The organism is Mixta tenebrionis (assembly GCF_006517625.1).
GTDB classification, from domain to species: Bacteria; Pseudomonadota; Gammaproteobacteria; order Enterobacterales; family Enterobacteriaceae; genus Mixta; species Mixta tenebrionis.
In genome coordinates, this window is the sequence record NZ_VHQI01000008.1 from 112,969 (window position 1) to 170,639 (window position 57,671).

Annotated in this window: 45 protein-coding genes, 1 tRNA gene and 1 pseudogene (2 of these 47 only partly in view); 16 read left to right on the top strand and 31 right to left on the bottom strand. The window is 54.7% G+C overall.

Translation table 11 applies throughout. From position 1 onward, the window contains the following. Nucleotides 1-834, top strand: the 3' portion of a protein-coding gene (corA, locus tag FKM52_RS14340) for a magnesium/cobalt transporter CorA (RefSeq protein ID WP_141176857.1). It extends 138 nt beyond the left edge of the window; 834 of the gene's 972 nt are visible here — the last part of the coding sequence; the start codon falls outside the window, past its left edge; it ends in the stop codon at nt 832-834. 797 nt (nt 835-1,631) lie between these two features. Continuing rightward, nucleotides 1,632-1,877 (top strand): hypothetical protein, encoded by a 246-nt coding sequence (locus tag FKM52_RS14345; RefSeq protein ID WP_141176858.1) that lies wholly within the window; start codon nt 1,632-1,634, stop codon nt 1,875-1,877. On the opposite strand, the gene FKM52_RS14350 is transcribed toward FKM52_RS14345, so the two are convergent. Next, complete coding sequence (locus FKM52_RS14350; RefSeq protein WP_141176859.1) at nt 1,874-4,309, bottom strand: formate C-acetyltransferase/glycerol dehydratase family glycyl radical enzyme; 2,436 nt, start codon at nt 4,307-4,309, stop codon at nt 1,874-1,876. The two genes, FKM52_RS14345 and FKM52_RS14350, sit on opposite strands and share 4 nt — an antisense overlap. A 4-nt stretch (nt 4,310-4,313) precedes the next feature. After that, nucleotides 4,314-5,213 (bottom strand): glycyl-radical enzyme activating protein, encoded by a 900-nt coding sequence (locus tag FKM52_RS14355; RefSeq protein ID WP_141176860.1) that lies wholly within the window; start codon nt 5,211-5,213, stop codon nt 4,314-4,316. Nucleotides 5,214-5,351: 138 nt separating this feature from the next. On the opposite strand from FKM52_RS14355, the gene fsa reads away from it, so the two are divergent. The 3 genes from fsa to FKM52_RS14370 all read left to right on the top strand — a co-directional run bounded on the left by fsa (nt 5,352) and on the right by FKM52_RS14370 (nt 8,433). After that, nucleotides 5,352-6,014, top strand: a complete 663-nt coding sequence (gene fsa, locus FKM52_RS14360) for a fructose-6-phosphate aldolase (RefSeq protein WP_141176861.1) — start codon at nt 5,352-5,354, stop codon at nt 6,012-6,014. Nucleotides 6,015-6,277: 263 nt separating this feature from the next. Then, the gene (locus FKM52_RS14365; RefSeq protein WP_141176862.1) at nt 6,278-7,546 is read left to right on the top strand and encodes a YbiU family protein; all 1,269 of its coding nucleotides are present in this window, start codon (nt 6,278-6,280) and stop codon (nt 7,544-7,546) included. 128 nt (nt 7,547-7,674) lie between these two features. Further along, a complete protein-coding gene (locus FKM52_RS14370; RefSeq protein ID WP_141176863.1) occupies nt 7,675-8,433 on the top strand; it encodes a DeoR/GlpR family DNA-binding transcription regulator in 759 nt (252 codons plus the stop codon). A gap of 52 nt (nt 8,434-8,485) precedes the next feature. On the opposite strand, the gene FKM52_RS14375 is transcribed toward FKM52_RS14370, so the two are convergent. Continuing rightward, nucleotides 8,486-9,655 carry a M20 metallopeptidase family protein gene (locus tag FKM52_RS14375; RefSeq protein ID WP_141176864.1) on the bottom strand — a complete coding sequence of 390 codons (1,170 nt, stop codon included), beginning with the start codon at nt 9,653-9,655 and terminating at the stop codon, nt 8,486-8,488. A gap of 161 nt (nt 9,656-9,816) precedes the next feature. After that, on the bottom strand, nt 9,817-10,113 hold the full coding sequence (locus tag FKM52_RS14380; protein WP_141176865.1) for a hypothetical protein: 297 nt from the start codon (nt 10,111-10,113) through the stop codon (nt 9,817-9,819). 291 nt (nt 10,114-10,404) lie between these two features. Between FKM52_RS14380 and FKM52_RS14385 the strand changes: the two genes are divergently transcribed. Beyond that, the gene (locus FKM52_RS14385; RefSeq protein WP_141176866.1) at nt 10,405-11,853 is read left to right on the top strand and encodes a DASS family sodium-coupled anion symporter; all 1,449 of its coding nucleotides are present in this window, start codon (nt 10,405-10,407) and stop codon (nt 11,851-11,853) included. Nucleotides 11,854-12,433: 580 nt separating this feature from the next. Here the strand turns inward: FKM52_RS14385 and FKM52_RS14390 are convergent. Next, a complete protein-coding gene (locus tag FKM52_RS14390) occupies nt 12,434-13,609 on the bottom strand; it encodes an oligogalacturonate lyase family protein (RefSeq protein ID WP_141176867.1) in 1,176 nt (391 codons plus the stop codon). A gap of 419 nt (nt 13,610-14,028) precedes the next feature. Here FKM52_RS14390 and FKM52_RS22245 point away from each other — a divergent pair. Both FKM52_RS22245 and kduD read left to right on the top strand, forming a co-directional pair. Beyond that, nucleotides 14,029-14,353 (top strand): annotated as a pseudogene (locus FKM52_RS22245) (hypothetical protein); the annotation flags it as partial. A gap of 18 nt (nt 14,354-14,371) precedes the next feature. Then, complete coding sequence (gene kduD, locus FKM52_RS14400) at nt 14,372-15,133, top strand: 2-dehydro-3-deoxy-D-gluconate 5-dehydrogenase KduD (protein ID WP_141176868.1); 762 nt, start codon at nt 14,372-14,374, stop codon at nt 15,131-15,133. 65 nt (nt 15,134-15,198) lie between these two features. On the opposite strand, the gene FKM52_RS14405 is transcribed toward kduD, so the two are convergent. From FKM52_RS14405 to FKM52_RS14425, 5 genes are all read right to left on the bottom strand, one after another. Next, entirely contained in the window at nt 15,199-16,326 is a 1,128-nt protein-coding gene (locus tag FKM52_RS14405; protein WP_141176869.1) for an oligogalacturonate lyase family protein, read from the bottom strand. Nucleotides 16,327-16,389: 63 nt separating this feature from the next. Then, nucleotides 16,390-17,676: an ABC transporter substrate-binding protein gene (locus FKM52_RS14410; RefSeq protein WP_141176870.1), complete on the bottom strand. Its 1,287-nt coding sequence runs from the start codon at nt 17,674-17,676 to the stop codon at nt 16,390-16,392. A gap of 17 nt (nt 17,677-17,693) precedes the next feature. Next, nucleotides 17,694-18,821: an ABC transporter ATP-binding protein gene (locus FKM52_RS14415; RefSeq protein WP_141176871.1), complete on the bottom strand. Its 1,128-nt coding sequence runs from the start codon at nt 18,819-18,821 to the stop codon at nt 17,694-17,696. 12 nt (nt 18,822-18,833) lie between these two features. Further along, entirely contained in the window at nt 18,834-19,742 is a 909-nt protein-coding gene (locus tag FKM52_RS14420) for a carbohydrate ABC transporter permease (RefSeq protein WP_141176872.1), read from the bottom strand. Continuing rightward, the gene (locus FKM52_RS14425) at nt 19,735-20,625 is read right to left on the bottom strand and encodes a carbohydrate ABC transporter permease (RefSeq protein WP_141176873.1); all 891 of its coding nucleotides are present in this window, start codon (nt 20,623-20,625) and stop codon (nt 19,735-19,737) included. Before FKM52_RS14425 ends, FKM52_RS14420 begins: the two co-directional genes overlap by 8 nt. Nucleotides 20,626-21,923: 1,298 nt before the next feature. Here FKM52_RS14425 and FKM52_RS14430 point away from each other — a divergent pair. Together FKM52_RS14430 and FKM52_RS14435 are read left to right on the top strand one after the other, a co-directional pair. Then, the gene (locus FKM52_RS14430; RefSeq protein WP_141176874.1) at nt 21,924-22,625 is read left to right on the top strand and encodes an oligogalacturonate-specific porin KdgM family protein; all 702 of its coding nucleotides are present in this window, start codon (nt 21,924-21,926) and stop codon (nt 22,623-22,625) included. A 65-nt stretch (nt 22,626-22,690) separates the two neighbouring features. Then, complete coding sequence (locus FKM52_RS14435) at nt 22,691-24,403, top strand: pectate lyase (RefSeq protein WP_377090058.1); 1,713 nt, start codon at nt 22,691-22,693, stop codon at nt 24,401-24,403. A gap of 304 nt (nt 24,404-24,707) precedes the next feature. On the opposite strand, the gene FKM52_RS14440 is transcribed toward FKM52_RS14435, so the two are convergent. From FKM52_RS14440 to FKM52_RS14465, 6 genes are all read right to left on the bottom strand, one after another. Beyond that, a complete protein-coding gene (locus FKM52_RS14440; protein ID WP_342777792.1) occupies nt 24,708-25,118 on the bottom strand; it encodes a helix-turn-helix transcriptional regulator in 411 nt (136 codons plus the stop codon). 905 nt (nt 25,119-26,023) lie between these two features. After that, the gene (locus FKM52_RS14445; RefSeq protein WP_141176876.1) at nt 26,024-26,740 is read right to left on the bottom strand and encodes a hypothetical protein; all 717 of its coding nucleotides are present in this window, start codon (nt 26,738-26,740) and stop codon (nt 26,024-26,026) included. A gap of 9 nt (nt 26,741-26,749) precedes the next feature. Next, the gene (locus FKM52_RS14450; RefSeq protein ID WP_141176877.1) at nt 26,750-27,454 is read right to left on the bottom strand and encodes a DUF5058 family protein; all 705 of its coding nucleotides are present in this window, start codon (nt 27,452-27,454) and stop codon (nt 26,750-26,752) included. Further along, nucleotides 27,447-27,962 (bottom strand): L-2-amino-thiazoline-4-carboxylic acid hydrolase, encoded by a 516-nt coding sequence (locus tag FKM52_RS14455; protein ID WP_141176878.1) that lies wholly within the window; start codon nt 27,960-27,962, stop codon nt 27,447-27,449. Before FKM52_RS14455 ends, FKM52_RS14450 begins: the two co-directional genes overlap by 8 nt. A gap of 30 nt (nt 27,963-27,992) precedes the next feature. Then, complete coding sequence (locus tag FKM52_RS14460) at nt 27,993-29,225, bottom strand: M20 family metallo-hydrolase (protein ID WP_141176879.1); 1,233 nt, start codon at nt 29,223-29,225, stop codon at nt 27,993-27,995. Nucleotides 29,226-30,266: 1,041 nt separating this feature from the next. Continuing rightward, nucleotides 30,267-31,016, bottom strand: coding sequence for an SDR family NAD(P)-dependent oxidoreductase (locus tag FKM52_RS14465; RefSeq protein ID WP_141176880.1), 750 nt, complete (start codon nt 31,014-31,016; stop codon nt 30,267-30,269). Between the two features lie 182 nt (nt 31,017-31,198). Between FKM52_RS14465 and FKM52_RS14470 the strand changes: the two genes are divergently transcribed. Further along, the gene (locus FKM52_RS14470; RefSeq protein ID WP_141176881.1) at nt 31,199-32,104 is read left to right on the top strand and encodes a LysR family transcriptional regulator; all 906 of its coding nucleotides are present in this window, start codon (nt 31,199-31,201) and stop codon (nt 32,102-32,104) included. Here the strand turns inward: FKM52_RS14470 and FKM52_RS14475 are convergent, their stop codons facing one another. The 4 genes from FKM52_RS14475 to proB all read right to left on the bottom strand — a co-directional run bounded on the left by FKM52_RS14475 (nt 32,105) and on the right by proB (nt 35,965). Next, nucleotides 32,105-33,253 carry a tyrosine-type recombinase/integrase gene (locus tag FKM52_RS14475; RefSeq protein ID WP_141176882.1) on the bottom strand — a complete coding sequence of 383 codons (1,149 nt, stop codon included), beginning with the start codon at nt 33,251-33,253 and terminating at the stop codon, nt 32,105-32,107. A 163-nt stretch (nt 33,254-33,416) separates the two neighbouring features. Further along, a tRNA-Thr gene (locus FKM52_RS14480) sits at nt 33,417-33,492 on the bottom strand. Between the two features lie 105 nt (nt 33,493-33,597). Next, entirely contained in the window at nt 33,598-34,851 is a 1,254-nt protein-coding gene (proA, locus tag FKM52_RS14485; protein WP_141176883.1) for a glutamate-5-semialdehyde dehydrogenase, read from the bottom strand. A gap of 10 nt (nt 34,852-34,861) precedes the next feature. Then, on the bottom strand, nt 34,862-35,965 hold the full coding sequence (gene proB / locus FKM52_RS14490; RefSeq protein ID WP_141176884.1) for a glutamate 5-kinase: 1,104 nt from the start codon (nt 35,963-35,965) through the stop codon (nt 34,862-34,864). Nucleotides 35,966-36,209: 244 nt separating this feature from the next. On the opposite strand from proB, the gene FKM52_RS14495 reads away from it, so the two are divergent. After that, the gene (locus tag FKM52_RS14495) at nt 36,210-37,319 is read left to right on the top strand and encodes a porin (protein WP_141176885.1); all 1,110 of its coding nucleotides are present in this window, start codon (nt 36,210-36,212) and stop codon (nt 37,317-37,319) included. Nucleotides 37,320-37,444: 125 nt separating this feature from the next. Here the strand turns inward: FKM52_RS14495 and crl are convergent, their stop codons facing one another. From crl to gpt, 3 genes are all read right to left on the bottom strand, one after another. Continuing rightward, entirely contained in the window at nt 37,445-37,846 is a 402-nt protein-coding gene (gene crl / locus FKM52_RS14500) for a sigma factor-binding protein Crl (protein WP_141176886.1), read from the bottom strand. A 60-nt stretch (nt 37,847-37,906) separates the two neighbouring features. Next, a complete protein-coding gene (frsA, locus tag FKM52_RS14505) occupies nt 37,907-39,151 on the bottom strand; it encodes an esterase FrsA (RefSeq protein WP_141176887.1) in 1,245 nt (414 codons plus the stop codon). 121 nt (nt 39,152-39,272) lie between these two features. After that, the gene (gene gpt / locus FKM52_RS14510; RefSeq protein ID WP_038627895.1) at nt 39,273-39,731 is read right to left on the bottom strand and encodes a xanthine phosphoribosyltransferase; all 459 of its coding nucleotides are present in this window, start codon (nt 39,729-39,731) and stop codon (nt 39,273-39,275) included. A 253-nt stretch (nt 39,732-39,984) separates the two neighbouring features. Here gpt and pepD point away from each other — a divergent pair, with 253 nt between their 5' ends. Then, nucleotides 39,985-41,442: a beta-Ala-His dipeptidase gene (pepD, locus tag FKM52_RS14515; RefSeq protein WP_141176888.1), complete on the top strand. Its 1,458-nt coding sequence runs from the start codon at nt 39,985-39,987 to the stop codon at nt 41,440-41,442. An 80-nt stretch (nt 41,443-41,522) separates the two neighbouring features. Here the strand turns inward: pepD and dinB are convergent, their stop codons facing one another. Next, nucleotides 41,523-42,578, bottom strand: coding sequence for a DNA polymerase IV (dinB, locus tag FKM52_RS14520; protein ID WP_141176889.1), 1,056 nt, complete (start codon nt 42,576-42,578; stop codon nt 41,523-41,525). Between the two features lie 242 nt (nt 42,579-42,820). Here dinB and dpaA point away from each other — a divergent pair, with 242 nt between their 5' ends. Further along, nucleotides 42,821-43,558, top strand: coding sequence for a peptidoglycan meso-diaminopimelic acid protein amidase (gene dpaA / locus FKM52_RS14525; RefSeq protein ID WP_141176890.1), 738 nt, complete (start codon nt 42,821-42,823; stop codon nt 43,556-43,558). On the opposite strand, the gene FKM52_RS14530 is transcribed toward dpaA, so the two are convergent. Further along, the gene (locus FKM52_RS14530) at nt 43,529-44,296 is read right to left on the bottom strand and encodes a class II glutamine amidotransferase (protein ID WP_141176891.1); all 768 of its coding nucleotides are present in this window, start codon (nt 44,294-44,296) and stop codon (nt 43,529-43,531) included. The genes dpaA and FKM52_RS14530 overlap by 30 nt on opposite strands. Nucleotides 44,297-44,433: 137 nt before the next feature. Next, nucleotides 44,434-45,015 (bottom strand): D-sedoheptulose 7-phosphate isomerase, encoded by a 582-nt coding sequence (lpcA, locus tag FKM52_RS14535; RefSeq protein WP_141176892.1) that lies wholly within the window; start codon nt 45,013-45,015, stop codon nt 44,434-44,436. Nucleotides 45,016-45,237: 222 nt separating this feature from the next. On the opposite strand from lpcA, the gene fadE reads away from it, so the two are divergent. Further along, complete coding sequence (fadE, locus tag FKM52_RS14540) at nt 45,238-47,685, top strand: acyl-CoA dehydrogenase FadE (RefSeq protein WP_141176893.1); 2,448 nt, start codon at nt 45,238-45,240, stop codon at nt 47,683-47,685. A 435-nt stretch (nt 47,686-48,120) separates the two neighbouring features. On the opposite strand, the gene cas6f is transcribed toward fadE, so the two are convergent. From cas6f to cas3f, 5 genes are all read right to left on the bottom strand, one after another. Continuing rightward, entirely contained in the window at nt 48,121-48,675 is a 555-nt protein-coding gene (gene cas6f / locus FKM52_RS14545) for a type I-F CRISPR-associated endoribonuclease Cas6/Csy4 (protein ID WP_141176894.1), read from the bottom strand. A gap of 8 nt (nt 48,676-48,683) precedes the next feature. Then, nucleotides 48,684-49,685, bottom strand: a complete 1,002-nt coding sequence (csy3, locus tag FKM52_RS14550; RefSeq protein WP_141176895.1) for a type I-F CRISPR-associated protein Csy3 — start codon at nt 49,683-49,685, stop codon at nt 48,684-48,686. A gap of 22 nt (nt 49,686-49,707) precedes the next feature. Further along, nucleotides 49,708-50,634, bottom strand: a complete 927-nt coding sequence (gene csy2 / locus FKM52_RS14555) for a type I-F CRISPR-associated protein Csy2 (RefSeq protein ID WP_141176896.1) — start codon at nt 50,632-50,634, stop codon at nt 49,708-49,710. Next, a complete protein-coding gene (gene csy1 / locus FKM52_RS14560; protein WP_141176897.1) occupies nt 50,631-51,980 on the bottom strand; it encodes a type I-F CRISPR-associated protein Csy1 in 1,350 nt (449 codons plus the stop codon). Before csy1 ends, csy2 begins: the two co-directional genes overlap by 4 nt. A gap of 677 nt (nt 51,981-52,657) precedes the next feature. Further along, nucleotides 52,658-55,921 carry a type I-F CRISPR-associated helicase Cas3f gene (gene cas3f / locus FKM52_RS14565; RefSeq protein WP_141176898.1) on the bottom strand — a complete coding sequence of 1,088 codons (3,264 nt, stop codon included), beginning with the start codon at nt 55,919-55,921 and terminating at the stop codon, nt 52,658-52,660. Between the two features lie 869 nt (nt 55,922-56,790). Between cas3f and FKM52_RS14570 the strand changes: the two genes are divergently transcribed. After that, nucleotides 56,791-57,671, top strand: the 5' portion of a protein-coding gene (locus FKM52_RS14570; RefSeq protein WP_141176899.1) for a pyridoxal phosphate-dependent aminotransferase. The gene runs 277 nt beyond the window's last position; the window shows 881 of its 1,158 coding nt (coding positions 1-881); it begins with the start codon at nt 56,791-56,793; its stop codon lies off the right edge, out of view.

Sequence of the window (57,671 nt, forward strand, 5' to 3'; positions counted from 1 at the left end):
AAAAAGATGCAGGAAGAGTTTGGCCTGCACGAACTGGCGATTGAAGACGCGCTGACCGCCCACCAGCGTCCGAAGCTGGAGCAGTATGGGGAATCACTGTTTATCGTGCTGAAAACCGCCCATCTGAACGAGCACAACCATATTGAATTCGGCGAAACGCACTTCTTCGTCAGTAAGAAATTTCTGATTACCGTACGCCACGGCGCCTCCGACAGCTATGCACCGCTACGCAAGCGCACCGAAGAACGCCCGGATATGCTGAGCAAAGGCGTCGGTTTTCCGCTCTACTGCCTGTTCGATTTTATTGTGGATAACTACAGCGACATCACCGCCACGCTCGGCGAACGCATCAACGAAATGGAACGCGCGATGTTCCGTACCGAATTCGATCGCAAAGCGGTACAGCATGTCTATACGCTGCGGCGACAGCTGCTGGCGCTGCGCAACGCAGCCATGCCGGTTGATGAAATCTGCAATCAGCTTATCCGCCTGCATGAAGATATCATCTCGCGGCCGCTGCGCGTCTACCTGCGCGACGTACAGGATCACGCCCACCATGTAGTAACCGACACCGACGATATGCGTGAAATTCTCACCAACGCCATGCACGTCAACCTGGCGCTGGTGACGGTACAGCAGAACGAAGTAGTAAAAAAACTGGCGGGCTGGGGGGCCATACTGGTGATCCCGACGGTAATTTTCAGCATGTACGGCATGAACTTCGAAAGCATGCCGGAAATTCACTCGCCCTGGGGCTATCCGGCCGCCATCGGCGGCACTCTGCTGGCCTGCGGCGCGCTCTACTGGCGCTTAAAATGCGCCCGCTGGCTATAACGATTTTCAGCGCCAACCAGCGACGCGCGCACGGCGGCCCGGCTTCCTGCAATGGCGGAGCCAGGCCGCTAACCATCCACGCCGTACCGCCAACTCAAGGAGAGATAAAACTGACCAACAAAAGTAAAGCCAGCCCATCGGCTACCAATGCCGTGCCGCCCGGCTCAGGAAAAGAGGCGTAAAAAGCAAACTGATCAACAAAAGCAAAGCCAGCCCATCGGCTACCAATGCCGTGCCGCCCGGCTCAGGAAAAGAGGCGTAAAAAGCAAACTGATCAACAAAAGCAAAGTCAGCCCATCGGCTACCAACGCCGTGCCGCCCGGCTCAGGAAAAGAGGCGTAAAAAGCAAACTGACCAACAAAAGCAAAGCCAGCCCATCGGCTACCAACGCCGTGCCGCCCGGCTCAGGAAAAGAGGCGTAAAAAGCAAACTGACCAACAAAAGCAAAGCCAGCCCATCGGCTACCAACGCCGTGCCGCCCGGCTCAGGAAAAGAGGCGTAAAAAGCAAACTGACCAACAAAAGCAAAGCCAGCCCATCGGCTACCAACGCCGTGCCGCCCGGCTCAGGAAAAGAGGCGTAAAAAGCAAACTGACCAACAAAAGCAAAGCCAGCCCATCGGCTACCAACGCCGTGCCGCCCGGCTCAGGAAAAGAGGCGTAAAAAGCAAACTGACCAACAAAAGCAAAGCCAGCCCATCGGCTACCAACGCCGTGCCGCCCGACTCAAGGTGCGGCGAGTGCAGGCCGAAGAGTAAAGCGTCCCGCGCCAGGGAAGGCGCGGGCCGAGCCGTCATGGATGACGAACTGGCGTCTTTACGATCGGCCTGCACTTGCCGCGCAGGCGCCGACCATCCGCCAGGCTACGTTTATCAGCCAGCATCACCTGCCGAACCGCGCCCGCCAGCCGGCCTCCTCTTGCCAGACCGCACCCCACCGCCAAAATAAAGGGCAGCCCAGGCCGCTGCGCTACCCGCCAGCCGCCCGCTGGCCGCCGCCAAATGCAAACGTAAACAACGCGAAAACTTACCGCGCCGCTAACTAAGCAAGAGTATGCTCGGTACGCGCAATAATATCATCCTGCGCATCCGGCGAAAGCGCGGTGAAAAAGGCCGAATAGCCCGCCACGCGCACCACCAAATCGCGGTAACGATCGGGGTGTTTTTTCGCTTCCAGCAGCGTCTCACGTGAAACAATATTGTACTGAATATGCCAGCCCTGATGCACCTCGAAAAAAGTGCGCAACAGCATCATCAGCTTCTGCCGATCGCTCTGATTATCCAGCGTTGCCGGGCTCAGCTTCTGATTCAGCAGCACGCCGCCGAGAATGGCATTGGTCGGCAGCTTGCCTACCGAACTAATCACCGCCGTCGGCCCCAGATGATCGGTGCCGGAAGAGGGGCTGGCCCCTTCCGCCAGCGGCGTTCTCGCCTTGCGCCCGTCCGGCGTAGCCATCGTCTGCGCGCCGAACGGCACGTTGGCGGAAATCGATGAAGTACCCGCGTAATAGTCGCCGCCGATCGGGCCACGACCATAACGCGGATTGTGGTAATTTTTAATCTCATCGATATAGGTCTGATAGGCACGCACCAACAGCGCATCCACGCTGTCATCATCATTGCCATACTTCGGCGCCGCGTTCACCAGCCGCTGACGCAGCTGTTCATGGCTTAACCCGGCGAAATCGGTCGCCAGCGCATCCGCCAGCTGCTGCTGTGCAATCAGCCCCTGATCGAACACCAGCTTCTTCACCGCCGCCAGACTATTGCCGAGATTGGCGATACCTACCTGCAGACCGGACACCCAGTCATATTTCGCTCCGCCCTGCTTGATACTCTTCGCCCTTTCGATACAGTCATCCACCAGCGCCGAACAGAGAATATCGTGCGCATTCTCTTCCAGCACGGTATCCACCACATATTCAATCTCAATCGACTTACGGGTGTAATAACGAATTTGACGATCCCAGCACGCCAGCACTTCGTCAAAATGAGTGAAATTACCCTTTGACAGCGCCAGATCCTGCGGCAGAAACACCTTGCCGCTGGTGGCGTCGCGGCCGCCTTCCAGCGACGCCAGCATTACGCGGGCAAAGTTGATGAAACTCATACCGGTACAGCGATAGCCCCACTTACCGCCAACCGCAGTTTCAATACAGCCGATCGCGGCATACTGATAAGCGTCTTCAGGCTCGATACCCAGTTTAATAAAGGCCGGAATAACGATCTCATCGTTGTTAAAGGCGGGCATACCAAAGCCGCAGCGAATAACCTGCACGCAGGCGTCAAGGAAATCGTCGCTCATCCCGGCATGATAACGCACGCTCAGGTTAGGCTGCGTCGAACGCAGGCGACCGCAGGATTCAAGAATCACGTAGGAAAGCGGGTTCACCGCGTCAACGCCCTTGCCGTCGAGCAAATTCTGCCCGCCGATGGTCACATTCTGATAAAGCGGGCTGCCCGCAGAGGCCTTAGAGTGCGAGCCGGAGCGGATTTTATTCACCTCCAGCAGCTTCAGCCAGCAGCTGTTCAGCAGCTCAATCGCCTGCTCGCGATCCAGCGTCTGCTGCAGCTCGACGTCGCGACGATAGAACGGATAAAGATACTGGTCCATACGGCCAAACGAAACGGAGTGACCGTTAGATTCAATTTGCAACATCAGCTGAATAAAATAGCAAAGCTGCAGCGCCTGCCAGAACGTTTGCGGCGGCTGATGCGCGATAAGGTCGCAGTTCTCCGCGATCGTCAGCAGCTCCGCTTTACGCGCTTCACGATCTTCCTGCGCCGCCATCTGCCGCGCCAGATCGGCGAAGCGCTTGATATGATCGCTGACCGCCTCCAGCACAATAGCAATCGCTTTCAGAAACTGATCGCCGTGCAGATCCTCCAGCACCGTCAGGTTAATGCGGCTACGGCGCTCCGCCACTTTTTCACGCAGGCCGTCCAGCCCTTTCTCCAGCAGCAGCGGATAATTTACCGCCAGGTGCGCATCGCCGGAGGTCATATTGCCTTCCGCCTTGATAATGCCGGTAGCCAGCAGCGCCTGCTGCTCATCGGTAAACATACCGTAACAGCGATCCTGCACCGTTTGACCACGCCACCACGGACACACTTCATGCAGCACGCGCTTATTCTCTTCTGAGACGGAAAAACCAGCCCCTGGGCGATCGGCCAGATCGTCGATCTCTTTCTCAATCCAGCTAACGGTATATTCCGGAAAAATCGGCGCGGCGCGCACTTCGCTCGCCTGGTTGCCGACAATCAGCTCGTCGTGCTTAATCCAGATGGTACGATTCGCCAGATGATAAGCCAGCGCCAGCGCCCGGCGTACCGGCACCGGCTTCGCCATATTTTCCTGATAGATCTTCGTATAATGCTCGGCACGCTCGGTACAGATGGGCGGTTTGACAATATGCACCAGCGCGTTTTTATGGGCTTTGATACGTTCGCTTAACAGGTCAAGTTTCAGGGTAGTCATATTCTTATCCTCTCAGAGTCGCCGTCAGGCCTTTTTGTTTTGCGTAAGCATGCGCGAAATCGAGCAGTGCCGGAGCATCCAGCGGCTTATCCGGCGCAAGGTAGGGCTGATGAAGCAGGGCATACTTGTTCATGCCCAGCGTGTGGTAAGGCAGAAAATGAATCTCTTTAACGCCGAGCTCGTCGGCGGCAAAATTAACGATATCCGTAATTGAGGACTCGTCTGCGTTGAATTGCGGTATCAGCGGAACGCGGATCACCATCTGTTTGCCCGCCTCCGCCACGCGGCGCAGATTTTTCATCACCCGTTTAGCCGAACCGTCGGTCCAGGCCGCAAAGCGCGCTTCATCTACGTGCTTAAGATCGGCAAGAAACAGATCGATCCACGGCAGCGCTGGCTCAACGTAACGCCACGGCACATGCAGACAGGTTTCCACCGCGGTATGAAAGCCCTCCTGATGACACTGGCGCAGCAGCGCCGCCGCCAGCTCAGGATTCATAAAAGGCTCGCCGCCGGAGAGCGTAACGCCGCCCGCGCTGCGATCGTAAAATGCCTTGTCGCGCCTGACCTCGGCCATAATCTCCGCCACCTGCTTTTCTGCGCCGCACACCGTCAGCGCCAGCGTAGGGCAACAGTTTTCCAGCGCGATAAAATGTTCCGGCTGAAGCTTCGGACGATCGATAGTTAACCCGTTTAACGTCCTGGTAATGACTTGCGGCAGCGCCTGCTGGCAGAGATCGCACCCCTCAAGACAGAGCCGGTGGTCATAAAGAAGATCTTTATGGCGGGAGCGGCTTTCAGGGTTTTGACACCAGCGGCATCCCAGCGCGCAGCCTTTAAGAAACACCACGGTGCGGATGCCGGGACCATCATGCGTGGAATAGCGCTGGATATTAAAAATCATCACCCTCTCCTCCTGTTACGTTCGAAGATTTAATAACTTTCGAAAGAAAGTGATGTTGATATCGGTCAATAAAAAACAACAATCTGACGATATAATCAACGAATCTTGCTGAACCTCACCTATTTTCAGGAGCTCTGTATGGAACTTTATCTTGATACCGCGGACGTCCAGGCGGTAAAACGCCTGGCGCGTGTGCTTCCGTTAGCTGGCGTGACCACCAATCCCAGCATCGTTGCCAGCGGCAAAACGCCGGTGAACGAGGTGCTGCCTGCTCTGAAAGAGGCGCTGGGTAATAAAGGGCGACTGTTTGCGCAGGTGATGGCGCCGCAGGCGGAGCAGATGGTGGAGGAGGCGCAAAAACTGCGCGCGATGGTTGACGATCTGGTGGTAAAGGTTCCGGTAACGGCAGAAGGTCTGGCGGCGATTAAACAGCTTAAAACGATGGGCATTCCCACGCTGGGGACGGCGGTTTATGGCGCCTCCCAGGGATTGCTGGCGGCGCTGGCCGGCGCGGACTATGTGGCGCCCTACGTTAACCGGCTCGACGCTCAGGGCGGAGACGGCATCCAGACGGTGAAGGATTTACAGCAGCTGCTGAAACTGCATACGCCGGGCGCGAAGGTGCTGGCCGCCAGCTTTAAAACCCCGCGTCAGGCGCTGGCGTGCCTGCTGGCAGGCTGTGAATCCATCACGCTGCCGCTTGACGTAGCGCAGCAAATCATTACTACGCCTGCGGTAAACGCCGCCGTAGAAAAATTTGAGCAGGACTGGCTGAACGCCTTCGGCACTTCCGGGCTGTAAGCTGCCCCTGGCCGACGTATGCCGCCTGTCCCGACTCAGCGCCGCTTCCCTGTGGAACGGCGCTTTCTTTTTTCCCACGGACCGGGAGCTACTTTGTTACCGTTTCGGTTAATCCACTCCGTCTTAGTTAAAAAAATGTAAATAGCGTGATCACTTTCAAATAATAAACGCAGAATCTTTGCTACCCTGCCGGTTTACTTACGAATGAAAGTACAGAAACCTTCATTCATCCAGCAATGTGCTCCTGACAGGCGGAGATTTGTATGAGCAGCGACTTCACCTCCTTAACGCTACCCACTGACTACAAAAAAAATATCGTCGCCATGAAGCGTGCCATGCGCGCGCAGATTGGCGATGTGGAGGGGCTATTTCGTCAGGTTTGTCAAAAAATCGAAACTGAACTGGCGGCGGCGCGCGCAGAAGAGAGCAAAAACGGCACCGCCTGGCCGATTGTCCAGCAGCAGGATCTGGCGGCAGGAAAAATAACCGATGAGCAGATCGCCTGGATTAAACGGCGCGGCTGCCTGGTAGTCCGGCAAACCTTTGACCGGGAACAGGCGCTGGAAATGGATCGGTCGATGCTGAACTACCTGGATGATAATCAGTTCGACGAGATTTACTGCGGCCCCGGCGATAATTTTTTCGGCTCACTGACCGCCTCGCGTCCTGAAATCTACCCCATCTACTGGTCAAAAGCGCAGATGGAAGCCCGCCAGAGCAATGAAATTGCCAGCGTGCAATCCTTCCTCAATCGCCTGTGGAAATTCCAGCATGACGGCGGAGAGTGGTTCAACCCGGACGTCAATATTATCTATCCCGATCGTATCCGCCGCCGCCTGCCGGGCGCCACCTCGAAAGGGCTGGGCGCCCATACCGATTCCGGCGCGCTGGAGCGCTGGCTGCTGCCCGCTTACCAACAGGTGTTCAGCAAAATTTTTAATAACCAGTTCGAGCAGTACGATCCCTGGGATGCCGCCTGGCGCCCGGAAGTTAACGAGTATGAGGTGGATAACACCACCCGCTGCTCGGCGTTTCGCACTTTTCAGGGCTGGACGGCGCTCTCTGATATGGCGTCAGGGCAAGGGCTGCTGCACGTGGTGCCGGTGCCGGAAGCGATGGCCTACGTGCTGCTGCGCCCGCTGCTGAACGATGTGCCGGAAGATGAGCTGTGCGGCGTGGCGCCGGGCCGGGTGCTGCCGGTTTCGCAGCAATGGCATCCTCATCTGATAGCGGGACTGTGCAGCATCCCCGCGTTACAGGCGGGTGATTCCGTCTGGTGGCACTGCGATGTGATTCACTCCGTGGCGCCGGTTGAGAATCAGCAAGGCTGGGGCAACGTTATGTATATTCCCGCCGCGCCGGCCTGCGCCAAAAATCTCGCCTGCGCGCAGGCCGTGCGCGCCGCGCTGGAAACCGGCGCCTCGCCGGCGGATTTCCCACGGGAAAACTATGAGCAGACGTGGCAGGGAAGGTTTCAGCCGGGCGAGCTGAATAATAATGGGCGCCGCGGGCTGGGGATGTCCGCGCGCTAACCCGATGCGGCGCAGAGGCTCGACGTTGGCCTGAAGGCGACCGGGTCTCTTCGTCCGCCGCGGCCGCTATACGATTTCGGCGCGGGTTTGTTATACTCCCCTGCCCCGGAAAGATGGTGAGACGCGAAATGAATGCAAGGCAACAACAAATTATTCAGTTAGTCAATGAGAGAGGCAGCGTTAGCGTTAGCGAGCTCTCCCGCCTGACACGCGTTTCCGAAGTCACCATAAGGCAGGATTTAACCTTGCTGGAAAAAGGACGCTACCTGAAGCGCGTTCACGGCTCGGCGATCTCTGTCGAAAGCGATAACGTTGAGGCACGTATGCAGGCGCGTTTTCCGCTGAAGCAGAGCCTGGCGGAATATGCCGCCTCGCAGATCAATGCCGGAGAGTCGGTGTTTATTGAAGGGGGCAGCACCAATGCGCTGCTGGCCCGGCGCCTGGCGAATAATGACTCCATCACCATCGTTACCGTCAGCCACTATATCGCCGGGCTGCTGAAAGAGTCGCGCTGCGAAGTGATTGTGCTCGGCGGCCTGTATCAAAAAAGCAGTGAATCGGTCGTCGGCCCGCTCACCCGCAGCGGTATTCAGCAGGTTCATTTCCAGAAAGCTTTTATCGGCATTGACGGCTGGCACCCGGATACCGGCTTTACCGGCAGAAATATGCTGCGCAGCGATATCGTCAATGCCGTTATGGCAAAGGATATTGAAACCTATGCGCTAACCGACTCCTCCAAGTTTGGTCAGTTTCATCCCTATCCTATCGCTACCGACAGGCCATTCCGCCACGTGATTACCGACGATGGGCTGGAGGAGAGCTATCGCCAGAAGCTGGCGGCGCAGAATATCGCGGTACATCTGGTAAAAGAGAAAACCGTCGGTTGACCGGCGGCGCCCCGGCCGACAGGCGCGCAACGCGCGTTTTGCCGCCGGCGGCCTACATCACCAGCTCCTGCGCCAGCCCCAGATAATATTTTACCCCCAGCGTCAGCGCGCGCTCGTCAGGGTTGAAAAAGGAGTTGTGCAGCGGCGCTTCCTGCTGACCGTTGCCGACGCCCAGCCAGGCGAAACAGACCGGCGCCTGCGCCTGATATTCCGAGAAATCTTCCCCTACGAACATCGGATCGCTCTCGGCGCGAAAACAGATTTCCGGCGCCAGCGTCTGCGCCACTCTGGCTGCGATATCGCATAGCGCTTCATCGTTGACGATGGCGGAATAATCCCAGCGATCAAATACAATCTCCCCTTCACAACGATGCGCCTGCGCTACCGCCTGCACGATGCGCGTCATCGCCTCTTTTACCTGCGCGCGCACCTCAGGCGTAAAGGTTCGGTTGGTGCCGCAAATATGGGCGTCGTTAGGTATTGCCGCGGTGGTGCCATCGCCGCAGATCAGGCTGCATACGGAAATAACCGCCGACTCGCGCGGGTTGATCTCACGCGCCACGATAGTTTGCAGCGCCTGCACCACTTCTGCCGCCGCGATACAGGGATCGACGGTTAAATGCGGCATTGAGCTGTGGCCGCCTTTGCCATGCAGCCAGATATTAAAGGTATCGCGATTGGCGGTGGCGATGCCGCGCTTCAGGGCGATGGCGCCGCACGGCAACGCCGGCAGCACGTGCAGCGCGAAAAACATCTCTACGTCGCTTAGTACGCCGGCATCAATCAGCTCTTTCGCCCCGCCGGGCGACATCTCTTCGCCGCGCTGGAAGATAAAGACGATTTCGCCTTTAATGCGCGGCTGCCATTCGGCCAGCACGCTGGCGGCGCCCATCAACATCGCGCTATGAAAATCGTGACCGCAGGCGTGCATTAATCCAGGCCGCGCGGAAGCAAAAGGCAGCGCCGTTTTTTCCTCCACCGGCAGCGCATCAATATCGCAGCGGAACGCAATGGTTCGCCCCGGCAATGCCCCTTTTAGCCGTACCACCGCTCCGGTCGCCGCCGGACGGCTAATTTGTAACTGAGGGAAAGCGGATAGCTGCTGAACAATATAGTCGGTGGTGACATATTCTTCGTGCGATAGCTCCGGATAACGATGAATTGCGGCGCGCCAGCCCGCTATTTGTTGGGCAAGCTGCCGCCAGGCTACTTCATGCTTCATGGTCACTGTCCTGTTAAATAAAAACGCATCGCCGCCGCTTTACCGCACGGCGGAAAACCTCACCATACAGACAATCACAGGGCATGCTGCGGCGTTATTCACAAAATACGCAGTTAATAAGACGCGTAACCGAGCAAGGATTTTCAGCGCTGGCGCGCTATCTAATTCTTGTATTCCATAAGGCGGTCACACAGCGCCTCAATAGCCTTTCGGGTGTGTTCAACATCTTCCCTTTCGCTGTCGGCGGTTAACTCATCATGATCGGTTCCCAGGGTGTCATACTCTTCGTTTAAACGTCGAATGAGTCGATTCGCCTCATCACCGTGATGTTTTCGAATGTACTCGTCAGTCTCATACTTCCATTCGCTTGAGCCTCTGACGCCGCTCAGGTTTACGTTTCCTTCTGCCTCCGCTTCCCAGGTAATGATGAGATCTTCAATTTCTTTCAAATTAATCATAATTTGCTCCTGTTATTTAACTGCCCAGTCATCGACTCCGAAAACGTCCATACTGCATTAAGAGCTAAGATCTCCCTTAAGGGGCCTGCTTTCCCCGACGATCCCGTCACATTCAGTGAAAAATTTTATTCGATGCGTTATCTACAACTCTACCAGCATCAATAAAACCAACACACTAAATTTCTTTTCGCAAACTTCACTTTATAAATAACGGGAGAAATTGATATCACTCAAATATAAACGCGAACTTAGGTTTTAAAAAGGCCAGGGATAATTAACAGAGAACAAAATATGGATGAGCAAGTAGAGGTAAAGCTGGCATTTCCCTTATGGAAAGCCGCAATTACGCTGTGTAGCGGTTTTTTCATCTGGTTTACCCCACCGCCAGCCGGGCTTGATGCAAACGCCTGGCATATGTTCGCCCTGTTTGCCGCTACCATTCTTGCCATCATTCTCAAAGTGATGCCGATGGGCGCGGTGACAATGGTGGCGCTGGTTATTTCAGCCATGACGGGCCTCACGCCCCTTACCGGCGCCGCTCCAGGACAAGTCGCCGCGCTGTCAGGCTTTGCTAACGGCACAATCTGGCTGATCGGCATTGCCATGTTTATTTCACGCGCGGTAATTAAAACCGGGCTGGGACGGCGCATTGCGCTGTGGTTTATCTCCAGGTGCGGCTACAGTATGTTAGGCGTCGCCTACGGGCTGGCGTTAGCCGATATGGTGCTGGGTCCAGGCATCCCGTCAGCCTCAGCGCGCGGCGGCGGCATTATGTACCCGATTACCCGCTCAATCGCTTCGGCCTACCGCTCGGAACCGGGGCCGACGGCGAGAAGGGCCGGCGCATTTTTAATGATCTGCGTCTCGCAGATTGACGCCATTATCTGCGCGATGTTTCTGACGGCTATGGCGGGAAATCCGCTGATTGCTGAGCTGGCCCTCAGCCAGGGTATTGTGATTAACTGGGTGACATGGTGTCTGGGCGCTATCGTTCCCGGCCTGCTGGCGCTTATTATTATTCCTCTCTGCCTCTATTTTCTTTATCCGCCTGAGCTAAAGAAAACGCCGGAGATTCCCGGTATCGCCCGTGAAGAACTACGTAAAATGGGGCCGATGTCGCCAGCCGAAAAAATTCTTGCCGGCGATTTTATTTTATTAATTGGACTGTGGACCGCTGGCGATATTTTTTTCCATATTCCCGCCACGCTTTCCGCGCTGATCGGCCTGACCATTTTGCTGCTGTCTGATATTATGTCGTGGGAAAATATCGTTGCCGAAAAAAGCGCCTGGGATACGATGTTCTGGTTTGCCGTGCTGGTAATGATGGCGAACGCACTGAATAAATATGGCATGATTAGCTGGATTTCCCAGGAGATTGTCGTTTATATCGGTCATTTTGACTGGCTGATGGTTTTCCTGGGGTTGATACTGGTTTACTTTTATACGCGCTATTTCTTCGCTTCGGCCATGGCCCATATCTCGGCAATGTATCTCGCTTTTCTGGCGGTTTCAGTTTCGGTCGGCGTTCCCCCGCTGCTGGCGGCCTTAACGCTGGGATACGCCTCTAATTTGTCGATGGGATTAACCCAATATTCTGGCGGCCCCGGCCCGGCGCTGTTCGGTTCCGGTTATAATTCAACCGGCCAGTGGTGGGGCGTTAGCCTGCTGGCCTCTTTTATCTCCGTGGCGATCTGGCTGGCAGCTGGCGGCCTGTGGATGAGGGCTATCGGCATAGGCTAGCCGCGTCGTGCGGCTCAGCGTGCCGCCAGGCTTGATAGCTATTCCCGGCTGGCGGCAGCACATTAAGCAGGTAACCGCGGTTTTATTATGGCGGCTTTGCGCAAATATCATTTATCAAGCGGTTATTTAACGCATTTTTATTGCCCTGCATAATTCGCACCGCTATTTCAGGCCGGCGCGATGGAAAATTAAGCGGCTCGTATAAAATAATAACAGGCCCTGACGGCGGTTTCCTGTCAGGGCCTGTCTGCTTTTAGCGTTAAACTATCAGGCTGCCAGCGCTATAAAAATAAAACTGAAAAACCTGATGTCACGCAATTTATAATAGTAAAAATAGCTATTACGCTTTTAGCGTGCCCTGGTGTTGGCAGGCAGCATAATAACCGCATTCATCGCATGGCGATAATTGATATAAGCGATCAATAACAATAAAACGATCGTTTTAATCGATCGTTATAAACAGGCGTGGTGATTGTACGTAATATGCACGCTTTAGTTTAATTTATAATAATTACCGATCGCCAGCCATAAAAAAGCCCTCCGAAGAGGGCTGGCGCGAAAGCGGGAAAAAAGACCTGACTCAGGCTTGCAGATAATCACGCTGCTGCGGCAGCTTCGCAATATAAAGGGCCGGCTTGCCATCTTTATCAGAGCTGAACAGCACGGCGCGATCGTCCGGCGTAAAGGAGGGGTGCGGATGGGTCACCTGGCGGCTGTTAGCCACGGTAGCCCAGGAAGTATCATGGCGCGCCACGCGGAAATAGGCTTTTTTCGCCACGTCAAACACATAGAGATAAGGATCGTTATCGATGGTATAACCGCTGGTGTCTTTCACATCCACCGGCGTACCGGAGCCATCGCCCACCAGCAGCGTGCCGTCAAAGTTGCTCATCAAATGCGAGCACGCCGGCATCTGCATTACCGCTTCGTTGCTGCCGTTGTCAGGGTTGTAGCTGTAGATGGTACGTCCCTGCTGCCCTTTCAGGTAGGAGACATAGACCAGCGCCGATCCGTTCGGCACCCAGAACTCGTGGGTGCAGCTTTCGCCTGCCGCATGCTCTTTCACCTTACGCACGTTGCTGCCGTCTTCATTAACCATCCACATCCGCGCATCTACCAGATCGTGCGGGCCTTCATGGCAGAAGGCGACGGTATTGTCGTCAAAGGGGCGATAGATCGGATGGCCCAGCCATTTACGATCTTCATGGATAACCGCGCTGGCGCCGGTTTTCAGATCTACGCGCAGCAGGCGGCAGTGCGGGCCTTTGTGGAAAAAGTCGTGGAAGATTTTCCAGTCGTTAAGCGGCGTCCAGTCGCTTTTGGCGATCTCAATTCCCACCAGCTTGGTGCAGTCGCTGTTGGCAACCCAGGTGCCGTAGCCGACCCAGTCGTCAGCCACGCGGTAGACTTCGCGCTCAACCAGCGTTTTCAGGTCCACTTCCAGCAGGGTGCGATCGTTCTTTACATAGTAGAAGGATTTGTCATCGGGAGAGAGGAAACCGCCGAAGGTGTTATCCCCTGCGCCTTCCGTCAGCTGGATAGCCTCAGCGTTGGCGACGTCCAGCAAATAGTAGTTCCAGTTACCGTCAAACTCGCCGGCAAACAGCAGATGGCTGCCATCATTAAAAAAACACTTCTGATAGAAGTAGTTACGATGACAGGTCACCTCTGGCGGCGTCAGGCGAGTAATTTCCGCTCCGGTATCCGGATCGCGGCTGACCTCGTACTGAAGCTTAACCCGCATGCCTTTAGCCATGTTGCACTCCTTATGCTAACTGTCCGGAGAGGCGAACCGCTCCGTTTTCGATGGTTTTAAAAATATAGTGCGATTTTATCAAAACAACGTTTCATTGTTTGTGATGACTAACGCACTTTGTGACAGGCCGTGGATTTAGTGCGTTAAGCTGCGGCTACCTGAGCAGCTTTGGTTGGCGCGTGCTTTCTTTAATCGTTGACCTTAACAAGAGTAAGCTTTTTTAAATAACCTATTTATCAGTGGGTTATTTGCGAAGCCTGGTTATTATTTTCTGATTAACCGTGATCTGATTTGCAATTTTGATATAATCACGCAGGAAAAATGAAACGCTGTTTTAAATATAATTGAAAAGCTGTTTCGGTAAGGATAAGATTAACGCATCAGGAAAAGCACGACGGCTTGGCCGTTGCGACAACGAGTTCGTCCCGGATGTTCACGAAACCTGCCATCCCCATGAACGCCGGACGGAAGTCTCCTTCTGCTTCAATATGGATGAAGACGCCTGTGCGTTTCACATGCTGGGGAAACCGCAGGAAACGCATCACACTGTGATGCATAACGAGCAGGCCGTGATGTCGCCAGGTTGAACTATTCACTTGAGCGTTAGCACCTACGCCCCGCCTTTATTTACAGGCGGGAGGGTGAAATCAGGTCTTTAATGCCGGGTACTCCCGCGCCATTGAGGATCTGCGTGAGTCGCGGGCGAGCATAAACAGACCCCTGCCTGTCCAAAACAGGCGCTGAAAGATAAAGGAAAAGATTATGATTCTCGATACATTTTCTCTTGCAGGTAAAGTTGCGGTGGTATCAGGTTGTGATACCGGTTTAGGCCAGGGCATGGCGCTGGGCCTGGCGGAAGCGGGCTGTGATATCGTAGGCATCAATATCGTTGAGCCGACTGAAACCATCGAGCGCGTTACCGCGCTGGGTCGCCGCTTTCTCAACCTGACCGCTGACCTGCGTCAGATTGATTGTATCCCGGCGCTGCTGGATCAGGCGGTGGCTGAATTCGGCCATATCGATATTCTGGTTAACAATGCGGGTCTGATCCGTCGTCAGGATGCGATCGAATTCAGCGAAAAAGACTGGGACGACGTGATGAACCTGAACATCAAAGCGGTGTTCTTCATGTCTCAGGCGGCAGCGAAACACTTTATCAAACAGGGCAACGGCGGCAAAATCATCAATATCGCCTCTATGCTTTCCTTCCAGGGCGGTATCCGCGTGCCTTCTTACACCGCTTCCAAAAGCGGCGTAATGGGCGTTACCCGTCTGCTGGCGAACGAATGGGCGAAACACGGCATCAACGTTAACGCCATCGCGCCGGGCTATATGGCTACCAACAACACCCAGCAGCTGCGTGCCGATGAACAGCGCAGCGCAGAAATCCTCGATCGTATCCCGGCGGGACGTTGGGGTCTGCCGAGCGATCTGATGGGCCCGATCGTGTTCCTGGCCTCCAGCGCATCTGACTACATCAACGGCTACACCATTGCCGTTGACGGCGGCTGGCTGGCGCGCTAATACCTGCCCTGCTCTTCTGATTTGAATCGCCCCCGCTGGCCAGCGGGGGCTTTTTTATGGCCGTATTACACGCGCGCCAGATAGAGCGCGGGCATCCCTTCTTTGTCGGAGGTGAACAGCACCCACTGGTTGTCCGGGGAGAATGACGGATGCGGATGGGTGACCTGACGATCGCCGTCCAGCACTTTCCAGCTGGTATCGTGCCGACAGATGGCGGTCTGGCTGCCTTCCCGAATATTGAAGACCCAGATAAAGGGATCGTTGAGGCTGATATCGCCGGTGTTATGCGGCGCGCCATCGCCAACGATCAGCGTGCCGTCATGGTTGCTCATCAGATGCGAACAGGGCGGAATCGCCATCAGCTGCCGGTTAGCCAGCGTTTGCGGATCGGCGCTAAACAGATAACGGTGCGGGTCGTTTTCCTGATGCGCCACATAGTAAAGCGCAGAGCCGTCCGGCACCCAGAATTCGTGGGTAAAACTCTCCCCCGGCTGATGCTGGCGCACTTTACGCATCTGCGTGCCGTCGTCGTTAATCAGCCACATGCGCGCGTCGATAGCGTCACGCGGGCCTTCATGACAGAAGGCGACGGTGCTGTCATCAAACGGACGATAGATCGGGTGGCCCAGCCAGCGCTTTTCCTGCAACAGGGTACGCTGCTCGCCGGTGACCAAATCGATGCTGATTAACCGGCATTCCGGGTTGGTGAAGTAGAAATCGCGGAATTTACGCCAGTCGGTCAGCGGCTGCCAGTCGCTGGCCTTAATCTCTATGCCCACCAGCCTGGTGCAGTCGCTGTTGGCCACCCAGGTACCGTACGCTACCCACTCAGCATCCACTTCATACACCACGCGTTCTTCAAAGCTGTGCAGGCAAACCTGACGGAGCTGGCGCTGGTTCTTCACATACCACAGGCTCCGATCGTCCGCCGACAGAAAGCCGCCGAAGGTATTATCGCCCGCGCCTTCGGTAAGCTGCGTGGCCTGCCGGCTATTGAGATCCAACAGATAATAGTTCCAGTGCCCCTCGAACGCGCCGCCAAAAATCAGCTTTTGCCCGTCGCGGGTAAAGCACTTCTGATAAAAGTAGTTACGGTGACAAATAATGTGGGGAGGCGTCATCCGGATCACCTCGTGACCGGTCTCGCTGTCCGTCTGACGATCGAAATCCAGCGGGATGATTTTGCCTTTCATATCGCATACTCCATATAAAAAAATACCCCGCCACAGCTGGCGGGGTAGGTTCTGACAGAGGGATTAGCGCATGGCGCGACGCAGTATGCGCTCGGCCTGACGCTGGAAGTCAGCAGCGGCTTCTTCTACCGTTTTCTGCCCGTAGTCGATGTACTGCAGCGCGGTACCAAACTGGGCGACAATCTGCGGATCGTCAAAGTAAGGCGATACGGCGAGTTTGGTCGGCAGGGACTGGGCTAAACGCAGGCCCGCTACCGCCGGATCGCTCTCGCTGACGGCGCCCGTTTCGGTCAGGTAGCCCCTGGCCGCCTTGCTCAGCGGTACGCCGCGCTCCAGACCCAGCGCTTCCACGCCATCTTTGTTGTTAAGCAGGAAGTTGAGCAGTTTCGCGGCCGCTTCCGGCTGCTTAGTGGATTTACCGATAGAGAGCATCAGCGCAGGCTTGAAGAACAGCCCGGCATCCGTCGCGCCATCCAGCATCGGATAGCTACCCAGCTCCAGTTTGGCCGGCGGCTTCAGGTTATCGGAATATTTCTTGATGGTGGAGTTCCACATATAGGTGCCGCCCCACTCGCCCTGAATCCACGGCTTCATCTCATACATGTTGCTCTTGCCAAATGAGGCATAATATTTGGTGTCCGGCATCACGTGGCTGTCGATCAGCTTTTTATACATCTGGAAGAATTCAACCCACTGCTCTTTGCTGTAGCTGAATTTCTTCGCCTGTTCGTCAATGGCCGGAATATTATATTTCTGCACCATATAGGAGTTCAGCAGCGCCAGAGTATCCTGGTGCTCCAGCACTACCGGGTAATACTGCTTGCCGAGCTTGCTTTCAAACGTTTTGCCGGCCTCCATCAGCGCTTCCCAGGTTTGCGGATATTCAACGCCAGCCTTTTTCCAGACTTCATCGTTGAAGTAGAACACGCGCGCGGTGACGGAAACGGGGATACCGTTCAGTTTGCCGTTAACCGTGGTGGTCTGCAGCTCGGTCGCATCGAACTGGCTTAAATCGATCACGTCTTTCATTTTGTTCAGATCGTAAAAGCCGTCGCCGTTTTTAGAGAAGATCGGCAGCCAGTTCCAGTTGGTTTGCATTACGTCCGGCTCAGTCCCGCCGGCGATCTGAGTAGTCAGACGGGAAAGGTGACCATCCCAGCCGGTATATTCGGCCTTCACGTTGATATCCGGGTTCTGTTTGTGGAACTCTTCAATCGCTTTCAGCGTGACCTGATGGCGGCTGTTGCCGCCCCACCATGACATGCGTAAATCAACATTCTTTGCCATAGACGGCAGCGCGGTAAGTCCCAAAGTGGCGGAGATTGCGGCGCTTAAAAGCACTTTTTTCATAATAATACTCCAGTAGGTTACAGAGAGATGTTCTGCTCGGTTTTCGCGTCAAAGATATGACATTTATTCATATCAAATCTGAAATAGACCCGACGATTAAGCCCTTTAGCAATCATAGGCTTAGCTTCATCTGACGGAATTCGCGCCGTCAGTTCATAGTCCGCCACTTTCAGGTAGATAAAGAACTCATGGCCCATGTTTTCCACGCGGACCATCTCGCCGCTGCAGCCGCCTTCAGCAAAAGGCTCATCCGCTACCGAAACGAATTCCGGGCGCACGCCGTAAAATACGTCCTGTCCTTTATGATCGAGCACTTTCTCCTGCTTGCTGGCTGACAGCGGCATCGTTTCGTTGCCGATAGTCAGATGCAGACGCCCGTCATGCTCCACCAGTTTTGAGGTGCGGATGTTCATTTCCGGCGCGCCGATAAAGCCCGCCACGAACATATTTTTCGGCTTGTGATACAGATTGTCCGGGGTATCCACCTGCATGATGTGGCCCAGCTTCATTACGCAGATTCTGTCGCCCATGGTCATCGCTTCGGTCTGATCGTGGGTAACATAAACGGTGGTCGCAGGCTTACCGGATTTCTTCAGCTGCTTATGCAGATCGGAGATGCGGATACGCATCGAGGCGCGCAGTTTGGCGTCAAGGTTAGAGAGCGGTTCGTCGAACAGGAACACGTCCGGTTTCTTCACGATGGCGCGGCCTACCGCGACGCGCTGCGCCTGACCGCCGGAGAGCTGGCGCGGCAGACGATCCATCAGCTCTTCCAGCTCAAGGATTTTGGCCGCTTCGTTAACCTGCTGTTCAATCTGATCTTTCGGCAGCTTGCTCAGCTTGAGGCCGAAGGCCAGGTTTTCCCGTACGGTCATATGCGGGTAGAGCGCATAGTTCTGGAACACCATCGCAATGCCGCGCTCTTTCGGCGCCAGGTTGTTAACGATCTTATCGCCGATGCGTACTTCACCGCCGCTGATGGTTTCCAGACCGGCCAGCATACGCAGAGTGGTGGATTTGGCGCAGCCGGACGGGCCGACGATGACCATAAACTCACCTTCTGCGATTTTCAGGTCGATACCATGTACCGCTTTGAAGCCGTTGGAGTAAACTTTTTCCAGTTTGTTGAAAATAACTTCAGCCATGATATTTCCCTCTTAACCTTTAATTCCGCTGCTGGTAACGCCCTGTACGAAGTGACGCTGCGCCAGGAAGAACACGATGATGGATGGCAGAATGGAGATGCTCGCCATTGCCAGAATTTCGTTCCACGGCGCACCTTCGGTGACGTCGATGGACATTTTAAGAGCCAGTGCAATCGGGTACTTATCCACGCTGTAGACATAGATCAGCGGGCCGATAAAGTCGTTCATTGACCACATGAACTGGAACAGCGCGACAGAGATGATGGCTGGTTTCAGAATCGGCACCACCACGTACCAGAGCACCTGAAAAGAGTTACAGCCGTCAATCTGCGCCGCCTCTTCCATATCACGCGGTACGCCGCGCAGGAACTGGATCAGCATGAAGACGAAGAACCCTTGCGTGGCGAAGGCCAGCGGCAGATAGAGCGGCAGATAGCTGTCCAGCATGCCCATTTCACGGAACATCAGGTACTGAGGAATCAGCAGTACGGTGCTCGGCAGCAGCATGGTGGTGATCAGCGTCGCGAACCAGAATTTCTTCCACGGAATCTCGAAGCGGGCGAAGCCGTACGCCACGATGGTGGAGGAGATAATGGTCAGGATCACTTTGGGAATCACATACTTGAAGGTATTCAGCATGTAATGCCCGAAGTTGTATTCGGTGCCGGTTTTCCAGCCGTTAATAAACCCTTCCCAGGTAGCGTGGGCCGGCCACAGGCTCATGGTGGAGAAGATCTCATGGTTCGGCTTGAACGATGCCGAGAACATCCATGCCAGCGGGTAAAGCATCAGCAGACCGACGATCAACAGCACGATGTAACGAATGGTCCGGCTAATTTTTTCACGACGCATGGTACGGGCAACTTCACGTTCCGCTACTTCCATTGCTGTCGACAGTTGACTTTGCTGGATATCAGCCATTTTTGCCTCCCTTATCTGCGGAGTAGAACACCCAGTATTTCGATGATTTAAAGGAAATAGCGGCAAACACGGCGACAACCAGGAACAACACCCAGGCCAGCGCAGCGCCGTAGCCCATGTCGAAGTACTTGAACGCGGTATCGTAGATGTAGAGCGAGAACAGGTAAGTTGAGTAAGTCGGGCCGCCGCCGGTAATGACGTACGGACCGGTAAACTCCTGGAACGCCTGGGTGGTCTGCATAATAAAGTTGAAGAAGATCACCGGCGTAATCAGCGGTACGGTCACTTTCAGGAACATCTGCCACTTAGAGGCGCCGTCAATCATTGCCGCTTCATACTGAGACTGCGGCACGTTTTGCAGCGCGGCGAGGAAGATCACCATCGCAGAGCCAAACTGCCATACGCGCAGCAGGGTAACGGACATCAGCGCCAGCGACGGCTCGCCCAGCCAGTTGACCGGATCAAAACCCAGCACGCCGATAAAGTTGTTCAGCAAACCATCGATAGCAAACAGCGCACGCCACAGCACGGCGATAGCTACAGAGCTGCCGAGGATGGAAGGAATGTAGTAAGCGGTACGGAAAAAGCCGATGCCGCGCAGTTTAAAGTTCAGGACGAAAGCAATACCCAGCGCGAAGGCCAGCTTCAGCGGAATCGTCAGGAATACATAGGCAAAGGTTACGCCCATCGATTTCCAGAAGAGCGCATCTTCGGCCAGCATGTAGCGATAGTTTTCAATGCCGTTAAATTGCGGCGGACTCATCAGATCGTAATCAGTAAAACTGAGGAAGAACGATGAAACGAAAGGGAAAGCCGTAAAGAGAATCAACCCAATAATATAGGGTGATATCCAGGCTAGCCCCAGGAGTTTGTTTTCATTCATACATACCTACCTGGCAAACAAGTTTGTTAATGGATTCGGTAATGAAGCAGCTCCGTACGGTCACAGCGGAGAGCTACGGTATCTGGTGGCGGCTTGCCATGCGGCGATTCCCCATAACGTGTTGAAACAAAAAGCGAAATGATGCGGATCCCATCTAACTCAGATTCCGTTTCATATTTTTTGTCGCTTTGGCATTAATTTATAAAACGTCGTTTTAATTTTATTTTATTGCTATTTGTTTCCACGTCATTCAAATCATGACAGAAGTGTGATCCACGTCGAAACGCTGTTTCAAAAATATGAGGGGGGCGGCATTTTTGCTACCGGACTATTGAGTCCGGCGCAAAAAGCGAGGCAATAAAAAAGTGTTTCCCCGCGCTGAGAGCGCCGGATTTATTGCTGCCGAACGTCGCTTCTATTAACAGAAAGATAAAAAAAATGCCCCATCGGACAAAACTTATGCCGGTAAATGCGCATCGACGCCGGTTATTTAGCCGTACCGGCTGGCAGTGTTTGCTGATGTAGACCGCAGCGGTAAATTTATCGCCGGAAATAATAGCGTTAATGGCATCGTTTTCCCTGATAGATAAAACCCTGCCGGGAATCCGCTTCAGTAAAATTGCTCATCGCCAGGCGGGGCGACTGAAGATTAATAGTTTACCATAATGAATCTATGACCTGCTGCCCGACAAACAGTAAAGCCGGGCTTATAACAACAGGCGGTTGAACCTGCCAGCAAGTTTAACGGTAGTTTATTTATCCCCCGATAGCTATGGCATGGATCACTAACCAGGACAATCCTTACATCAAACTAAAAAAGCTTTCGACTTAATCAGCAAACAGAATAAAGAAATCCAGTTAACCTTATGATTTAAAAGAAAATATTTGGATAAGACTATCTTTATGGCGGGCACATAACTTATTTAAACGGCGAAATAAAAATTTGAGATCTGCAACTCAAAACAGCATTTCATTTTGTGTAAAATTCCTTTCCAAGATTTACAGAGCGAAAACTTTACCATAAACCAGGGTGACAATACCTAATGGGAAGGTTCCAGCATAATAACGCTACAGGGTTCAGATAACCAGCCTTACTGCTGCTGCGCAGCGCGCCGCCAGCCGTAACCAGAAAAGTTATTACTGTCTGCCTGATAAGCAAACGGCGGCAGCCTGCCCGGCGTTATTCGGTTCCTTAAAAGAAATTAAAAATCAGTTCTTATTTTTATAAACAAATAAACATTCTCTGCAGCAAAGCCGGGAAAACATTTTACACTTGAACTCTATAATAAGAGGTTTATATGTTGCGCTCACTGTTATTGATTACTATCCCTGTAATGAGTTTTGCCGCGCAGGCGGTTACGATTGATTACCGTCATGAAATGAATGACAGCGGAGGTAATAATCATAAAGACAGACTGTTGTTGTCTCACCGTTTCGCCAATGGATTCGGACTTTCACTGGAAGGGAAATGGAAAGGCACGCAGAACAAAGATAAAGCCTATCATGAAACCGCCAGTAACGGCACCGAAGTGGTTGCCAGCTACGTTCATAAGATCGATCCCACTTTCCAGATCGAGCCGGGCTTCTCGCTGGGCAGCGGCTCTTCATCCAATAACTATCGCCCTTATCTGCGTGGTAAAGCGAATATTACCAGCGATTTCAGCACCTCGCTGCGCTACCGCCCTTACTATAAGCGCAACACCGCTAACATCGGCACTAAAAAGGATACTACCGAGAAAGGTTATAACCTGACCATGGTTTTATCCTATAAATTCCTGCAAAACTATCAGCTTGATTATGAAATTGATTATAAAAAAGCAACCTCTGACGGCGTGATCATTGCCAACAATAAGAACGAAGACTGGACCCACGATTTCAAATTAACCTATAAGCTCGATAAAAACTGGGCGCCTTATGCGGCCATCGGTAACGTTTCAGGTAACAAGCTGACCGATGAAAGGCAGACCCGCTACCGCGTCGGCGTGAAATACTCTTTCTAATCAACCACCTGTCAAAAAGCTGAGCGTAAAAAACGGCTCGGCTTTTCCTGTTACGTATGAGGTAAATGATGAAACTATCTGGTTTAGCGGTGATAGTGAGTTTATTTAGCATCTTCCCGCACTATTCACAGGCACAGGAGAGTTTGCGCCTTAACAGCGTTAAGGAATTCGCAGACGCGGTAATCAGTAAAGGAAAAAGTAACGTCCATCCGCAGGCTCCGCTGCTTGCCGATGGCATCGATCCACGAACCGGCAAGCAGATGGAGTGGATTTTTCCTGACGGCAAAGTCGCGGTACTGTCAAATTTCTCTGCGCAGCAAAACTTTATGCGCGTGCTGGTAGGTTTAAGCAACCTGACCGGCGATGAAAAATATAAACAGCTGGCCGAAGATAACGTTCGCTACTATTTCAATCACTACCAGGATGAAAGCGGCCTGTTGTTATGGGGCGGCCACCGGTTCGTCGATCTGAATACGCTGCAGCCGGAAGGCCCCAGCGAAAAAGAGCAGGTTCATGAGCTAAAAAACGCTTATCCCTGGTACGATCTGATGTTCTCAGTGGATAAGCAGGCCACGGTGAAATTTATCCGCGCGTTCTGGAATGCGCACGTTTACGACTGGAAAATTCTTGAAACCAGCCGCCACGGCGAATATGGCAAAGCGCAAGGGAAGCTGTGGGACAACGCATTTGAGCAACAGCCGCCGTTTTTCGCGACGAAAGGGCTGAGCTTCCTTAACGCCGGCAATGACCTGATCTATTCCGCCTCGATGTTATATAAGTACAACCATGAAGACGGGGCGCTGGTTTGGGCTAAACGCCTTGCGGAACAGTATGTTCTGCCAAGAGATAAGAAAACCGGCCTCGGCGTTTACCAGTTTACCCAGGCGCTGAAACGGGCTGAAACCACCGACGACGGCGATACCCATTCAAAATATGGCGATCGCGCCCAGCGACAGTTCGGCCCTGAATTCGGCCCTGACGCGCTGGAAGGCAATATGATGCTGAAAGGCAGAACGAGTACGCTGTACTCGGAAAATGCCCTGATGCAGCTGGCGCTGGCTAAATCGCTGGGTAAAGATGGGGAAGACATTAAAAAATGGACGCTTGATGGTTTGATCGCCTTTGCCAACTGGGCATACGATGAAGACAGCAATACGTTCCGTCCTATGCTGGCCAACGGCAGCGATCTTTCCGGCTATGTCCTGAAACGCGACGGCTACTATGGCAAAAAAGGGAAAGTGCTGACGCCCTACCCCGCCGGCAATGAGTTTCTGCTCTCCTACGCCAGGGCCTGGACGCTTGATGCTAACCCGCAGCTGTGGAAGGTGGCGCGCGGTATCGCCAAAGGACAGGATCTTGGTGATATCGGCGAACCCGGCGGCGCCAACAGCAAGCTGAACATGGCGACCAGTAATAAAGAGCCCTATGCGATTTTTGCGCTGATTGACCTCTGGCAATCAAGCGGTCAGAAAGGCTATCTGGAACTGGCGGATAAAATCGCTCAGAACATCATCTCAACCCAGCGCATTAACGGTTTCTTTATCGACGATCCGCAATATATCTATGCCAATATCGATCATATTGCGCCATATGCGCTGCTGGCGCTTGAAGCCGCCTGGCAGAACAAGCCCGATGCCGTGGCGCCCTTCCTTAACGGCGCCGGCTTTACGGAAGGCGCCTATCGTCTGCAGGATGGCAGCATTCGCTATTCCACCCGCGATGATGAGCTGTTCAAATTAAAGCCTGGCGAAATGCTTAAGCCTAACGGTAAACGTTAATTTTTCGCAGCAAAAAGGCAGGATGATCGCATCCTGCCTTTTTTATATGCGCGGTTAACAGAAGCGCCTGCCCTGGATGATTTCCACACGTTACCCGCTGCCGGCGAAAATGCGCTTCTTCGCTTATTTCCACGCATTATCCGCTGCCGGCGGGGCGCGCTTCTTCGCTTATTTCCACGCATTATCCGCTGCCGGCGGGGCGCGCTTCTTCGCTTATTTCCACGCATTATCCGCTGCCGGCGGGGCGCGCTTCTTCGCTTATTTCCACGCGTTATCCGCTGCCGGCGAGAGAGCGCTTCTTCGCTCAGGTAGCGCTATTCAGCGCGCCGCTACTGTACAGCACGCACAGCTCCTGAATGCTTTTTGTCCCGGTTCGCTTCATTAATCCGCTGCGCTGCACGCTTACGGTGCTGGGACTGACGCTACGCATGCTGGCAATCTCATCAATGGAATAGCCGCGTAGCGTTAAGCGCATTATCTGCTGTTCTGCGCGAGTAAACTTAAACAGATTCTGCGTATCGCTTACCGCTGCGTTTTGCGCCTGCAGCGTCTCCATTACCGTCAGCGCCTGGCGCAGCTCGCTAACCGCTAACCGTTCGGAGAGGCACAGTATGGTCAGATCGGGATACAGGCGCTTCAGGATAGAGAAGTAACGATCCGGAGAGATAAAAATGGCGTAGTTATGAGGAGGATGCTGCGTCAGGTATGAAAACATCTCCGCAAGGTCCATTCCGGCGGTCACGTAAATACACAGATTTAACGGCGGAGAATAGCTACGGTGACGCTTCGCTATCTCGCGCATTATCGCTTTCACTCCACAAATGTAAAAAGAGTCCTTCCCAAAGACATTCATACATTCTCCCAGAGATAAAGGCTTTTTTCTTTTTAGTTTTCAGAAGCAAAGATACGCACCGCTCCTTTTTAAAATAATTTCATTAATTTATCAAAACATCGTTTCATAATGTGTGATGATTGACACATTTTGTGACAGGTAAGACCGGCTCGTTGGCAAACGAAAGGTACGTCGATTGAATTTCAGCTGTGATTTTTCTTAAAAAATTAAAATAACATCCTGATTGTATTTACGGCTTCTGCTTATTTACAAAAAAACAGACAAGTAATCATGCTAACTGGAGCCATGCTATTAATTGAATAAATCTTTATACGAAACCAAAAACAGATTCATCTGTAACCACTATTTTCAATTCCATCTTAGATTGCGCTATCCGGGCGGATAATTTGATCTATAAGATGCTATCGGCGCGCCGGCATTGTCCGGAGACGCAAACAATATCAACGCCGAAATCTGCCGTTAACGCAGTAAGCCGCGAAAGTTATGACATTCTGAATGGCAAAAACATAATCCGCCCCGATCCTGCTGGCGTTAGCCAGCTTATGCTCATCGGGATCAAAGGCGAATATTTCCCCGGCGTTACATAGCGTCGACTGCTGTATGGTGGGAAACAGCAGGCGGCAGACGGCAGACGGCAGACGGCAGACGGCAGACGGCAGGAAACAACAATACCGGGCTATATCATTAACATTGATTGCTGCGCCATATCTTTTAGCGACTGAGCAAATACGCCCTGCGCAACATCTCAGGGCGTATAAGCCTGTAAATTATACCGCTGTGCCTGCTGGTTGTTGTGCAGGGCTACTGGTAAATTTCGCCAGCAGCATACAGCTGATAACGCAAATGATAATTGAGGCATATCCTCCGCCAAAGGGTAAGACAGTAAAGACGCCCATTACCGCCAACGCTTTGACAATAAAAATTACCGGCAGCGAGCTAAGCGATAATTTCATCGGACTGCTGAGAAGCCGTTCCATAAACAACGCGCCAAACAGTGACGGCAGCAGGAAACGCAGCGCATCCAGTACCACTTGCGGTAAAAACTCCATAATCACCTGCCCGGCAACCGCCAGCAACGTCATCAAGCTTAAGCTGATAAAAGTCGAAACGGCAATACCGATCGCGGAAATAACCGTACCTTCCTGCGTGCCCAGCTGATAACCGGAGGCGTTAAGCGCCTGGGTGGAAGCCGGAACACGCACCTCTTTTGTATTACCCGCCATATACGACAGATACATACCCGGCGTACCAAAAATAGATTGCAGGGATATAGGGTCAACAACATACCAGGGTAATAGTATGGAAAGCATTGAAACCATTCCCGTAAAGATACTGTTAGTTGTTGGCTGGGCATCGAAATAGAACAGCAGAACCAGCACGGGTAAATAAGCAACCAGCAGAACTAAACGCGTACACCACTTTCCGCGGTTTACGATATAGGGAATATAGTCTTCTTTGAATATAGTATCCGTTGTTTGTTCCATAATGACTCCTTATTTAACCAGTACAGATGCGCCCATGCCAATCACCATACAAATAGTTAACCCCCACTCTTTCAGCCACTGTACGCCCGCTTTGCGGTTATACAGAACAATCGCCGCCATCGAAGCCGCAGCAGCAAGTATGGCGATGGTATTTGCGCCTAACGGACAGGCGAAGTTCATTGTTAAGGCGCCAAAACTACCAATCATCGCGCCACTGCCGATTATCGGGATCAGGTGTATATTGCCTCCCGACATAAAGTGATTAACTTTATCCATTCGGTCAGCAAAAAAAGAAACAAACAGCAGAAAAGGCAGCCCGCAGGTGGTCATTACTATCGCGGCAGCGCACAGATAATCAACCGTCAGGGCATCCTGGCCAAGCTTAATTCCCATTCCATCAGCGGTAAAGGCGGCCTCCATCAGCGCATCAGCGACGGAGCCGATAAAATCAACGCGCATCCAGGCCATTGGCGCGCCAACGTAGAGCATCAGGGTAAGTATGCCGGAAAGCATCATAAAACAGGGGCCGATGGAGGCAATAGATGCCCCCCGGATAGCGCTACGTACTGCCGTAGCGGGAATACCGATTTCGGCCGCTGTTTTCACGCTCTTACGAAAAAATAACCATGCCTGCAGGAAAACAAAACATAGCGCAGGCGCTGCCGCCGCCCATAATAGCGGGCTGTTCGCAACCTCATAATATTGCTCATTCATCAGCAGCCCCCTTTTCTTTCTCTAATTTAAAGCAGAACGTGCACTTATTATCCGTAAAAAAGTGTTTATCATGCCTGCATTTAAGGTCTGGATTGTAACCATAAGCAATAGCCGGATCGATCATCTCGCAATATAAGATGCCATATTGCTCCATACCCATTTTTTGAAACTCACTGGCGAATACGCAGCGTGAAAACACCTGCTCAACATAGCCTTCATAATAGCTATCAGTGCTTTCAAACTCATCGCTGCGATCCATATCATAACTAATAAGATAATTATCACTGTCATTAGGTTTGCCACGGGCAAAAGCGCGTTTAGCGATCCCTTTCCCCCGTTCTACGCCAAAGTTCCATACGCCGCGCTTAATGGCCTCGGCGCCCTTATCGCCAAATTCATCAACCGCCTCTTTTGCCAGGTGGGCAAACATTCTGGCGAACATCTGATACATAGAAACCGGCTGTAAGTCATCGGCAATTTTATTACTAACCTTATTATTATCGTTCATCGCTATCTTCCTGTAGTTAAGGGTATGGTTTTAAAGACGATCTATTTTTTGTATGGCCTTATAAAGTACATCCGTTCCTTTAGCCATAAATTCCCAGGGGACGCACTCGGCAGGGTTATGCGTAATGCCTTTTACGCAGGGAACAAATAGCATTGCGGAATGACAGATATCAGCCATGCTCATGGCATCATGACCTGCGCCGCTGTTCATCGGGCGGTATGTCAGATTAAGTTCCTCACAGGCGGCTTTAATAATATCTTTAAGCCTGCCATTCATCGCCACCGCTGGTTTAAAGGAGGTTTGCCCGGCGTCAATGCAAACAGAATATTGTTTAGCCACCGCGCGGCTTTCACGTTCTGCGTAGCCTGTAATATCGTCTACTACGGCGGCGCTGCCTGAGCGAATATCGACGGTAAAACGGCAGGCGCCTGGAATAGTATTGGCGGATCCCGGCTCAAGATGAAACTTGCCGATAGTCAGCGTTGCAGTTTCCGGATAATGCTCGATAACATATTGCGTTAACCGCGTCGCCAGTAAATTACCTGCCGCGCCCGCATCCTGGCGCATTAGCATCGGAACGGTTCCCGCATGTCCGGCGACGCCCTGCACGCTAACCGCCATCTGACCAATAGCGACGATGCTATCCACAATACCTATATCCGTTTGGGTATTTTCCAGCAGCGGGCCCTGCTCATCGTGCAGTTCAATAAAAGCCTTAATGCTGCCGGGCAACCTTCGTGCCGGCACCACAGGCCGATCGCCGGCATAGGCCCGCCAGCGATCGCGTAGTGTTTCACCGCTGTCATTGCTGATTCTGTCGCGATCCTCATCGCACAATTCGCCGCTGATAAAGCGGCTGCCCAGCAGCACCCTGCCAAACTGCGTACCTTCTTCTTCAATAAAGGCTGCGACTTCATAGGTATGTTGCAGCTGAATGCCCTTCTCCTGCAGCATTCTGGCGACCTCCAGCGCGGCCACCACGCCGGCAATACCATCAAATGCGCCAGCATTGCGCACGCTATCCAGATGAGAACCGCTAATAATTGACGGCAGCTGAGAATTGCTGCCCTGCAGGCGGCCATACAGATTGCCGATATCATCTTCATAAACCTGCAGGCCCGCTTCATGCATCTCTTTTTTTATATATTCTACCCCCGCTCTGTATTCAGGAGTAAAACCGATGCGCGTAACGCCGCCATTACATGGCTCACTAATGGCTTTGAGATCCTCAATATTTTTTTGTAGCCTTTCGATATTAGCCATTATTTTCCCTCTCCCTTGAGCGCAATATTTAAAATAATTTAATCAGCCATCTTCTCGTCATTACCGGCCAGCTAACCCATCGGCAACGCGCTATTAACCCATCGCTGGTTGATGCTGCCGTTATCCACCGATATGGGCTTAACCTGTACGCAGAGATATATGCGCTATCAACGCAGATAACGCCGTTAACCGCGCAGGATGCCAGGGGTTAAATGCCATAGCGTTATTCGCTTTATTTATCTGCCAGCGATGGGTTGATAAATATTATTTCCGGTAAATAAAACCGGATGACTGGCCAATAATATAATCAGCAATTTATAGAAATTTTTGGTTATTTTATGACTATTTTTTACAGTAAAGAGAAATATCTTCCAATGATAAATGATTATCATTAGCACGCATAAATGTAAGCATTTGAAAATGAATAAAAAATCAAAAAATGAAATGACAAAAATCACACTATGTCAGAAAAATTTTCTGCCTTTTTGCAGCCCAGGAATTTTCTTGCCGGCTTCAGGCTGGCGACAGCGGCCTCCTCACCGACGCTCATACTTCTTCCCGATCTTTTTTATAGGGGGAAACAGCGCATCAGGCCCCCTAAGCATCAAACCGCTGTCACGGGCGCTGCGTCAGGCTATCTACCTGACGTAAACGCCGGCCGGGCGCCCTCTATAAATGAGAAATATGGATATTATCTGTGCGCTCCCGCTGACGAAATTCGCAGGAAGAAACGCCGATCGAGCGATGAGAACCACGGGAAAAGGGGAATTGATCGGGATAGCCCCGGCACCGCAATGCGTCCAATGCTGTCATCCGTCTCCACCAGCATGCGGCGCGTCTGCGAGAGGCGGTAATTTGTTACCGTTTCAGCGGGCGCTGATTAAAAGTGAAATGTAATAAGTGAAACGGCTGGGCAAGAAGGCCCTTCAGAACAGCGATAACAGGCGTTAATATAAGCAGCACGCAGCAATACCGCCGACCGGCATGGATAATCGACTCACAGCATTAATAAACATGCCTGCCGGCAGGCGACTCTGTCAGTTAAATTTGTGCCAGACCGCCGTCAACATATATTTCGGATGCGTTAATAAAACCTGCATCATCAGACGCGAGGAAGGCGACGGTTTTGCCAATTTCTTCTGGTTCGCCAAGGCGCCCCAGCGGCACCCCGGCGGCAAGCGAATCAAACAGCCCCTGTCGCTGCTCTTCCGGCACAAGCCCGCCAAGGCCGGCGGTACGGATCGGACCTGGGCTCACCACATTAACGCGGATACCGCGATCTTTCAGATCAAGCGCCCAGGAGCGCGCCAGGTTACGCACTGCGGCTTTACTTGCGCTGTAAACGCTAAAGTTGGCCGTGCCTTTCACCGCAGCCGTTGAGCCGGTAAGAATCACCGAGGCGTTATCGGTCAGCAGCGGCAGCGCCTTCTGTACGGTAAACAGCACGCCGCGCACGTTTGTACCGAAAATACGATCGAAGTGCTCTTCGGTTATGGCGCCCAGCGGCAACATATCGCCGCCGCCGGAATTGGCGAACAGCACATCCAGCCTTCCTGATTCGCTGGCGATCGTCGCAAAAACATTATCGAGATCGCTTAACACCGAGGCATCGGCGCGGATGCCCGTTGCCGCCGGCCCGATTAAGGCTACCGCCGCATCCAGCTCCTGCTGGCGGCGGCCGGTGATGTACACTTTCGCGCCCCGCCTCGCCAGCTCCTGTGCTGACGCAAGGCCAATACCTGAGCTGCCGCCCGTTACTAACGCTATTTTTTCCGCAAGATTTTTACTCATAGTGCATTTCCTTAATTAAAGTATGAATATGCCAGTTGAGTCATCGATTTACGGCGATAAGCAGGCCGCTGAGTTCAGTAAGCACTGTAGCGTTATTAATCAGTGCAGAAAAACGCAGGAATGTGAAAAACACTCTTCACCCGTGTGAATAATGGCGAACTGCTCTCAGGAAAAAGCGAATAATGGATCGATTTTCAGCTCTCAAGGTTTTTACGCGCGTTGTCGAAGCCAATAGTTTTACCCGTGCCGCTGACTCGCTGAACATGCCCAATGCCACCATCAGTAAGACGATTCAACAGCTGGAATCTCATCTGGGCGTTTGCCTGCTGCAGCGTACCACGCGACGTATCACCGTGACGCCTGAAGGGCGGGAGTACTATGAAAAAGCGCTGCGCATTCTTAAGGATCTGGAGGAAATCGACGCATCTTTTAAGAGCGTGCGCAATAAGCCCAAAGGCCATCTGCGTATCGCCATCGGCGGATCCACCGCGCGCGACGTTCTGATACCGCTGCTGGCTGATTTTATGACCAGCTATCCGGAGATCCGCATTGATCTGGCGGTAGCGGATAAGCCCGCAGACCTTATCAGCAGCAATATCGACTGCGCCGTCCGCGGAGGGTCGATGGATGACTCCACGCTGATAGCCCGTAAAATTGGCGAAGCGGCGCTGATTACCTGCGCCACGCCCGACTATCTCAGGCGCTACGGCATTCCCGCCACTCCTGACGAACTGCAGAACGGGCACCGTCTTATCAGCTATCTCTCCCCCGCCAGCGGAAGAGCTTTTCCGTTCCGGTTTGAGCACAACGGCATCGCTACTGAGATCAAAACGCAGCATCATCTGGGTATAAATGAGAGTAACGCGCATATTGCCGCAGGAGAGGCGGGCCTGGGCATTGTGCAGACTTTCACCTACTCGGTGAGAAATGAGCTGGCATCCGGGGCTTTAGTGGAAATACTGAGCAAATGGCGCCCGGCTTCCTATCCTTTTCACCTTATCTATGCGCAGAGCCGGCACGTTCCTCCCCGGCTGCGCGTATTTATTGAATGGCTTGCTGAGGCGTTTCCGGCGGCCGTAAAGGCGTGACTAAAGCGGCGCAGGCATCTCCCTACGCCCTTCAAGGTACTGAGCATGGTTGTATGTTCCACGCATCGCATTCTTATCAACGTGAGCCAGCTGCGTCTCAATCCACGCCGTATTGAACCCTTCCTCATGCAAAATCGTACTCATCGTGTGGCGGAAACCATGCCCCGTTACCTTCCCCGTATATCCAATCCGCTTGAACACCTGATTAATACTCGCTTCGCTCATCGTTTTGCGGGGATCATTCCTCCCAGGAAACACCAGAGGATATTGCCCACTCATCACTTTGAGCTGCTGTACGATTTCCAGCGCTTGTGTAGAAAGGGGGACAAGATGGGGCCGTTTCATCTTCATACGCTCGGCAGGTATTTCCCACACCGCTTTTTCAAGTTCAAACTCACTCCAGAAAGCACCCCGGAGCTCACCGGTGCGAACTCCCGTAAGGATCAGCAAACGTGCGGCAAGAACAACCAGCGGACTTCCTGTATAACCCGAGAGAGCTTTAAAGAAATCTGGCAACTCCTCAACAGTAAGGAAGGGATAATGCTTCGATTCATGCCCTGACATAGCGCTGGTTAGATCCGCTGCAGGATTGTATTCCGCACGGCCGGTAACTATGGCGTAACGAAAGACTTCACTACAGCGCTGGCGAACTTTTTTGGCCTTCTCTGTCGCGCCACGGCTTTCCATTCGACGCAGCACATTCAGCAGAACCAGCGGTTTAATTTCATTTACCGGCTGCTGGCCAATATAGGGAAAAATATCTTTATTGAATGCTTCGATGATATCGGAGGCATACCCTTCTGACCATCTGCTCACCTTCGTACCGTGCCACTCAAGCGCCACAGACTGGAAAGTATTATTGAGCTGCACATCGCGAACCAGCTTTTCTTCTTTCTTGGCAAAAGATGGATCGATACCCTCGGCCAGCTTTTTCTTGGCTTCATCACGTAGTGCCCTCGCTTGTGCGAGAGACACTGCTGGATAAACACCAAAAGCCATACGCTTCTCTTTTCCATTGAAGCGATATTTCATTCGCCAGTATCGAGAACCAGAGGGAACGACTTCAAGATACAAACCAGCACCATCTGCCAGCTTATAGGCTTTCTCTCTGGGTTTAGCTGCATCTACCTGTCGCGCATTTAGCTTCATTGGGGGCATCTCCCTGGACCGAACACAGAATGCCCCCACTTATGCCCCCAACTGTGACTTGATTCCGGTTGAGTCCAGTTGATAACAGGAGATAAAATACGGGCCAGAAACCGCAGTATACGGGCTTTAAGTTGATTTCGGTAGACTTGGGAAGAGTTTGAAATGGTGCCGATAATAGGAGTCGAACCTACGACCTTCGCATTACGAATGCGCTGCTCTACCAACTGAGCTATATCGGCGTTGAGGAGAGGTGCTACGGGCTGTAACGTTAAAAAAAAGCGGCGCCGGAGTCAAGAGGCGCCGTGTCGGATGCTGCTTTTGTCGCCAGATGGCGCTGATTAGCCCTACATCCTTATCGTATCATCGCCATAGCCGACCCATTTGTAGGTGGTCAGCGCTTCCAGGCCCATCGGGCCGCGGGCGTGCAGCTTCTGAGTGCTCACCGCCACCTCGGCGCCAAGGCCGAACTGGCCGCCGTCAGTGAAGCGCGTGCTGGCGTTCACATAAACCGCAGAAGAATCCACCTGCCGGATAAAACGCTCGGCGGCGCGCGTGTCGCGCGTCAGAATCGCGTCGGAGTGCTGGGTGCCATGCTCACGAATATGCGCAATCGCCTCATCCATATCACTGACGATACGCACATTTAAATCGAGCGACAGCCATTCATCGTTGTACTCTTCCCTCTTTACCGCCTCTACTTCTGCTGGCCCCTGCTGCAACAGCGGCAGCGAAAGCGCGTCAGCGTGCAGTTTGATGCCCTCCTGCGCCATACGCTGGCTCAGCGCGGGCAGGAAATCATCGGCAATGGCCTGGTTTACCAGCAGCGTTTCCACCGAGTTACAGGCGCTGGGACGCTGTTTCTTGGCGTTAACGATAACCTTAAGCGCCGCGTCCGCATCATAGCTGGCATCGATATAAATATGGCAGACGCCGATACCGCCGGTAATCACCGGAATGGTTGACTGCTCGCGGCACAGCTTGTGCAGCCCGGCGCCGCCGCGCGGGATCAGCATATCAACATAGCGATCCAGCTTCAGCAGCTGATTAACCAGCTCGCGATCCGGGCTTTCAATCGCCTGTACCGCGCCCGCCGGCAGGCCATGCTGTTGCAGCGCGGACTGAATCACGCGCACCGTCGCGCTATTGGTGCGCCAGGTCTCTTTGCCGCCGCGCAGGATCGCCGCATTGCCGGTTTTCAGGCAGAGCGAGGCGACATCTACCGTGACGTTCGGACGCGCTTCATAAATCACGCCCACTACGCCAAGCGGCACGCGGCGGCGCTCGATACGCAATCCGCTATCCAGCTGGCCGCCGTCGATCAGCTGCCCGACCGGATCGGCCAGACGGCATACCTGGCGCACGTCGTTGGCGATCTCCTGCAGACGCGTCGGATTAAGGGTAAGACGATCCAGCAGCGCTGCGCTCATGCCGTTACGGCGCGCATCCGCCAGATCCTGCTCATTTGCCGCCAGAATTGTCGCGCTCTGCGCGTCAAGCTGGTCAGCGATAGTCATCAGTACGCGGTTTTTCTCCGCGCTGGTCAGCGTGGCAAGCTGATAAGAGGCCGCCTTCGCCGCCTTGCCCATTTGTTCCAGCATCAGTGCCTCCTCAGCTGACAATCATATCGTCGCGATGCATCGCGACCGGTCCATATTCATATCCCAGGATATCACCGATCTCCTGGCTGTGATGGCCGGCAATCATGCGCAGCGCATCGCTGTTATAGCGTGAAACGCCGTGGGCGATGTCGCGCCCCTGCAGGCTGCGGATCCGAATCACTTCGCCACGAGAAAAGTTGCCGCTCACTTCGCGAATCCCTTTAGGCAGCAGCGAGCTGCCGCGTTCCAGCACCGCCGACAGCGCGCCGTCGTCAATCATGATTTCTCCGGCTGGCGGCGCGCCGAAAATCCAGCGCTTGCGCGTTTCCAGCGGCGTCTGCTGCGCGTGGAAACGGGTGCCGACCGGCCTGCCTTCAATCACGTCGCCAATCACGCCCGGACGGCTGCCCGCCGCGATAATCACCTCGATACCGGCGCGGCAGGCAACGTCCGCCGCCTGAAGTTTAGTGGTCATGCCGCCGGTGCCCAGCCCGGAAACGCTGTCTCCGGCGATGGTGCGCAGCGCATCGTCGATGCCGTGCACGTCGCTGATCAGCTCCGCCTGCGGATTGCTGCGCGGATCGGCGGTAAATAACCCCTGCTGATCGGTCAGCAGCAGCAGCTTATCGGCGCCCGCCAGCATCGCCGCCAGCGCCGACAGATTATCGTTATCGCCCACCTTAATCTCTGCGGTAGCTACCGCATCGTTCTCATTTATCACCGGCACGATATTGTTATCCAGCAGCGCGCGCAGCGTATCGCGTGCATTGAGGAAGCGCTCGCGATCTTCCATATCCGCCCGCGTCAGCAGCATCTGCCCGATATGAATGCCATAGATGGAGAACAGCTGTTCCCACAGCTGGATCAGACGGCTCTGCCCCACCGCAGCCAGCAGCTGCTTTGAGGCGATGGTAGGCGGCAATTCCGGGTAGCCCAGGTGTTCGCGCCCGGCGGCCATCGCGCCGGAAGTGACGATCACAATGCGATGGCCCGCCGCGTGCTGCTGTGCGCACTGACGAACTAACTCTACGATATGTGCCCGATTTAACCGACGCGATCCGCCGGTCAGCACGCTGGTTCCCAGTTTGACCACTAAGGTCTGACTGCCGCTCATGTTTTCCTGCCGTAATAAAAATGTCTGTGAAGGGACGTTTTATCAGGAGTGGCGCAGGAAGCCAACAGCCGCCGAGGGAAAAGCGCAGAAAATGCGCGACAGCGGCCCAGAGCAAAAGTTCGCCCTTCACGGGAAAGGCGAAAAAGCTTCATAAAACATTCACACGATCCCGGTAAAAACGTTTCTGTTTTTTACAAAATGCTTCACAAACGCGGTTATTTTTACTCATCGGGATGGCGAATAAATGAAAAAGAACGCACTGGCACTGTTAGTTTCCGCACTGGCGCTGAACTCCGCCGCACAGGCAGCCGAGGTATACAATAAAGATGGCAACAAGCTGGATTTCTACGGCAAAGTGAAAGCCATGCGTTATATCAGCGACGCGGAAACCAACCCCGGCAACAATGCTGATAAATCCTACGTGCGTATCGGCTTTAAAGGCCAGACGCAGATTAACGAACTGATGACCGGCTACGGCCAGTGGGAATATCAGTACAACCTCAATAACCCGGAAAGCGACTCAAACGCAGGCAACAAGACCCGTCTCGGCTTTGCCGGAATTAAGGTGGGCGACTACGGCTCGATCGATTATGGCCGCAACTATGGCCTGATTTACGATGTGGAAGCGATCACCGATATGATGCCGGAGTTCGGCGCCACCGCCTACACCTCCGCCGACGTCTATATGCTGACGCGCACCAACGGCGTGGCAACCTGGCGCAACAGCAACTTCTTCGGACTGGTGGACGGGCTGGATTTCGCGCTGCAATATCAGGGTAAAAACGAAAGCTCCACACGCAACGACGGCGTTTCCAACGGCGACGGCATGGCGGCGTCCCTCTCCTATACCCTTATCGAGGGCCTGAGCGTTAAGGGCGCGGTATCCTCTTCTAACCGCACGCTGGATCAGAAAAACAGCGCCTTCGGCGGCGGTGAGAAAGCAGAAGCCTGGGCTACCGGCATTAAGTATGACAACCGCGGCGTCTATCTGGCGGCCACCTACGCCGAAACGCGCAATATGAACCCGATCGGCGGCACCGCGCAGGTTGGCGGCAATGATGTTGTCGTAAGCGGTTACGCTAACCGTCTGCAAAATATCGAGCTGGTGGCGCAGTATCAGTTTGATTTCGGCCTGCGTCCGTCGCTGGCTTACGTACAGACCAAAGTGAAGGATATTGAAGGCGGCGTGGGCGATGCGGATTACTACAAATTTGCTGATGTAGGCGCGACATATTACTTCAACAAAAACATGTCGGCCTTCGTTGATTACAAAATCAACCTGCTGGATGACAACAACACGCTGCATCGCAACACCGATGATATCGTGGCGCTCGGCGTGACCTACCAGTTCTGATGCGCGGCGTCCAAACCCGGCCCGACGCGCCGGCAAAGGCAGCACCTTTTCTCTGACTTAGCCTGTAACAAGGGGCAGGCTGCGCGCCTGCCCCTGATTAGCGGCGATACTCGGTTAAGCTTTAATCAGGCGGTCAGTTTTACCGGCTGTTCATCCACGCCAGCGGCGGGCAGCAGGCCCAGCTCCAGCTCAGCCAGCGTCGCTTTCAGACGCTCATGGAAATTACGCAGCGTCTCTTCCAGACGGTCTTCGTTTTCTTTGCCTTTGATAACGCACGGTTTCCAGTTGCCGTCTTTATCATGCAGGCCATAGTAGTACTGATAGGTAAAGTGATCGGGCTGCGCATCCAGCTCCAGCCACCATCCCCAAAACTCACGATTTTCCGGTGCAGGCTTAACATTGACGCAAACGGCAAGACAGTCAAAAAAGAAACGCTCATTCTCGCATTTGTTTTCGCGAATATAGGGCCCCAGCGCGGTGAAACGTTTAATTAACCGGCTTCGGGGATGTCCACTCGGTAAAGCCATGGTTTCCACCTCCTTAAATGAGCTAACAGTTTTAGCAAACTAATGCAAAATAGCAACTCATCACTTCAACTGTTGCGCCAGCCAGTCGCAAATCGTTTGCAGAGCGCGATCGAAATTTTGCAATACCGGTGAAAAGTTAATCGGCAGCAGCTTGCCGCGAGCGGAGGAGTTGACGATCAGGCGCGAATCCTCTTCCGGGCTCCAGGGATCGTTCTGCCAGAACCCTGAAAGCATCGGCGTTGGCGTACGGCGCCCCAGCAGCCCCTGGGTTTTCAGCGAATAGCGGTTTAGCTCGATGCGCAGCGTTTCATCCGTCGCCTGCGGCATATCCAGCCGGCTTGCCAGCACGTCGATAAACATATCCGGCACGCTCGCCTGCTGTGCGGAGTTCGCCAGCAGCGAGTGAACGATCGGGCCGAGACAGGCGACGCCGCGCAGACGCTGCGCCTCCAGATAGGCCAGCCGCACCGCCACATTCGCGCCAAAGCGATAGCCCAGCGCCGCCACGCGCGTATGATCTACCCAGGGTACGTTTTCCAGCCCGCGCAGCACCTGCTGATGCAGGAAGCTGGTATCCTGCGTCAGCTTCCATTTGGCGGAGAAACCGACCGAAGGCATATCGATGGTCAGCATCGCCATACCGCGCGGCGCCAGATAGTCATGAAACAGGCGATAGTGATCGATTTGCAGATTATCGAGGTTGCCGCACAGCAGCACGGTAGGATAAGGCGCGCTAACGTTTGGCGGCATATGCAAAAAGCCGCTAATCGGGCTGCCGCCCTGAATGGGGAAAGAGAGTTCGCGCAGCTCGCCAGGCAGACGCCGCGTCGCCTCCTCATAGGCGCGGTTAGCCAGCGTCTGCGCCTGCTCCGCCAGCTCATCGCCCTTAATATGCGGCCAGGCCGCCAGGCTGTAGAGGTTGACCGCATGCAGCCAGTGCTGGCCCGCCTCTGGCGTATCGCCCGCGTCGAGCGCCTTCTGCTGCCACAGCGCCGCCTGCTTGCTCCACTCATAGATCCAGTTGCCGCTGCGATAGCCAATCACCGTATCAAGCAGCGCCTCGTTGGTGCGCTCCGCCTGGCTGGCGGAAATGCGCGCCAGCACTTCGATGATCTCCTGCGCCGGCAGTCCGCGCCAGCTCCACTGCAGGCGGTTAACCATCCGATACCAGCCCGAACAGCTTTCGCCATCCAGCGCGGACTGTAAGCTTGAGGTCTGATGATGCCGCTGGCGTACCAGTGACGAGGTTTCAGGATGTTTGAATCGAGGTTTAAACAGCTCTTCGCTGAGATTTTTTGCAGACATAGCGTAACCCTCCTCCCGCGGCGCAATAACGAGACCAGAGTTTACTTCACCCTTCAGGGGCGCGCGACCCGCAGAAACAATAACGCCCGGACGAACCGGGCGCTAGTTTGATACAGGTCAATCAGCGGTTGACGATTGGCGGAATAAAGGCCACGCCCATATCCCACGGCTGCTCAATCCAGGTGTTCTGCGGAATATCCACCACGTAGTCGTCCACCAGCGGCGCGCCGGCCGGCTTGGCGAAAATGGTGACGAAACGGGCCTTCGGATACATTTCACGGATCGCCTGCGCGGTACCGCCGGTATCCACCAGATCATCAATAACGATAAAGCCTTCGCCGTCGCCTTCCGCGCGCTTCAGCACGTTCATTTCGCGCTGGTGATCGTGGTCATAGCTGGAGATGCAGACCGTATCGACATAGCGGATGGAGAGTTCGCGCGCCAGCAGCGCGGCAGGAACCAGGCCACCGCGGCTTACCGCGATAATGCCTTTCCACTGTTCGACAGGAAGCAGGCGCTGGGCCAGTTTGCGGGCATGAATCTGCAACATGTCCCAGGTGACGACGTATTTTTCGCTCATAAAAGGAATCCCGGCCAATCGACTTGGCTTAAAAAATATGCAATGGGAAAAGGTTGCGCGGCATTATAAGGATCTGGCGTGCTAAAAACCAGCACCGGATTGCGCAGTTGGCGCATTTTAACGCGTCTGACTGCACAGCGGACGGGAAAGAATGTTATTCTCACCACATCACGTCAGATTCGCTGACGGCGATCGATTACCAGAAATTTTGTAACGATGCGCAGCCGCGCACCGATGACACAGGAGACCTGTCGTGTCTGAATTGTCTCAACTCTCCCCCCAGCCGCTGTGGGATATTTTCGCTAAAATTTGTTCCATCCCGCATCCTTCTTTTCATGAAGAAGCGCTGGCGCAGCACATCCTCTCCTGGGCGCAGGAGAAAGGCTTCTGGTGCGAACGCGACCAGGTCGGCAATATTTTGATTCGCAAACCGGCGACGCCGGGCATGGAAAACCGTAAGCCGGTCGCGCTGCAGGCGCATCTGGACATGGTGCCGCAGAAGAACAACGACACCGTACACGACTTTACGAAAGATCCGATTCAGCCGTGGATCGATGGCGAATGGGTAAAAGCGCGCGGCACCACGCTGGGCGCCGATAACGGCATCGGCATGGCTTCCGCGCTGGCGGTGCTGGCGGATGAGAGCGTAGAGCACGGCCCGCTGGAAGTGCTGCTGACCATGACGGAAGAGACCGGCATGGATGGCGCCTTTGGCCTGCAACCCAACTGGCTGCAGTCAGAAATTCTGATTAACACCGATTCGGAAGAAGAAGGTGAAATCTATATGGGCTGCGCCGGCGGCATCGACGTCACCTCAACCCTGCCGCTGCAGCGTGAAGCGGTTCCGGCCGGCTACGAGCATCTGCGTCTGACGCTGAAAGGGCTGAAGGGCGGCCACTCCGGCGCGGATATTCACCTCGGCCTCGGCAACGCCAACAAGCTGCTGGTACGTTTCCTCGCCGACCACGCGCGTGATTTCGATCTGCGCCTGATTGATTTCGCCGGCGGTACGCTGCGCAATGCAATTCCGCGCGAAGCCTTCGCCACCTTTGCCCTGCCGACGGCCAACATCGACGCGCTGAAATCGGCGGCGATGGGCTATCTCGCCACGCTGCAAAACGAGCTGGGCGCGGTTGAGAAAAATATCGCGCTGCAAACCGAGCCGGTAGCGGGCGACGCGCAGGCGCTGACGGCGCAGAGCCGCGATCGCTTTATCGCCCTGCTGAACAGCACGCCGAACGGCGTGATCCGCAACTCCGACGTGGCGAAAGGCGTGGTGGAAACCTCCCTGAATATCGGCGTGGTCGCCATGAGCGAACAGGAAGCGAAAATTAACTGCCTGATCCGCTCGCTGATCGACAGCGGCAAAGAGTCCGTGGTCGCGATGCTTGCGTCGCTGGGCGAACTGGCCGGCGCGCAGACCGAAGCCAAAGGCAGCTATCCTGGCTGGCAGCCGGACGCCAGCTCGCCGGTGATGGCGCTGGTGCGGGAAACCTATCACCGCCTGTTCAATAAAACGCCGAACATTCAGGTGATCCACGCCGGTCTGGAGTGCGGATTGTTTAAAAAGCCCTACCCGGATATGGATATGGTTTCCATCGGCCCGACCATTACCGGCCCGCACTCGCCGGATGAGCAGGTACACATTGGCAGCGTCGGCCTTTACTGGCAGCTGCTGACCGAGCTGCTGAAGGCGATTCCGGCGAAGTAAGCCGCCGCATCACCACGCTTAAAAGCCAGACGCCGGTCTGGCTTTTTTATCGCGCCAGCCTCTGATTTATCGCGCCAGCCTTACAGCCCCAGCAGCAGCTGACGCTCCAGCTGCGGATTAAGCAGCGTAACGTGCAGGCCCACCAGCCGCACGCCGCGCCCGCCGCGTCGCGCATCCCAGGCCTCTTTCGCTACCGCCAGCAGATCCTCTTTGTTCAGCATCGGCCAGACATGTTCCTGGGTGGTTTGTTGAAAATCGCTGAACTTCAGCTTTACCCCCTGTCGGGCGATATGACGATCCGGCTTGATTTTGGTCAGCCGCCGATCCAGCTCTTCATACAGGCGATCGATAACCTCAATGCACTGATGCCAGTGGTGAATATCTTCCGACAGCGTGCGCTCCACGCCGAGCGATTTACGTTCGCGATCGGCCACCACTTCGCGTTCGTCGATACCGTGGCTGCGTTCCCAAATCACCCGGCCAAATTTGCCAAAGCGCTTCAGCAGCAGCGCCAGATCGCTGTTCTGTACGTCGGCGCAGCTGCGCAACCCCAGATCCTCCAGCTTTTTCGCCGTCACCTTGCCGACGCCGGGAATTTTCGCCAGCGGCAGCGTCAGCAAAAACGTCGGCATCTGGTCCGGGGTAATCACAAACTGTCCGTTCGGCTTATTTAAATCAGAGGCGATTTTGGCGAGAAACTTAACCGGCGCGACGCCCGCCGAGGCGGTGAGGTTAAGTTCGTCGGCTATGGTCTGACGGATTTGCCGGGCGATCAGCGTTGCCGAGCCGTGGCAGTGCGGGCTGTTGCTGACATCCAGATAGGCCTCATCCAGCGACAGCGGCTCCACCAGGGAGGTGTAGCGTGAAAAAATCTCGCGGATATGGGCGGAGGCTTCTTTATAGGCGTCAAAGCGCCCCGGCAGCAGCGTCAGATGCGGGCAGAGCTTCAACGCCATCGCCGTAGACATCGCGCTGCGCACGCCATACTTACGCGCCGGATAGTTCGCGGTGCTGATCACGCCGCGCTGGGTACGGTTGCCGCCGATCGCCAGCGGAATATCGCGCAGGGCGGGATTATCGCGCATCTCCACCGCAGCGTAAAAGCAGTCCATATCGACATGAATGATTTTGCGCATACCCCCTCCGCCAGCACTGGATAAGTATACAGTCAACCTGCAAGGATTCAATGGCGTGGCGCCAGGAATATTCGCGCCCCGTTCCGGGCGGCGCTGAAATCAACGCAATTTATTCACGCGCATCTTGATAAAAAAACAGACAGTGATAATGTTGCGCAGCGATAGCGGAATTCTCCGATTATGCAAGTCACAAGCGCCGTCGGGCGTTGCAGTTTAACCCCCTCATTATCAAGGGAAAAAGAATGGGCAAAATCGCACTTTTGTTTGCGATGATTCTTTTGCCGGCCCTCAGCATGGCAAGCACGCCTGAACCTGCGCAGCCACTGGCGCCGGTCAGCAAAGAGTTAAAGAAACAGCTGTTGGGCACGCCGGTCTATATTCAGATCTTTAAAGAAGAACGCACGCTGGAGCTGTACGGCAAAATCGGCAACGAATATCGTCTGCTCGACAGCTATCGCATCTGTAATTTTTCCGGCGGTCTGGGGCCAAAGCGCCGTCAGGGCGATTTTAAAAGCCCGGAAGGTTTTTACAGCGTGAAGCTGAGCCAGCTGAAGCCGGACAGTCGCTTCTATCGCGCCATTAATATTGGTTTTCCCAACCAGTACGATCGCGAGCGCGGCTATGACGGTAAATATTTGATGATTCACGGCGCCTGCGTCTCCATCGGCTGCTATGCGATGACTAACGCCTATATGGATGAGATTTTCAGCTACGTGGACGCCGCCCTGCGCAATGGTCAGCCGGAAGTCGCCGTCAGCATCTATCCCTTCCGCATGACCAAAAGCAATCTGTATAACCACCGCAACTCCTATTACGCCAGCTTCTGGCAGGAGCTGCAGCCGGGCTACGCGTACTTCGTTGAGCATCGCCAGCCGCCGACGATGGTGGTCAACAACGGCAAATATGTGCTGAACGCGACGCCGGTCAGCGGCACGCCTGCCGCCTCCCAGTCATTCCTGGCGCTCACCCAGACAAAATAGCTGCCATTCGCCTGGCGCAATGCGGTGCCAGGTTTCATTGCCGGTTAACGGCTGCGTCGCAATCACCGTGACCACGTCATTCGGCGTGGTCTGCTTCTGAAAATCGATCTCCACATCCTGATCCAGCAGCTTGGCTTTGCCGAAAGGCGCGCGCCGCGTTATCCAGAACAGATTGGTCGAGCAGTAGGCCATCAGATAACGCCCGTCCGACAGCAGCATATTAAATACCCCTTTCTGCCGCAGCTCCCCGGCCAGTTCAGCAATATAGCGGAACACCGCTGGCCAGTTGCCGGGCGTGCGCGGATAGCGCGTCGCCAGCTTATGCAATAGCCAGCAGAACGCCTTTTCGCTGTCGGTTTCGCCTACCGGGCGAAAATTGCCGGTTTCCAGCCGGCGATAGCCGTTAAGCTGACCGTTATGAGCGTAGGTCCAGTGGCGGCCCCAGAGTTCGCGGGTAAAGGGATGGGTATTCTCCAGCGACACCTGCCCGCGGTTGGCTTGACGAATATGCGCCACTACCGAACAGGATTTTATCGGGTATTCCTGCACCAGCCGCGCAATCGGCGAACCATAGCTGGGCTGCGGATCCTTAAAGGTGCGGCAGCCTTTATTTTCATAAAAGGTGATGCCCCAGCCATCTTTATGCGGCCCGGTGCCGCCGCCGCGCTGCACCAGCCCGGTGAAGCTAAAGCAGATATCAGTTGGGACATTAGCGCTCATACCGAGCAGTTCACACATAGTCGGAGCCTCCGGCGCGATTTAGCGTCGATTATAACCAAACAGCAGAGGAATACGCAGCGATGAAAGCGAACGGAGAGGCGGCAGAAACGGGCCGCGCCGGGGATGACGCGGCAGCCTTTACGACGAACGCGCCGTTATTTTTTTTCCATCTCTTTTTCAATCAGCAGCATCAGGATATGGATCACCTTGATATGGATCTCCTGGATGCGGTCGGCATAGCCGAAATGGGGCACGCGGATTTCAATATCGGCGCTGCCGGCCATTTTGCCGCCGTCTTTGCCGGTCAGGGTAATGACCTTCATGCCCTGCGCGCGCGCCGCTTCAATCGCCTTGATCACATTCGCGGAGTTGCCTGAGGTCGAGATGCCCAGCAGCACGTCGCCCGCGCGCCCCACCGCCTCAACGTAGCGCGAGAAGACGTAATCGTAGCCGAAATCGTTGCTGACGCAGGAGAGATGGCTGACGTCGGAGATGGCGATAGCCGGATAGCCGGGACGGTTTTCGCGATAGCGGCCGGTCAGCTCCTCGGCAAAGTGCATCGCATCGCAGTGCGAACCGCCGTTGCCGCAGGAAAGCACCTTGCCGCCCGCCTTAAAGCTGTCGGCCAGCAGCACCGCGGCACGCTGAATCGCGTGAATATTTGCGTCTTCGCTCAGGAATTTATTTAGCGTATCCGCTGCTTCGTTAAGTTCTGAACGAATAATATCCTGGTACATAGGGATGTCCTTTGGATGAGAAAGAGTCAGCGCAAGTTTACCGAAATGGTAATAACCCGCAAAGCGCTACGCGGCGAAGTGTGCGATTTACCTAAAGTTAGCAGCGGAGTGTGAACCAGGTTGTAATTATTATGTTATATGATTGCTAAAAAATAATATCTGCTCTAGATCTGTACTCAGACCAACAGGTCAGACCTCTTACTTGATACGGAGCGGTTCATTATGATGGTTCTTTCTGTTCTTGCGACGCTGGCGCTGATCGGCGTGCTTTTCTGGCATCGGGTTTCGCTGCCCGCCAGCAGCGCGATTCTGCTGCTGTGGACGGCGGCGATGGCGCTGCTCGATCTCTGGACGCCCTGGCTGCTGTTGCCGCTGGCTATCGTACTGCTGCCTTTCAACCTGCCGGGGCTGCGCCGTTCGCTGTTCTCCGCGCCGGTGCTGCGCACCTTCCGTAAAGTGATGCCGCCGATGTCCCGCACCGAAAAAGAGGCGATCGAGGCGGGCACCACCTGGTGGGAAGGCGACCTGTTTCGCGGCAACCCGGACTGGAAGAAACTGCATAGCTATCCGCAACCGCGTCTGACCGCCGAAGAGCAGGCGTTTCTCGACGGCCCGGTGGAAGAAGCCTGCCGCATGGCGAACGATTTCCAGATCACCCATGAGATGGCCGATCTGCCGCCGGAGCTGTGGGCATACCTGAAAGAGCATCGCTTCTTCGCCATGATTATCAAAAAAGAGTATGGCGGCCTGCAATTCTCCGCTTACGCGCAGTCACGCGTGCTGCAAAAGCTGGCAGGCGTCTCCGGTATCCTGGCTATCACCGTCGGCGTACCGAACTCGCTCGGTCCTGGCGAACTGCTGCAGCATTACGGCACCGACGAACAGAAAGATCGCTACCTGCCGGGCCTGGCGCGCGGCGAAGAGATCCCCTGCTTTGCGCTCACCAGCCCGGAAGCAGGCTCCGATGCGGGCGCCATTCCCGATACCGGCGTGGTTTGCATGGGAGAATGGCAGGGGCAACAGGTGTTGGGTATGCGCCTCACCTGGAACAAGCGCTACATTACTCTGGCGCCGATCGCTACCGTGCTTGGCCTGGCCTTTAAGCTGTACGATCCCGACCATCTGCTGGGCGACAGCGAAGAGCTGGGCATCACCTGCGCCCTGATCCCGACGCAGACGCCGGGCGTTGAGATTGGCAAACGCCACTTCCCGCTCAACGTGCCGTTCCAGAACGGCCCGACGCGCGGCACGGATATTTTCGTACCGATTGATTACATTATCGGCGGCCCGAAAATGGCGGGTCAGGGCTGGCGGATGCTGGTTGAGTGTCTGTCGGTAGGCCGCGGCATTACCCTGCCCTCTAACTCCACCGGCAGCCTGAAAAGCCTGGCGCTGGCGACCGGCGCCTATGCGCGTATCCGCCGCCAGTTCAAAGTCTCTATTGGTAAAATGGAAGGCATTGAAGAGCCGCTGGCGCGTATCGCCGGTAACGCTTACGTAATGGACGCCGCGGCCTCGCTGATTACCTGCGGCATTATGCTCGGCGAAAAACCAGCGGTGCTCTCAGCGATTGTAAAATATCACTGCACCCATCGCGGTCAGCGCGCCATCATCGACGCGATGGATATCGCCGGCGGTAAAGGCATTATGCTCGGTAAAAGCAACTTCCTGGCGCGGGCTTATCAGGGCGCGCCGATCGCCATTACCGTGGAAGGGGCCAATATTCTGACGCGCAGCATGATCATCTTCGGTCAGGGCGCTATCCGCTGCCATCCCTATGTGTTGCAGGAGATGGCCGCCGCCGAACGCAACGATCTTGCCAGCTTCGACCGGGCGCTGTTCAGCCATATCGGCCACGTAGGCAGCAATGCGGTGCGCAGCCTGTGGCTCGGCATTACCGCCGGACGCAGCAGCGCCTCGCCGACGCGCGACGCCACGCGCCGCTACTATCAGCATCTGAACCGCATCAGCGCTAACCTTGCCCTGCTGGCGGATGTTTCGATGTCGGTGCTGGGCGGCAGCCTGAAACGCCGCGAGCGCGTCTCCGCGCGTCTGGGCGACGTGCTGAGCCAGCTCTATCTCGCCTCGGCGGCGCTGAAGCGCTATGACGACGAAGGGCGCCAGCAGGCGGATCTGCCGCTGCTGCACTGGGGCGTGCAGGATGCGCTGAATCAGGCGGAGGATGCGATTGACGATCTGCTGCGCAACTTCCCTCACGCCGCAGCCGCCGCCATACTGCGCCTGATGATTTTCCCGGCGGGACGCCACTGCCGCGCGCCGTCCGACCGTCTCGATCATCAGCTGGCGAAGCTGCTGCAGACGCCCTCCGCCACGCGCTCGCGGCTGGGGCGCGGTCAGTATTTAACGCCGGGCGAGCATAACCCAGTGGGGCAGCTGGAGGCCGCGTTGCAGGATATTATAGCGGCAGAGGCGATTCACGAGCGTCTGAGCAAGCAGCTGAAAAAGCATCTGCCGTTTACCCGCCTTGATGAGCTGGCGCAGCGCGCTTTACAGGAAGGTTGGATTAGCGCGCAGGAAGCCGGAGTGCTGAAACAGGCCGAGGAGAGCCGTTTGCGCTCGATTAACGTCGATGAGTTTGCGGCGGATGCGCTGGCAACCCAGCCGGTAAAGCCGCAGCAGGCGCCGCTGCGCAAGAGTGAAGCGGCCTGATAATAAGACAGAGCGCCACACATCGCGTTTTGACCGTTCGTGGCGAACAGCAAAGCGCTAACCGGGCCTGGGCAATTGCTCAGGCCCTTTTTTAGCTGCCTGTTCGGCAGTGGAGCAGATATTTCATAGCCATCTGCATCGTGTTCGCTTCTAAGCTGCCTGTACGGCAGTGAACATCCAGCCGCCCGCGATGATACTGACCATCACGTTTCTGAGCTGCCTGTCAGGCAGTAAACCCTGCGCTGAATGTTATCGACGATTCGTTTATCTTTCCGGCTGCCTGTACGGCAGTGAACTGTTGAAAATATCGGTATTCTGCCAGATTTTCAATAATTTACTGTCTTACTTCAGTAAAAATCCCCTTTCTTTTGCTTCAGCTGACACGGCCGAAATTCAGTCGCTTATCGCTATGGCGAAAAAAGCCCGCCGCAGCGGTTAAAACCAGGGAACCGTAGCCTGCGCGCTCAGGCCATAGGCGCTAAAATCACCTTCGCTGGCGCTATCGCGTAGCGGACCGTGCGCAATAAACAGCGGAAAAGCCTGACCGGTTGAGGCGCTTTTCAGCTGCACGTAAGGCAGCTGGCTGCGCTGCTCGGCTGAAACGCTAATCTGCCGGCGCGCCTGCTCCTCGCTCAGCCAGCCTTTTTTAACCGAGCGCCGCCGCAGCCGCTCAGCGCTGCTTTTAACCTGCACGCGCCTGACGGTCCGATAGCGCACCGAAGGCGGAACCGGACAAATTTCACCCAGTTCGATATGGTCGCGCATTCCTTTCAGCCACGGCTGCTGCTGCAGAAGCGCCAGATCGTGCGCTGAACCATGCAGGCGCAGCGTATTGCCCAAATCGCCCTTCACCTGCGGGAAGCTGACGCCCACCCGCTGGCTGTTAATCTGCACCAGCGCCCGGTGCAGCTTGGCAAACAGCGCCGACATCAGTTGCTGAAGCGAAAACTCCGCATCGGGCAGCAGGCGAATATCCTGATAGTGATCCATATGGCTTATCATTCTCCTTTCTCGCCAAACACGCCGCCGCGAATCAGCGTCGCCATCACGTAGTGCTGCTGCTCTGCCGCCGGCTGCTCGCCTTTTGTTACCCAGCCATCAAGCAGCGTGTAAAAATCCATTTTTGCCTTTGGCTGACGGTAGGCTTTACCACGGCTGGTAACGGAGCCGTAAGGTTCAACCGCTATCGGCCCCAGTTCGTGCTCTGCGGCATCGGGATACCAGTCGTCGACAGTACGCAGCGCATTGCCGATTTTTTGCGAGTGCATCGCCGCAATACCGTTCACCTGATACAGCACCTTGCTCTTTTCGCTTTTCTTATCCAGCAGCAGCTCCTGTGAAGGGAAAACCTCCTGACCCCGGCCCAGGCGCGCAAAGGCATCGATCTCAAAGAAGGCGAAGCTTTCACCGCTCAGCCCCTGCTCAATTTCCCCGGCCAGCTCGGCCAGATCGCCGGTCGGCGTCCTGAATTCACGCAGCCCGTAATCCCAGGCATTAAATATCCAGCGTCGACTTTTGCCTTTAATGCACACCTGAATCTCTTCAGCGCCGACGCGGTTACGCCACAGAAAACGCGCGTTCGCCAGATTTTGCGCATAGCGCCCCGCCAGCTCGGCCAGGCCGTGCTGTTTGATATAGCCATGAATAATGCCGCCCAGCGCCGCCTGGTAATCCTGATCGTTACATACCGACGGCACCGCAAGGTTGCCCAGCACGCGCAGGGTAAAGCTGACTTTCAGCGTATCGGCGTCAAACGGCAGCGCGGCCACGTCAACCCGCTGTAGATTCGCCTTTTGTATATCCGCATCCAGCTTGGTGGGATCGGTGTTCAGGGCGTTTTTTAAGCGATTGGAAATGGTGCCGCGCACCGCCTTTTCCTGAATCCGGATGGGCTGCCAGCTATCCTGCCGCCAGTTGCCGGCCAGCATAATCGCATCGGAATTTGACAGCTTGCGCTCAAAGGCCAATACGGAAGCCGTTTTTACTGTTTTTTTCACCATGAAAATGTCCTTGAAAAGGCTTTTAATCAAAATCGATATCGTTGTAGTCCAGCTCTTCAACCTGGCGCTTGCTCTGACACAGGTAGTGCCCATCCTGATAGTGGTAGCGCCACAGCAGCTCATCTACATCATTGATGCGATGCACGCCGCGCCACTCGCCAACGCCGTAGACGGCCTCAACAAAACGAAACGGCTGGGCAGGATCGCGCGCGTTTTTCACCTCGCCCGGCGCATACAGCGGCGAGATCCCCTGCCAGCCGGTCATCAGCGGCACCAGAAAGCCCGCCGCCGGCTTTGGCGCTACGCGCCAGGCGGCAACGCCGTTCTTTTCCGGCTGCGCCACCATTTTCAGCGTGGCGAAATCGAGCCAGGCATCCAGCATTTCTGCCTGCGGTTGCTGCTGCTGTAGCTCTTTGAAATGCCGCTCCAGCAACGGAGCGCGATCGAGCAGAGCAAAGCCGGGCATCAGCGGCCACAATAGCCTTTTAAAGGCGCTTTCCGTTTCCGGGCGCGTCGCCACCGATATACGCGCAATATCGGTGATGCTGCCAGCCGCCAGCCGCAGCGTCGGGCAGATCTGCTGAAGTTTTTCACACAGGCGGTTAACGCCATGTTCGCCGTCGGCGATCATGCCTTCGCACTCGATTACCAGCGAAACCGTCATATGCATCCGCCCCTCTTCATTAAAGGGCGCGGTTTTCGCTTCTCTGGTGAGGGGATTGCGCGTCAGGGCGAACTGATAGTCGCGCGACGTGCGGCAGGCGTGAATCTGATAGTCATGGCAGATAATGCCGCAGCCCGTCAGCGCCAGTTTTTCCGCCGTCAGCCTGAGCGACAGCGCATGAGTAAAGCCGAGAAAGTGCGTAACGGCCGGAAAGCCCCAGGTCAGCCCGGCGATAGCGTTGGCATTTTCCACCCGCACGCGCCGTAAAATAATCAACGAGCTCATGCCAGCACCTCCCTGAGCATTTTCTCGCATTCGCGCATGCGGGCTTTAAACAGCGGTTTGGTGCGCCATTCACGATGTTCCGCTTCGCCGACGGTTAATTGCTCATCCTTTAACTGTGCGTTCAGCCAGTAGGCAAAATCCCAGGCGATGCTATCCTTCCACGCTTTCGCTTCCCGCTCCTGACGAAACGCCTCATCGCTTAACGCCCGGCGCGGATCGAGCCATAACTGACAGGCGCGCTTTAAGCAGCAATCTTCCCGCCGGGTCCAGCCGGCAATCTCCTCATCGTTTTGCAGGATCACCACATAGTTAAAAATAATATCGATAATGGTGTCGATATAGAGATTAATTTGCTGGCGATCCCGTGCGGTATTGGTTTTAACCGTCAGCAAGTAATTCTTTAACTGCGCGACCGGCGTTTTTGTTAAATAGGTAATATCGCCTTTACGGTTAAAAATAGAGGCCTGCTTTAACGGCAGCCGGCGGGAAGATTGCCAGCGCGGCGAAGCGCAGCTTAATAAAAAAGCTTTGCCGCCGCGCACGCTGTTTAAAAAGGAAATATTCTGGGGTTTGGTTCCGCCAAAATTAACGACTGCCGTATCATTAAAAAAGATGCGCGGCTTCTCGTGCCATTTTTTTGCCTTGAGCGCTTCTCTTATCGCCTTACTTTCTTCGCTAAAACGGGCATCGCTAATGCGCTGCTGGACGGCATGCGCCAGCGACGTCGCGAACAGCGGGCTTAACAGGTGCCAGCGTTTTTCACCCACGGGAAAATAAACCTGTTTGGCACGTTTATGGCTGGCCGGCGCGCTATTTTCCAGCACGCTTTTAAAACCCTGCGCCCAGCTGGCGCACTGCCGATCGTCGCGGGCAAAAAAGCGGAGCGCGCTGTCGTCATTGCGCTGAAGCGCGGCGATGAGCGAATCGCCGCAATGTTCCGTTTGTAACAGTTTCGCCACATCCAGCGCGGCCGCATTACCGGAAATATCTATATTACGCCGCGTTAAAGATGCCGTAGAAAGATAGCCCGTCAGCATCGCCTGTTCATCCGGTTCATAATAAATATTGCTGCCTTTGGCATCGCTGTGGGTAAATTTTATCGCATGCGTTACCAGCGCGATCTGCGCCGCACGGCGTGCCGCATCGGTTAACCACGCCTGAGGCTGATAGCGTTCCGCAATATCCGCCTGCTCTTCCATCAGCTTTAAACGCTGTCGCTCTATTTCCGCCTCTGATTTCAAGCTGGCGATTTTTTTAGCGGCTTCCCTTTCCACTATTTCCAGCCTGGCCCGCCTGCGCTGGTTAATATAATGTTGAATAAACCAGGCGAGACTACTTTCATCCATAGCCTGCTCCTCTACAGCATTTCAGTCTGTGGCAATTAAATTGATTATTAACAGGGAAAAAGTGATTAACTATTAGTTTGCAGCGTTGATAAACCAGCCTACAGGGCTATGAATAAAAATAAGGAAACGGGTTAATAAAATCGACATATTATGTAATTTATTAAGCATTCTCGGCATAGCCTCTTACTACATGAACTCTTAATGCCGGCCATAATAAAATCACAGCATTTTCCCCGCAATAGATTTACGCCTAGTAAAACTAGGGGAATGTGCAAAGATCTGTTTCCAGAAATTTAATCTTTCCGGCGCTGCTGATAAAGATCCTGACAGCGATCCTTTGGCGCCCGCGCATAAAATCCGCCTGTCGCGGAGAGAAAATAAACCCTGCCTTAATTACATTTTCTGCCAGATACTATTAGAATAGGGTAACTGCCGTCAGGCAGCTCAGAAATAGTAAAACGTATACTGCCGTACAGGCAGCCTGGAAATATTTAGCAGCGCCCGCAGACCGTCGCGACGATTTATCGCCGTACCGGTTGTCCCGCAGGGTATTTTGCGCGTAGCTATTGCCGATTTTGGTTCGCTGCCGCGCAGGCAGGAAAAGTCACAGGGAAAAGATGCTGCCCGCGGGCCGATCGCCGCGCTGGCAAAACAGGGCAGGCGCGCCGGCGGTTCGTTCAGCCGGGCGCGCCGAACACTCCTAAAAACGGATCAAAGTACCAGCCTTCATCTTGTCTGAGCGGCAGAGATATTTCGCCAAACGTCTGGCTTACCTCGGCAAGCGTCATATTCATCTCCTCCGCCAGGCGCTGATAGAGCCGATCGTAGCGCAGCTCCAGCCAGGGGCCGCAGCCGGCGGCAAACGCGTAGCGCGCCCGTTGAAAAGCGATCGCTTTCCAGCCCGCGTCGCCCTCATCCGGCACCGCCCATTGCAGCTTATTTTCTTCTGTCAGCCGCAGATAATATTGCGTATCCGGCTCCGAATAGCGAAACGGCGTACGGCGCTGTAGCTCACAGCTCCATGTCGCTTCGCTGCGCCACCAGAGCGCCGCGCAGAAACCGGCTGGCTTTCCAGGCGTTCCGCCCAGCTCAGCCCGGATACGCGCGTGTTCCAGCACGCGCAAGTCGCTGAATAGCGTTCCTTTGCTTAGCTGCGGCTGCTGAATAGATGGGATCGCATCGATCCGCGCCATAAATTCTTCCGGCAGCAGATCCTGCAGATCGTGACTATGCAGCCTGAAATGTCGATCTTCGAAACCGGGACGACAGCAGGCAAAGGTTTTGCCGCGCAGGGCGCGATAGTTTTTACGCAGCAGATGAATATTTGCCGTAGCGGGCCTGACCGCACAGGGGCGATGCCGCCGTACGCGCCCCGCCAGCTGCACTATCGATCGTACCGAGCTGGGTTCGATAATCGCCCAGTCATAGTCGTGATCGCGTCCAACCTCAGCAACGGCAGTCGCCAGGACGACAAAAATATGTTTCTGCTCCGTATAGCTTTCCAGCCGCCCGGCGATTTCCGGCATCTGCCAGATCGCTTCCGGCTGATGACGCATCAGCACGCGATCGAGGCTGCTTTCAATACTGGAGCGCCCCGCCAGCGGGTGCTGGCCGTGATAAACGCAATAGTGGATGCGGGTATTTTCCGGTGCGCCAAGCGTAAACAGCTGCTGCGCCACCGCCGCCAGCGGATTGATATTTGCCATGCGGATCAGACCAACGGAAAGCTCTCTGCCGGCAGCGCGGTGCGTTTGATGATGCTCAGCGTGCAGCTGCAGTAGTGAAAGGTGCAGGCGCTGCGCCATGGCTCGGGTAACCGCCTCGATAGTGCGATCGGCTGGCGTAACGGCTATTAATTCACCGTACCTTTTGATGGTATTGCGCTGCAGATGCTGAACGCGTCGGCTGACAAAAGCCGCATGGGCGACGCTGAAAGTTTTACCGTCGGCGATATCCTGCGTCTGAACCGGCGCCTTTTCATCAAACCAGGCGCAGCAGATTGCCGGCGGCGTATCGGCAGCGCCGCAGGCCTGCTGATAATAAGCCCGCCCGCTGCGGTAGGCGGCGAACAGCGCCTGCACCTGCGCCGGCGTAAAAGTGGCGGATGACAGCAGTACGCGACAGCCCAGCATTCCCGCCCAGTTAACCAGCCGGCAGAGCGCATGCCGATCGTTACCGTCAAAATCATCCGGCTCATCCAGCACTAAATCGGCGGTGAGCAGCCGCAGCATCGGCGCAATCTGCTTACTGCCGCGTACCCCTTCGGTGGCCGGAATAATATGATCGATAGTGGTTACCAGTACCGGCGCGTTAAGCAGCTTATTTATTTTGTCATCTTTAGTTAGCCACTGGCTAAGCCGCACCGTATTCAGGCTGCCTTCATAGCGGATATGATGAGGTTCGGCGTAAAGCTCCTCCGCTGCGGCGCTGCCCGCTGGCGCTTCGCTATCGCTGTTATCCGCTCCGGATTGCGCCAGCCCGTAAAGCTGCTGTATCGCAGGCGATCCGGTTAGCACCGCCAAATCGCCGCTATTCAGCTTCAGCCTGGCCTGCAGCGCGCTGCCGGTTTGTAACGTCAGCGTTCTCAGCCCCAGCGCGACGGTAAAACGACAACCCTGTTTTTCATCGGCCAGCGCGTACATGATGCGGGCATTCGCCAGGGTTTTTCCACAGCCGGTTGAGGCCATATTGACGCCAAAGAACCCCTGACGCGCGGCGCGCGGCGCCAGCGCCCTGGCGGTTTCATAGGCTTTATCCTGCCAGCGGAAACGCTCTTCGCTGCTGCTCTGCTTAAAGCTGCGATGGCGGACGATAGCGGGCAGGTTTTTGCGGATATGCGGCAGATGCCGCCCCAGCAGCCAGGCGTGGTGCGCCACGCCGGTCAGATGCTCGTCCAGCCGCTGCTTAAGGCGTTTGCTTTGACTATCGCTATTAGCATGCGGCGGATAACTTTTATCGTGCCAGCCCGCCTGCGGCGGCTGCGCGGAGTAGTAGTGATCCGCCAGCATCAAACAGAGGCGCGCCATATGCGCGGTAAACCGCTGATCGAGATGCGCATACTGCTCCAGCGGCGCATGTTGCAGCGCCCGCATGGCAAACTTACGCGCTTTCTGGCGCCACACCGCGCTACGCAGCGGCGTACCAGCGGGAAATGTCCAGTTCAGGGCGTTTTCTTTATCCTGCGGCTTAAAGCGGGAATTCCAGGAGGAGGTTAGCTGGTGGGTTAACCAGCAATCAATATATTCCAGCGGCGGTTCAGGCCCGGTTTCACCTCTGTTACCGGGCAAATGGTGATGCGAGAGAATCAGCCAGGCAAGGGTGCGCGCCAGCGGCGGCAGCGGCAGAAACGGATTGGCATATGGATCTGTATCATCACGCTGCAGGCGGGCCAGTAGTTCAACTTCATCCTGCTCCTGCAGCTGGCTTAACGCAGTCAGCCACTCAACATCGCTGCGGCCGGCAACAAACGCGCAAAACAGGCGCAGCGAAACCCATTCATGGCGCCAGGACTGGCCGCCCTTTACTTTCTGCCGCAGCAGCAGTTGAAAGAGCTGATTCGCCTTACCAAAATCATGAAATAACGCCGCCAGGGCCGCCAGCAGGCAAATCGTCGTACCGCTGCGCCAGCTATTTTCATCGCCCTGACGCAGGCTCTCACTGCTGGCTGTGTCAGACGGCACCGCTCCGCCAGCATCAAAACGGCGCAGGTTGCCTGCTACCCATAACAGTTCAGTTTGCCCGGCGCTTTTAATCCGATAGCAGGCAACCGCGGTATTACGACGAGCCGTTTTACGCAGCTGCGTATATAAGACGGTTAACGCTTCACGGGTGATGGTTGCTTGCCAGCGGCGGGCGCCTTTACGTTCGGCAAACCGATCGAGAATGCGGCAGGTTTCCGCAAGGGCGCGTTTATTGCATTGCGATACCAGCAAAATATTCACGCTTCACCCTGCCCTGTCGGTTATGCCACCGTTTGCCATGAAAACCAGCATAATATCAAGCGCTTCAGCTGGTGCAAACCTTCACTTTGCGCCAGCGTCGGCGAGATGCCCGCTGTGGTGCCGGCGACTGGCCGGTTCCTGTAAAGCGGCGGTTAACGGCATATTGTTCTGCCTTTTCCATTGGGCTTATCGGGTATTATATTTTTTGCTGCCTGCCGCATCAGAGGAGGTCTGTCGTGTTAGCCAGAAAGGATTTATCTCTGGACAAAAAACATCCGCCGGGACGGATGCTTGCTGTTTATTTAATTTATTTTGCTGCAGGAAAGAATTAATATTATGGGTAACTCATTTTCTCCCCCAGCGCTATCTACCGGAACAGCTGCCGGTTATGTTTTTAAACCTGTAAATTTTCTGAATATAATAAAATTCTCTCGCATGCCCGCTTCGTTGAACAACCAGCCATTTTCAAATACCAGGGCTCATCCGGCCAAAACAAAGTTATTTCTTATGAACAATACAAAAAGCCGTTGAAGCGAGTTTATTAAATCATGATAGCGAACCTTATGCCGGTAAATAAGCAGGCGCCGAATTATTAGTAAACTGCCTGTATGGCTTTGCATGTATAAAGCCCTGTTTAAATAATAATTACGCCTTGTATTGAGCTAAATTTTTCTCTCTATCTGACTTAACAATTAACAAAAAGAACCATTTAAAAAGTAAAAAATAAACAGCTCTCCGTACTGCAGAGGCTATCAACGCTACAGATTTAGACGTCTAACCGTCTTGATTGCCAAAAACTGGCATCATGATTATAGTAGCTCATTCAACCGCAGCCCTGCGCGGCTAACCGCATGGAAGGTAAGTGTTATATGAGCCATTCTCTGATTCCCGCAAGTAAACTGCCCGCGCTGGGCACCACGATTTTCACCCAGATGAGCGCGCTGGCGCAGCAGCACAATGCCATTAATCTCTCGCAGGGCTTTCCCGACTTTGATGGTCCGCGCTATCTGCAACAGCGGCTGGCGTATCACGTCAGTCAGGGCGCTAACCAGTATGCGCCGATGACCGGCGCGGCGGCGCTGCGCGAAGCCATCGCGGATAAAACCGCAGCGCTGTACGGCTATCTCCCTGACAGCAACGAAGAAATTACCGTCACCGCCGGCGCTACCGAGGCGCTGTATGCCGCGATTACCGCGCTGGTGCGGCCCGGTGATGAAGTTATCTGCTTCGATCCCAGCTACGACAGCTATGCGCCTGCCGTTACGCTGGCTGGCGGCGTAATGAAGCGCCAGACGCTCCAGCCGCCAGCGTTTCGCGTTGACTGGCAGGAATTTCATCAGCTACTGTCGCCGCGCACCCGGTTAGTGATCCTCAATACGCCGCATAATCCTTCCGCCACCGTCTGGCAGCAGAGCGATTTCGCCGCGCTGTGGCAGGCGATCGCTGATAAAGAAATTTATGTGCTGAGCGATGAAGTTTACGAGCATATCTGCTTTACCGACGAAGGCCATCACAGCGTGCTGGCCCAGCCGCAGCTGCGCGAACGCGCCATCGCGGTTTCTTCTTTCGGCAAAACCTTTCATATGACCGGCTGGAAGGTAGGCTATTGCGTCGCGCCGCCCGCGCTCAGCGCTGAAATCCGTAAGGTGCATCAATACCTCACCTTTTCAGTGAATACGCCGGCGCAGCTGGCGCTGGCGGATATGCTGCGCGCCGAGCCGCAGCATTACCGTGAACTGCCCGCCTTTTA

Excerpts from the sequence above, each read along its gene's own strand:
- lpcA (WP_141176892.1), bottom strand. The coding sequence starts at position 45,015 with ATGTACCAGGATATTATTCGTTCAGAACTTAACGAAGCAGCGGATACG.
- FKM52_RS14375 (WP_141176864.1), bottom strand. The coding sequence starts at position 9,655 with ATGAAGCATGAAGTAGCCTGGCGGCAGCTTGCCCAACAAATAGCGGGC.
- FKM52_RS14430 (WP_141176874.1), top strand. The coding sequence starts at position 21,924 with ATGTTGCGCTCACTGTTATTGATTACTATCCCTGTAATGAGTTTTGCC.
- FKM52_RS14435 (WP_377090058.1), top strand. The coding sequence starts at position 22,691 with ATGATGAAACTATCTGGTTTAGCGGTGATAGTGAGTTTATTTAGCATC.
- FKM52_RS14470 (WP_141176881.1), top strand. The coding sequence starts at position 31,199 with ATGGATCGATTTTCAGCTCTCAAGGTTTTTACGCGCGTTGTCGAAGCC.
- FKM52_RS14495 (WP_141176885.1), top strand. The coding sequence starts at position 36,210 with ATGAAAAAGAACGCACTGGCACTGTTAGTTTCCGCACTGGCGCTGAAC.
- FKM52_RS14450 (WP_141176877.1), bottom strand. The coding sequence starts at position 27,454 with ATGAATGAGCAATATTATGAGGTTGCGAACAGCCCGCTATTATGGGCG.
- cas6f (WP_141176894.1), bottom strand. The coding sequence starts at position 48,675 with ATGGATCACTATCAGGATATTCGCCTGCTGCCCGATGCGGAGTTTTCG.
- dpaA (WP_141176890.1), top strand. The coding sequence starts at position 42,821 with ATGGGCAAAATCGCACTTTTGTTTGCGATGATTCTTTTGCCGGCCCTC.
- FKM52_RS14410 (WP_141176870.1), bottom strand. The coding sequence starts at position 17,676 with ATGAAAAAAGTGCTTTTAAGCGCCGCAATCTCCGCCACTTTGGGACTT.
- FKM52_RS14440 (WP_342777792.1), bottom strand. The coding sequence starts at position 25,118 with ATGTTTTCATACCTGACGCAGCATCCTCCTCATAACTACGCCATTTTT.
- FKM52_RS14405 (WP_141176869.1), bottom strand. The coding sequence starts at position 16,326 with ATGAAAGGCAAAATCATCCCGCTGGATTTCGATCGTCAGACGGACAGC.
- FKM52_RS14385 (WP_141176866.1), top strand. The coding sequence starts at position 10,405 with ATGGATGAGCAAGTAGAGGTAAAGCTGGCATTTCCCTTATGGAAAGCC.
- FKM52_RS14380 (WP_141176865.1), bottom strand. The coding sequence starts at position 10,113 with ATGATTAATTTGAAAGAAATTGAAGATCTCATCATTACCTGGGAAGCG.
- fadE (WP_141176893.1), top strand. The coding sequence starts at position 45,238 with ATGATGGTTCTTTCTGTTCTTGCGACGCTGGCGCTGATCGGCGTGCTT.
- FKM52_RS14390 (WP_141176867.1), bottom strand. The coding sequence starts at position 13,609 with ATGGCTAAAGGCATGCGGGTTAAGCTTCAGTACGAGGTCAGCCGCGAT.
- FKM52_RS14445 (WP_141176876.1), bottom strand. The coding sequence starts at position 26,740 with ATGGAACAAACAACGGATACTATATTCAAAGAAGACTATATTCCCTAT.
- FKM52_RS14350 (WP_141176859.1), bottom strand. The coding sequence starts at position 4,309 with ATGACTACCCTGAAACTTGACCTGTTAAGCGAACGTATCAAAGCCCAT.
- FKM52_RS14455 (WP_141176878.1), bottom strand. The coding sequence starts at position 27,962 with ATGAACGATAATAATAAGGTTAGTAATAAAATTGCCGATGACTTACAG.
- dinB (WP_141176889.1), bottom strand. The coding sequence starts at position 42,578 with ATGCGCAAAATCATTCATGTCGATATGGACTGCTTTTACGCTGCGGTG.
- gpt (WP_038627895.1), bottom strand. The coding sequence starts at position 39,731 with ATGAGCGAAAAATACGTCGTCACCTGGGACATGTTGCAGATTCATGCC.
- crl (WP_141176886.1), bottom strand. The coding sequence starts at position 37,846 with ATGGCTTTACCGAGTGGACATCCCCGAAGCCGGTTAATTAAACGTTTC.
- proB (WP_141176884.1), bottom strand. The coding sequence starts at position 35,965 with ATGAGCGGCAGTCAGACCTTAGTGGTCAAACTGGGAACCAGCGTGCTG.
- FKM52_RS14370 (WP_141176863.1), top strand. The coding sequence starts at position 7,675 with ATGAATGCAAGGCAACAACAAATTATTCAGTTAGTCAATGAGAGAGGC.
- FKM52_RS14365 (WP_141176862.1), top strand. The coding sequence starts at position 6,278 with ATGAGCAGCGACTTCACCTCCTTAACGCTACCCACTGACTACAAAAAA.
- FKM52_RS14475 (WP_141176882.1), bottom strand. The coding sequence starts at position 33,253 with ATGAAGCTAAATGCGCGACAGGTAGATGCAGCTAAACCCAGAGAGAAA.
- FKM52_RS14415 (WP_141176871.1), bottom strand. The coding sequence starts at position 18,821 with ATGGCTGAAGTTATTTTCAACAAACTGGAAAAAGTTTACTCCAACGGC.
- kduD (WP_141176868.1), top strand. The coding sequence starts at position 14,372 with ATGATTCTCGATACATTTTCTCTTGCAGGTAAAGTTGCGGTGGTATCA.
- FKM52_RS14425 (WP_141176873.1), bottom strand. The coding sequence starts at position 20,625 with ATGAATGAAAACAAACTCCTGGGGCTAGCCTGGATATCACCCTATATT.
- FKM52_RS14465 (WP_141176880.1), bottom strand. The coding sequence starts at position 31,016 with ATGAGTAAAAATCTTGCGGAAAAAATAGCGTTAGTAACGGGCGGCAGC.
- FKM52_RS14530 (WP_141176891.1), bottom strand. The coding sequence starts at position 44,296 with ATGTGTGAACTGCTCGGTATGAGCGCTAATGTCCCAACTGATATCTGC.
- frsA (WP_141176887.1), bottom strand. The coding sequence starts at position 39,151 with ATGTCTGCAAAAAATCTCAGCGAAGAGCTGTTTAAACCTCGATTCAAA.
- FKM52_RS14345 (WP_141176858.1), top strand. The coding sequence starts at position 1,632 with ATGACGAACTGGCGTCTTTACGATCGGCCTGCACTTGCCGCGCAGGCG.
- csy2 (WP_141176896.1), bottom strand. The coding sequence starts at position 50,634 with ATGAGCTCGTTGATTATTTTACGGCGCGTGCGGGTGGAAAATGCCAAC.
- proA (WP_141176883.1), bottom strand. The coding sequence starts at position 34,851 with ATGCTGGAACAAATGGGCAAGGCGGCGAAGGCGGCCTCTTATCAGCTT.
- csy3 (WP_141176895.1), bottom strand. The coding sequence starts at position 49,685 with ATGGTGAAAAAAACAGTAAAAACGGCTTCCGTATTGGCCTTTGAGCGC.
- FKM52_RS14355 (WP_141176860.1), bottom strand. The coding sequence starts at position 5,213 with ATGATTTTTAATATCCAGCGCTATTCCACGCATGATGGTCCCGGCATC.
- FKM52_RS14460 (WP_141176879.1), bottom strand. The coding sequence starts at position 29,225 with ATGGCTAATATCGAAAGGCTACAAAAAAATATTGAGGATCTCAAAGCC.
- fsa (WP_141176861.1), top strand. The coding sequence starts at position 5,352 with ATGGAACTTTATCTTGATACCGCGGACGTCCAGGCGGTAAAACGCCTG.
- FKM52_RS14420 (WP_141176872.1), bottom strand. The coding sequence starts at position 19,742 with ATGGCTGATATCCAGCAAAGTCAACTGTCGACAGCAATGGAAGTAGCG.
- csy1 (WP_141176897.1), bottom strand. The coding sequence starts at position 51,980 with ATGGATGAAAGTAGTCTCGCCTGGTTTATTCAACATTATATTAACCAG.